Below are 57,671 nucleotides of genomic sequence, written 5' to 3' on the forward strand. Positions count from 1 at the left end.
TAATAATATATAGCTACACTTTTACCCTAAAACTAATGCGAGGTTTCCGCATAATTACTGCGGTTCCTCGCATTTAGACTGTCAAAGATGGGATTATATACGTATTCGCCTTTTTGTGTATATTTATTTCGCTAATTTTAAAAGAAGTTGCCCCCTTTTCGAGGACAACTTCCCACTATTTATCAGTAATGTTCACATGTCAAAAGAGCTTTCTATTTTTATCACTTTATGATGTGAAGGAAAGCAAGTAGTTTAGCCATAAGCCCAGTCTTTACAGCAACTGCTGCGGCCGCTACAACAACTACAGTCGCTCCTCCTGCTGCTACAGGCACAACAGGGATTGGTGTTTTTTCCGAAGGAGTTGCCTGCTCATTTGAAGGCTTCTCCTCAGCACTTTGACCTGCGGTCTGAGAACCATTGTCACCTGAATTATCTGCAGTTGCTGCCGTTTCAGTCTGCTGTTCTTCTTGTGTACTGCCATCTGCCGCTGTGTCTGAGTTTTCTTCTCTTTCAGCGCCGGCAACCTCCTGCTCGTCGTCCCTATTGTCATTTCCAAAGATACGATTCACAAAATTGTTAACCTTGTCAGCAACTTTTTTAACTACATTCTCAATTGCTTTTACTACAGGAACAGGTTCTACCTTCTTGGCAGGAACTGATTCAGAAGTACTTGCTGTATCAGATTCAGAAGAAGATGATTCTTCATCTGTGCTTCCTGATCCCTCACTTGCTGAATCAGAACCTGATGTTGAACCAGATGTATTTCCTTCCGAGCCGCTCTCAGTTGTCTGCTCCTCTTTTGATGAACCTGATGAGCTTGATGATGACTCCTGTGTTGTTCCAGCAGAACCTGATTCCTCGCTTGACGCTGAGGAACCAGCCTCAGAACTTGATGCTGAAGAGCCTGCTTCTGAGCTTGATTCTGAGCTAGCTTCGCTGGAAGGATCATTTTCCTCTGATGAATCATAGTTGTATGAAGCAGCTTCGTAGCTTCCATTTAATGTAGCAATCACGTCGGAATATGTAATACCTGCTTTAGCAAGTGTCTCCATTCCTTTATCAGTAAGCTTTAAGAAATCTCCAAGATCAATTTTTCCGTTTCCACTTCTAATTCTCTCTGCAACTGCAAGAGGATCCGCAGCGTTTGCGTAAGGTGCTTCAAGTGAAACAAACCAGTCGTCTGCTACCGTAAGGCCATCACTATTGGCAGATGCTCCATCGTTCCAGAAGAAATTGAGGGTACCATAAATCTTTGATGTGTCCTGTGTTCCCTTTGGCTTGAGCGTTTCGTTCGTGCTTGTTCCGGTTGTTCTGTATGAAAGCACGCCATCTACATAGAAATCAGTATTAGCTGTGTCATTTGTATAAAGAGCTACATTGCTGCCGCCGTTATTGAATGACATGCTGTTGTAAACCTGAATGTCAGGACCGGAGTTAGAATCAATACCTTTCGCTTTGTTGCCCCATGCAACAGAATTTATGAGCTTGTGTGGGCCTGACATGCTTGAACCGCCCATCTTAAATCCGTTACCGTTACCTTCATTTGTTCCGTCAACGCCATAACCATTTGCAAACGCAACACAGTTCTGGATTGTGACCTGCCCTATGCAACCTGATTCTACCTTGGCAAAAAGATCCCAACCGTCATCGGCATTGTTATAGGAAATACATCCATCAAAAACTATTCCATCTGCAACTGTGAGCTTTGCCGCAAAGCCATCTGCATCTTCGTAACCCGCATCTGCATTACTGAAGGATGTACAGTTAAGGATAAGATCATCACTTGGCCAGTCATCCCATTCATCTGTAGAAAGATATCTGCTTACCTGGATACCTGTATTTCCATTTTCATATGCATGAATATCTTCAAGTGTTATATGACTTCCTGATATCTGGATACCCTTTTGGGAATTACCTGATCTTGTACAGTCAATTCCGCTCACATACCAGTAGTCTCCTGCAAATACAAAACCGGCGCATGCACTGTTAAAATCAAATACTGCTCTGTCATCAGAATCAGCAATCATTCTGATTGGCTTAGATGAAGTTCCATCAATTCCCCTTGCAACTGTAACAGTACTCTTAAGTGAATATGTGCCGCCGGCAAGTCTTATTGTCTGTCCGGGCTGTACATATTTAACTGCTGTATAGATGTCTACTGGAGAATTCTCTGTTCCTTCCCCTGTGCTTGTGCCCTCAGGGGATACATATATCTCTTTTGCATCACTGATAGTCTTGTAATTTACAGTATGCGTAAATGTGCTTGCTTCATATGATGAAAGGAGCTGATACTCATCATTCTCAGGATGGAAAAATTCATCCGGGATAAATTTCACAGCAAAGGTGTTATCGCCCTTATTAAGTGTTGTTTCAACACTCTCAACTGCGTTTGCCTCCACAGTCTTGGCATTTACAAGAATATTTCCTTTTGCATCTGTAATTGTCAGTACGCCGTCCGCGTTACCTGTGTACTGAAGTGTATATTCAGCTGTATTGGAATAAGCAGCTGAAATGATCTTGTAGCTTGGTGTTACATACGTAATAGGTCTTTCTTCTGCCAATTCATCATCTTCAGGATTTACAAGTGTAAGTTCAATATCGCTGAAGGTTGCTGTAGCATTTCTTGATGCAAAGAATCCGGCATAAACATAGTCACTGTCAATATTTTCAAGCGCCTTAGTATCGTAATACTTGTTTGTCGTTGTGTTTCCTTCAGCATCTGTGTAGCTTACAAAGTATCCCGTGTTGTTCTTTTGAATTGTAAGTTTAAATTCTGTTATAGGATTTGCTACTGTTCCACTTACATCATTCGAAGCATTGCCAACGATATTGTATGTACCTGCTCCGCTGCTGCCGCATGATGTCTCAAGTGTTCTCATTGTTGATGAGAATTCTTTTTTCGTAACTTCTGTATCATTAGCTTTCAAGCTCTCCAGATTATCCTGTGTGACACCAATTTTCTGCTGTGATCCAAGTCCAAGTTTCATTGAAATCTTGCTGGCGCTTGTGTCATCTGTCACTTCTCCAGTTGATGCATCGTAGTAATATTCAACCTTTGTAGCACTTGCCATGTAGGAGTTATTCCAGAATACTGAAGAATCTCCATTTACTCCAACAGCGTCTGCTGCCATAAGTCCAAAGCCTTCCTGACCATTTGAAAGCGTCCAGGAATCTATTGTTACCGTTGCTGAAAGAGTAAAGTTCTTACTTGCAGGTATGGTCGCATAATAGAATGCAAGACCGTCTGTAGAAGCAGGAACAAGCTTACCCTTACCGTTCGTTGATGCTACAGTGATCGATCCATCATCATGAACTGTTGCTTTGTTGTAGGAAGTATTAACTCCTGATCCGAAGGCAGCAAAAGTCCACTCCTGCTCACCATCTTCAGTAACCTCAATACTCATTGTGCTTTCAGCAGAAGTCTCTTCGCCTCTTTTTGCTGATAATACAAGCTTGTACTCATGGCCAACTGTAAGCCCCTTGAAGGTATAGTTGTACTCTGTTGAAGTATTTGTTACCACCTCTTCAGGAGTGTATGTTGTCTTTATTTCTGATGATGATTCATTTTCTGTATCAATGGCTAAAAGAGTATACTCAGTAGCCTCTTTTACTGAATAGAATTTTACTGTTACAGTTCCATTCCCCTTATTTACCGCATTTTTAAACTGTGGAGCTGTAAGAGGAAGTGTGAAGTCAAACTGTTCGGACTTAGCGCTTGTCTTTGCCTCTGTTTCCGTGTCGTCATCTCTTGAGAGAGATGCTACGAAATAGTATTTACCACTAATATCAGGGGTAAAAGAAAAATCGAAGGACTCTTTTTCTGCTGAGGACTTCTGAGTTTCTTTTGCAAGCCCACCCTCATCATACATAGTTACTGCAAGACTGTCTCCGCCATCTGTCCCGATAAGTGCATTTACTTTGACGTCAATCTTATTTGCATTACTTTCGTTAAGTGCAACACTCTCGATAACAGGAGCACTCACACTGCTCCAGTCGGCTCTTGTTACTTCTTCCGGCTCGCTGTCAGTTACAACAACCTTATAGATATTATTATTGTTGGTACTGCCTCCCAGGTAGTAAGTCCCTGATTTTTCTAACTTAAGCTTTGAATAATAAGGTGAATTTTTGGTATAGGTTCCGGATGTTATAGCAGCCACAGCTCCGTTTTCATCAATAACAGCCATCTCTCTGTTATCATCTCCACCTTGAACCCACCATATTTCAACCTGTGCTTCATCGCTTGATGTAGTAAACTTAATTGCATTTTTCTCAGTACTTACCTTGCTGCCAAAACTCAATCGCTGCGAAGATGCATATCCATCATCCCAAGTTTTTGCACTTGAATCAACTTTAGATTTTGCGCTGTATACTAATGTAAAGTATTCATCTGTGCCAGCCTTTTCAGTTTCTCCGTCACCCTTGGCTCCGACAACAAAAGCAGTCAAATCCGATGATTCAAATGTGTATTCTGTGGTCGTCGTTTCATCAGATTTTTCGTTTTCATCCGCAACGGGTTCCTCGGCTGTTGTTCCATCAGGGAAAGTAATGGTCATGTCATTACCATTTTCCTCAAACGGATCCCATTCGCCCAAAAATGCTGCTACTGATATTGCTGTTCCATCTGAGCAAACAGCTGTTTCAGGCTGCTGTGCCCAAGTTACACGAGATGCACTGTTATCTTCTCCCGATACTTCATATGTGCCATATTCAACGCATCTTGCAGACTCTCCACTAAGTGACGTGTTCCATCCTTCTGGCTGGATAAGTGATACGTTAGAGTCTGCATCATAAACATACTTGCCATCTGTACCACGGCTCCAGTTTGTTGACCCTACAACTGTATTAAAGAAAACAACCTCTGAAGTGTTTGCCTGCCAAGGTCTTCCAAACTGTCCCGGCTTTGACTTATAGCTTGATGCTGTGTCAACCCCCGGTGTTGTGCTTGTAACTGTACAGTTGTACATAAGGTAGCCACGTGTACTTGCAGATTTCTGCTGAGCTGCAGTTATGTAAGCAACGTCATTTTTGTCTTCACTTGTGTTAAGAACAAGGTCGCACTTCGCGAATACTGCGGTCATGCCGCCAAAGATATAGTCTGTTCCGCCATATACTGCACAATCATAAAATGCTGCTGTTGTTCCAACCGAACCATATAATGTGTCCTGGCGGCCCACAATTCGGCATTTATCAAAATATGCCTCTGTAGCTGATGATGTAAGAGCAAGAGCTGCAGCTCTTTCAACATATGACTTGTTCTGGACAGTTGTATCTCCGACTGACATACCTGCGCGGGCTACAGATCCCTCTTTTGCACCGCTCTGAGGAACGATCACATCCTCTGCGGCCTTTTTTGACATATACTGGTTAAAAGAATTTTCAAAAATAATGTCTTTAGCTTCAAAACCGGAAGCACTTACTACAACAGTTGCATTCCAGTATGTATTTGTTCCTGAACCCGGATTGATTACAGATGCATAACCGTTGGCTTCATTTGTGGCAAGGACATCCGCATCATACTTATAATCATCTCCCATACTGTAGTAAGTATATCCGTGGCCATAGTACCAAGTGATACGAACTGCATTGTCATCAATATCAACACCTGCATTTGTAAGCGTATTTGTGGGATTAGCGCTCGCATTTTTCAGTGTTACATTAGGTACATCTACAACAAGCATTTCCTCATAGTTACCAGGTTCAATGCTAACAATTACTCTCTCATCATTTTCTCTTTCCATGAGGCGGATCGCTTCAAGAGCTTCGCCAATGGAATCATAATCTGCCGCTTCTGATGCTCCAACTAATATTTCTGACTTGTATTCTGTCTGATATACCGTTGCAATTTTGGTAATGTATGATGAACCCAGAACAGTTATATCAAAAGTTCCCTTTTCACCATTGTAGTCGTAGGTAAAAATATCATTCTGACTTGTGGAACCTGTTTTCACATTAACGGATTTCTCTGACTCATTTTCAAAGTAATATGAATACTGATAATTGGCAGTTACCTGTATCTGACACGCCCCTTTTACCGGAACAGATATTGTTCCCTGTCCCGAATAAAGATATACGCCATTATGCGATCTTCCGTTTGTCCATGATAAGCCATTGTAAGTACCTTCTGTTGCATTCGAAAACTTATTTGCAAAAGCTGTATCAGAAAAATCCCACTCTGTAATATCTGAAGAGAATTCTATTTTCTTAGACACATCAGCGCCTTTTACGATCAGATCATTTGTAAGTTTCTGAACAAATGCTCCTGCATTTGATACCTCTACAGTATACTGGCCATCTCTAAGTGCGATATTATCTGGTCCTGTAAATACATAGACATATCCGTCAGCCACATAATCATTTTCTGTATCAAGTCTTGTAAATGTAAATGTCGCTTTTGCCAGGTCATCTAAAGTTGCCCCACTTGGAACAATTGTGACATTGTAGACCGGCTTTGCCTCGAATGCTATCTCGAAATTATCATTTGCCCCGTCTACAGATATCTCTTTTGTCAAAAGATTGTAATCCTCTACCTTGGCATAACTGTCTGTTGCTGTGTCTTCCTTATCAGCCACTTCCACAGAGTATGCCACTTTATCCTGAAGAGTAACTTCATACTCGATAGAAGCATCTGCAACATTCATGACAATTTGGGGAACATATACAGAAGATTCATCAGAAGGCTTAAAAGTGAATTCTGCAGCTTTAACAAATTCTTCTATATCATCCTCTGAAATACCGGTGATCTTACCCTTGTAATTAACAAGGTCTACACCTGAAGTAGTAATGTCATGGGTCATATCTTCATCTTCAACTTCCACGACTGCTCCACTTTCTATGACATAGGCATCTGCTCCGTTTAAGCTGACATCATATGTATAGCCTTCTGCAAGCGATATGCTATAGCTTCCATCAACTATCTCAGCAGATGTTACTCTACCGTTTGACTGATTTTCAAATAAGAGGCTTACTCCCTCTGCATTTTCCAATCCGCTAACAGTTCCTGAAACAGTGTGATATGTGGCCTGAGTTCTTATAATTCTTGCCACTACTAATTTTTCATTAGAACAATACAATTTGTATGTGGCATCCTCTTTCGCATAGAAGGTAAGAGGCTCTACGCCATTTTTACCACTGTAATCTGCAGTCTGAACATCACTTGCGTCACTCATGTTAACAAAATAATACAGTGCCGCATTACCATTTGAACCGGCATAAAAAGTTACCTGCTCATCAGCCTCCATATCAATGGATAAATAAACCGAATCTGTAGAGCCAGAATTCGAATAAATATATCCTGTATAAGTATTTCCGTCGGCGTCATTTTTAGACTTTTTATCCCACCTCGTAATATCTGTATTAGTTGTCCTGATCCTGTGGGCCTTTCCTGATCCTTCAAATTTAAGGTCGTCAGTTTCAAAACTTGAAACAGTTGCGCCTTCTGATCCCACACTTATTGAAGAATCATAAAATCCATTAATAATATCTACTGTCAGCTTGTTATTAACACCCTCAAGCTGTTCTGCTCCAAAATCCCAGACATCAACAGTATAGTCGCCTGAAGTCTCTTCCTCTTCTGTCGGTATAAATGTTGCTCCTGTAACTGCCTCTACTGAAGAAGCACTGCTTGCCGCAGAGCCCTCAACTGAAGATGCGCTGGTTGATGCAGCTCCTTCTGATGATGCTTCACTTGCAGCTGAAGAACTTGCGGATGCTGCTCCTGAAGACGCATTTCCGCTTGCAGCCGCTCCAAGTAAGGTCGCTCCTGCTGTTGCTGCAGTCAAAGAAGTTGCCACTTCAGTTCCAGCCAAAGTTGTTGCTGCATCCTCTGTTTTAACTGTTACTGTTTCTTCTTTTTCCTCATCAACACTTGATACTTCAGATGATGCATCAGAACTTCCATCAGTGCTACCTTCTTCGGAAATCTCACTTGTAGATTCTGATGAATTGTCAGTTGTTTCTGCATAGACAACAGTCTGCGGCATTACCATGGTGACATTTGCCATCACGATCGCAGCAGACATAAGTACAGCCCCAACCTTAGTCCATGCTTTTTTGCATAGTCCTTTTCTTCTCATTGCTCTCCTCCCAATTTATGTGTCTCCCACAAAACACGAATCTTAACACCCCTATAAAAATGCAAGTTTATACTTTCTTAATAATGTAAACGCTTACATTTTTATAATTCGTGCTACCATCATAACATAGAAATAATGACGAAAACAATATCTTAAAACTGGTTTTCATTGTGATATTGCACTAATTAATCAACAAACTTACAGAATAAAAACTGTGCATTTTTAATAATTTGCGGTAGACAATATATTTTTTGCATCCAACAACATGTAAAATTGCATTGTTAGCGCTTTCAGAGAACCCTACTAAAAAACGCCTGACCACCATAAGGCAATCAGACGTTTAATACTATATTCAAAAGTACTCGTATTTATTTGGGATCTCCCCTAAAGGTATTTCGAATCAGCAAAACAGGATTTGCCCGCTTCATTCGAAAGCCACCCTCAGAGATGTACAAAGGCTTTCCGCCTTTTTTCCAAATCGGTCTCCCCTCTCCGTTGGGATTACCGGTTCTTACAAATGCTGCCACGTAATCCATAATCAGTTCTGATGCAGCCTTATCCTTCTCGCCATAAGGTCGGAAGCTCTTATCCAAAGTACCAAAGAAATACCTCAGATCCGAAGAATGAAAGGCACCGTTATCATCTCCCGGCGCATCAATATCAAAGAAATAGCGATATCCTCTATTGCTCTTTATAAATTTCCAAGCCATGTGGTAAAGGACCACATTGAACATATCGTTGGATGTGGTACCTGCCATATAGTCAATGCGCAAAGGATGCTTCACCAGCTGCGCCGTATCTTTTTCCAGAAGATAACCATCCACAACCGGTTGTGTGTTTACCAGATTGTCATTTCGCTCAGTTTTGATAACTTCAACGGCTGCCATCACTTCTTTTTCATCCAAGTGCCGGAATTCTTCTAAAGTCTTTACCCCGGCTATTTTCATTACTTCTTTCCAATATTCTCTGGTTTCAGTAGCAGGCTTTGGCCTAGCTTTCTTAGGAAAAAGACCTCCACCAGAGAGCATGATAGCACGCTTAAAGAGACCTTCTGCTTTTTGAGAAAGACAGAGGTATTGCAGAGAAATCGCTCCAGCGCTTTGTCCCATAGCCGTGATATTTTCAGCATCGCCGCCAAAGGACGCGATATGTCTTTTTACCCATTTAATGGCAACTAAAATATCGTCCAGTCCAAAGTTTCCGTCGCGGCCATTCTTTTCCTGTATTTCCTCATGAGTCAGATATCCAAAGGCTCCCACCCTGTAGTTTATGCACACAAGTATGATTCCACGCTTCGCATAACCAGCGCCATCAAGATAGCCCTCGGAATTGGCCATGGAATTAAAGCCTCCGCCGTGAATAAAAACCATAACCGGTGCGTTTTGAACACCCTTTGGTGCATAGATATTTAGATTAAGGCAGTCCTCACTATAGGTAAAGTTCAGCCCCTCTCTAAACTCCCGGTGATAAAAAAGTCTCTCCGGAACATCAAGATGCGGAAAGTAGGTCCTGTACTGAGTACATGCATCTCCGAAGTGCGTGGCATCATATGTCCCCTCCCATTTTTCTACAGGAACAGCATAGGAAAAACGCTCTGCCTTTGCATAGCGAATCCCAAGAAAGGCCAGGTCGTCTTCTCTCTCCAAGCCTCTAATTCTTCCCAGTTCTGTTTCTTTTTCAATAAACTTATTATCACTCATAAATTCTCAACTCCAAAGTATGCTTCCTTTTTTGCCTGAAGTTCTGTCACTTTCTCCTTTGAAAGCGGATACCAGACAATCAGGAAAAGAGCCATCAGGGCAAACATCACTGCAGGAATCAGGGTTGCCAGTACATACATTAAAGACAGCTGCGTTCCGGTAAATTTGAATTCCAGCGTACTTGCGGTGTCATAATATCCCATTGCCAAAAGAGCTGCATTTACCGCAATGGCTGAGATTACCTGCCCCAGTTTTCTGAAGAAATTAAGGAATGCATAAGCGGTTCCGTTGTCCTTGCTGCCGGTAGTGACTTCAATCTCATCAATGGCATCGCCTGCCATAGCCCAAAGCTGCAAAACAAAAAGGTTCAAACCAAATCCGGAGACAAAGCAGAGAAGCATAAATGGCATCAGTGCCGCTGCCGAATCCAGGAATTTCAGGAAAAACATCAAAAAGTTCGCTGCTGCCGCAATAATCATACCTACGGAAGTAATCTCTTTTTTGCCATACTTTCTGGCGAGCTTTGGAGTAAATGCCATCAGTATAGCCATTGGAATATAGGTAAGGATAGTCGGAAGTGATACAAAAATACCGCCCTTTCCAAAATAGTAGCGGATAAGATACACATAGTAGCTTTGAGTAAACATCTGCCCTGCCAAAAGAAGCATAGCTACCACTGAAATAGATAACATGGACTTGTTTCCAAAGATAAGCTTTAAAGCTTTGCCTGCTGCGCCCTTTTCATGGTGCTTTGGCTCCGCCTTCACTCTCTCTTTTGTACCAATGAATGCAAATAGAAGCGCTATCATAGATAAAAGAGCCATGACAATAACGCCGGTTAAAAGAACATCATATTTTACGATGGATTGACCTGTTGTTTTATCAGTGCTAAAGCAAAGCATTGAAAGCACCATGACAGGCATAGAACCAAAAGCCGCACCAACAGCACGAAATACTGACAGTTTGGACCTTTCTTTGTCATCCAAAGTGATAACACTTGCAAGGGAGCCGTAAGGAATCTGCAGCATGGTATAGATCATTCCCCATGCAACATAGGTCACTGTCGCATAAATATAGGCAGGCAGATTGTCTCCCGGCGTACCAAAGCCCGGGAATTTACAAAACAACAGAATAGATGCTATAGCAAGCGGTATTGCCACGCGAAGAAACCACACACGATATCGACCATGCTTTGAGACCTTCGCTGTATCACAGATGCGCCCCATAATTGGGTCATTCACCGCGTCCCAGACTCTTGTCAGCACAAACATGATCATGATAAAGAACGGACTTAAGATAAGTACATCCGTATAGTAAGTCTGCAGGATGGAAGTCACCAGCCCAAACACCAGGCATCCACCCGCATCCCCCAATGCATAGCAGATATACTCTGCGGTCCTAAGGCCACTGGCCCTTTGGATCACACTTTTTTCTTCATTTTTCCCCATAGAAATTACCCTCCTGTTCTTGAATAGAAAAACAAATACTGCTGCATAACCCCATTAAAAGGAGCATAGCTTTCAAAAGAAAAGCCTTTTTGATAATGTGCATCAAGAACTTTTTTTATCCACACATCTATCGGGAATGCATCAAGCCTGTGATAGCCAAAAAGAATCTCACAATTTGCAACCTTAACCCCAACACCTAATAATTTAAGGAGATTCTCCATCAACTCTTCATCAGAAAGTTTTCCCCATCTATCAAGATCCACAGCGCCGCTTGCCACATCAAGTGCCGCCTGATGAACATACTTATCTCTATATCCAAGGCTACAGGATGATAGCTGCTCCATTGATAAAGCTGCTATTTTTTCAGGAGTGGGAAAAGAATATATTTTCCCAAACTCTTCTCCCTCATCAATTTCATTCCCCGCAAGAGCGCAGAGTTTTTCAATTGAGGCTTTGATAGCAGGAATATTTTTTCTCTGGGATATGATAAAAGAAATAAGCATTTCCCACGAATCCTGCCTCAAAATTCTTATTCCTTTGCCGTATTCTGAAGCATTATAAAGATATTCATCTTTGGTTTTATCAATCCTTGCACGAATATCGCTATAGCTGATGTCCATATCAAAATAGTTTTTCCAAAAGGAGTCATATTCTTTTTGGTCACAGCTAAATTCGTACCTGTTTCCGTCAAGTTTTTTAACCAGCACATGTTTGTCTAATGCTGCAACGCTGTAGTGCTCCTGCGACTCTTCTCCGCACTTGTTAAACCTGAAGCACTGTCCGCTGTCAGCTATTTTCCCAAGATCAAAATCATCTTTAATTTCTATTATCACTTTTTGCTCCTGTTTTTCTCATTTCTTTTCCATGTTATCCACATAGCCCCTGTCCCAAAGCATGATGTTGAGCTTTGTAGCCAGCTCCACAGCAGGCTGTGTGAAGTACTGGTTGGTCATGACAACACCAACCATCCTGCCATAGTAGTCACGCCCCGCGTATATCTCCTGGATAGCCTTGACTCCAATTGGCTTATCGTAGCATTTACACTGAAAAGCATATGTCACGCCATCTTTTTCAGCAAGGATATCAGCGCCAAAGTCGCCGCTCCCCTTGGTCACTTCAACTTCGAGAAAGCCATTGTCTTTTAACAGATCCGCGCAATAATACTCGAAGTCATGCCCCTCCATTTCATCCATAGGAAGCGGGCGCATTTTATGTCTTTTAATTAGATAAAGTATAAGGACAGCAAGTAAAACCACCGCTGCCCCTATAACTGCATAAATTATATTATCTCTAAACATTAAAGTTTCATATCTCCGTCTGTTACCCAGCCAAGTTTTTTAACACCTGCATTTATTATAAGTGAAAAAACAGCCGGAAGCACTATGGAAATCATTAAAAGTCCAAACCAGTCAAATCCTGTGATAGCTGCCTTGGCGCCATTTGCCACATCGCCGACCCATCCTGTATAAACTCCGATAGGTCCTACCATTCCGCAGGTTCCCATTCCTGATGAAACCGGAGCTCCATTCATCTGCAATCTGAAAAGACATGTAGCAATAGGGCCTGTTATGGCTGATGCAAGTGTTGGAGCGATCCAGATCCTAGGATTTTTAATGATGTTTCCCATCTGAAGCATGGATGTTCCGATTCCCTGTGAGATAAGTCCGCCCCACTTATTTTCTTTAAAAGAAATAACTGCAAAGCCGATCATCTGGGCACAGCATCCTGCTACAGCTGCTCCGCCTGCAAGTCCTGTAAGACCAAAGGCTGCGCAGATTGCTGCTGAAGAAATAGGAAGTGTAAGAGCCACACCAACAAGAACGGAAACCAAAATTCCCATAAGGAATGGCTGAAGCTCAGTTGCCCACATAATGAGGTTTCCTATCCACATAGCTGCTCTTCCAAGAGGCGGTGCAATGAGCCATGAGAAAAATACTCCAACACCTATAGTTACAAGAGGTGTGACAAGAATATCAATCTTTGTCTCCTTGGAAACTGCTTTACCAAATTCTGCTGCAAGTATTGCAACGAACAATACAGCCAAAGGGCCACCTGCTCCGCCCAAAGCGTTCGCAGCAAAGCCAACTGTTATCATTGAAAAAAGAACCAGTGGCGGGCACTTAAGAGCATATCCTATAGCTGCTGCCATTGCAGGTCCGCTCATCGCTGTAGCCAGACCGCCAACTGTATATTCTGTACCGGCAATCGTTGCCACTGTTTTCATCAAAAAAGGAACATGGAACTGAGTCCCGATTGTGTTGATGATAGTTCCGATAAGAAGTGAACAGAATAATCCCTGCGCCATTGCTCCCAGCGCATCAATACCATAGCGCTTCAAGGAAATCTCAATATCTTTCCTCTTCAAAAACTCTTTAAACTTTTCCATACCATTCTCCCTGTTATAGTTTTGTCTTATAGCATCCCCACGATTATACTATAACACTTTAGAGAATTGAACTAAAAAAGTGACAACAGACAGTATTTTCCGCAAATGCAAGTATATTTTTACTTTTGTGTCTTTATTTTCAGACCGCGCAAATACTCTTTTGCTTCATCCGTAATCCTATAGCTCTCAATTGCCTTCTGAATTGTCTTGTTATGGGTCCATACATCAAGCCTGTGATCTTGGATATACAAAATTGCTGACTCATACTGCTTGGCAAGAGCTGTAGCAAAATACCAGGCTATCATCATGTTGATGTAGTACTCATCTGATCTGATCTTTGACACTTCTTTAAGGTATTTTTCATCAAAGTCCTCGTCCAGAAAATGCTGCATCAGCATGCCAATAGCAAACCTGATTGTGTAGGTTTTATCTGACTTAAGCCACTTTGGTATTTCTTTTAGCAAATCCTCTTTATGCTTCTTGAAAACCTTTGGTGACATCTGGTCGCACGTAGCCCAGTTATCCACAAATGGAAGGAAATCATTCAGCTCTTTTACACATTTATCATAGTCTTTTATCTCAGATATGATAAAAGCCTGAAGCTGATTCTCATCGAAATACTTATGGGGAAGGTCACTTAGGAATTCATCAATACCTTCCTTTTTCGCCAGCTCTTTGGCATATTTTCTAAGATCCGGCGTCCTCACCCCGATGAACATTTCTTTTTCTGCAGTCGGTATGAGCCCACTCTGAAAATCCCTATATTTTTTATCCTGTAATTCAAAAAGCCTTGTTCTTATTTCTTCAATCATCATAATATCTCTTTCTCCATAATGTTTTGCTCCTTGGTTTTCATTCAAAAAATATTCTACATTTCTTCAAGGCTTTTTACATATATACAAAAGGTGATTTGTATTCCCAAGCAATTCCCTTTTTTCAGAGTATGACATATACCAATCTGAAAGTCTCTTAAAGTCATCGTCGGAGATTGCAAAATCTGCCCTATGCTCAATTGGCTCAATAAGTCCATCTACACCTGTCGTTGTAATATACGTTACGTTTTTGTCCTTAAACAGATTCTCAAATTCTAAAATATCATAACCGGTAAAGAGTTGTTCCTTAAAATGTCTAACCTTATTATCAACTGTAAAGTTCTCTTCTTGTCCCTTAGACCAATTTCCATAAAAGTAATTTGAATACATAATTGCATATACCGATATAAATGCAAACATTATCACTCCACCTGGTCTTGTTACTCTGATAGCTTCATCAATTGCCTTATTAACTTCTTTGCTCTCGTACAAGTGATACAGTGGTCCAAATACAAGTGTAACATCAAAGCTATTATCTTCAAACATGTTAAGATTTGTGGCATCTGCCTTGAGTGACCTTATATTACTGATACTCTTGCTTTTCTCCTTTAGAATCTCCAAATTCTTATCAACAAGTTCAACGGCAGTTACATTCATTCCTTCTTTTGCGAGAGCTATAGAATACCTTCCTGTTCCTGCTCCGATTTCCAAAATCTTTGAATTTTTAGCACAAAATCTGTGGATATAATTCATCGTCGTAGTATATTCAAGTCGCCCATGCACTGTTCTTTCTAGGCGACCATCCTCTTCATATTGAGAGAAAAATTTGTTGATAATTTCTTCCCTTGAAGAGCCTTCCTCAATCTCATTTATCCGTGTAAAATACTCTGTTGCATTTTCATGATGAATATATGCTCCATTTTTTATCTGCACACGGAGGCTTGCAGGATTATCTTTATTAACAGACATATATACTTCATGAATGCACATCTGCCTTGCCTTCGTAAGGGTAAGCTCAAGTCCTTTTGTTGCATATCCCTTTCCACGATATTTTTTCGAAATACAATAGCCAATATGACCAGGTCCTTCTCTCAAAAAATCATTCAAACAATGTCTTAAATTAAAAACACCGACATAAACACCTTCATCAACAAGCACATATGTGGTATCAGGAACAAATCCTTCAGGAAGATTTTTCCCCATTGACCAATTTCTCTTTTTTTCAATCCACTCAAGAAATTGTTCATAGCTATAACCGTATACATTATTCATGTACCCGTTTTCATTTTCAGGAAAGGACATATAAAGTTCATATGTTTTTCGATAATCAGAATCCTGTACTCTTACTAGTTCCATAACAAATCCTCCATTTATTTTTTTATATAAAGAAAGCCTCATCAAACTACTATTGTCTGATGAGGCTTCACTATATCTTATATACAGAAATAATATTAGTAAAAATATTGTTTTTCCTCATCATTCATAACACCAAAAGTCCCCTGATTAGTATTCACGGGATTAGTATTTGGTGTATTAGAATTATTGAGAAATGTATATTTCATATCTTTTCTGCTTTCTTCAATTTTTTATGAGTATAATCATGTAACGCCGTCATGTCAACTCAAAATCCTCGCATCATAGAATAATCAGCAAGATTTTCATTTTTTTCAACAACATGTTCCCGGACCATCATCATGTTGAACATAAATAACCTCAACGCTATTCTTCCTTGCGGCATCAATGATACTTGTAACATTCTTTAATAATCCAGCAAAATCATATAATCTTTCGACATGTGTTCTAATGTACAAACCAAAGTAACAAAGAAAAAGAACGAGCAACCCGCACACTGTAACATGATCCGCGGTAAAAACCCGTTCCCAAAGAATTCTTTCTTATGCAGCAGCATCAATCAGGATCTTGACATTATCCGCTGTGAAAACATAAAAACATTTGGATGGGCGGCGTATCCATCATATCAGATTCCACTTAGGGAGCGCAGGGTGCCTTTCCTGCTCGTCAAATGTTCTTATATCCGGAGTATAGCATCAGATATTTCGCGTAGTCAAGTGGTTTTAACGAGCCTTCTTTGCCACTATAAGGTATCTGTGAATAGTACCTTCTACAAAACCATTCTTGTCAATTACTTCCTGTATTTCAAGTAATTTGTCAAAGCATTTTTCAACAGAGAAACCCGGAAATTCCCATTCAATAATATGCGCGAACCATACAAATGCCCCAACATCGTAGAACCTGATTGGTTTAAATACTTCTTCAGCTCTTATTATCTCAAAGCCTGCTTCTTCAAACTTCTTTCTCTGAATTGATAATTCAAGTTCCGGGATCAAAATCGAAATCGAAGCATAAAAAGGCTCCTTGCCACTGAACCTAATCAGTAGCGAGGAGCCTTGGTCTGCTTACTCTTCTTTTGTAAGAACTTTTCTCTGCCAGCTTCTTTTTCCACACTCCGGGCATTTCATATACCTTGTCCGTCCCATGTGCATAGCAAGATTTGTCTGCCAGTATGTAGGTACATATCTGTGGTGGCAATTCTGGCATTCATAGTATCCGGCCTTTTGCTCAATGCCCACAGCGATAAAAGCGACCGTAAAAATCATTATGAGAGCAAACACGATAAGTGCAATTCGCAGCCAGACTGGCATCTCTATAAATGAAGCCACAAACACCATGACCAGTCCGGAAATGACGGCAGGAAACGCGATCCAGTATTCCGTCTTAAGCATCTGTCTGTTCTTTTCCTCAACCTCTCGCCTCATTGCCAGCAGGTTTTCTTCTGCCCGTTTGTCATATGCTTCTGCCATAATTCTTTCGCCCGACAGGAGTTCGTTGACGTTAATTTTCAGAAGTTCACACAGCTCCAACATAATCCCGGAATCTGGCATAGACTTTCCAGTCTCCCATTTTGATATCGCCCGGTCACTGATTCCGAGCTTCTCGGCAAGGACTGCCTGAGTCATGCCCTGTTCCTTTCTGCAGGATGCTATGAATTTTCCAATTTTGATTTGATCCATATCGGGCACCTCCTTTCATGACTCAAGCATAGCCGGTATCATCATATTTTTACACGAACCGTAGGTTGATTTCCTGCAACTCTACCGCTGGTTGAGTGCAGAAAAGCTCATTTTACTTTAACTTCGCATATAGAAACAAATGTTTCCTCGATGGCTTTAATGGCCCACTAACCCCGTCCCCAAGTGGTCCCTATTCAGTGCAACGACAGTTTCAACATGACCGGACCAGCTAAACATATCGCAGGCACGGATCTTATTGAGTGCATAGCCTCCATCAGCGAGGATACGCAAGTCTCTGGCGAGGGTTGCTGAATCACAGCTGACATATACAATGCGGTCAGGACTCATCTTGAGCATCGTCTCAAGGCACTTCTCATCACAGCCCTTGCGAGGCGGATCTACGACTATCACATCAGGATGGATAGCTTTCACATTGTCTTCTTCGCCACTCATACCTGATTCCGCGATTGTTCCTTCACTCTTGGCTTCCTTACTTAGCCTCTCATAGAACTCCGGAAGAACTTCCTCTGCCTTTCCGCAGAAAAACTCCGCGTTATCAAGGCCGTTTCTCTTAGCATTTCGCTTGGCATCTTCAATTGCATCAGGAATGATCTCTACGCCGTAGACTTTCCCTGCAGTCTTCGCCATAGCCAGAGATATTGTTCCGATACCGCAATAAAGATCCCAGACCGTCTCATTCCCTGTTAAGCCGGCATATGTAATTGCCTGTTCGTAGAGTCTCTGGGCCTGCTTGGGATTAACCTGGTAAAAAGAAAGAGGTGAAATCTCAAATTCTAGTCCACATAAAGTATCTGAAATCGTATCTTTTCCCCAGATAGTATGGATCTCTGTTCCCATGATAACGTTGGTCTTATCAGTGTTTATGCTGACAGAAATGCTGGTCATACCGTTAATATTCTGGAGTTTCTTAACAAGCTCATTCTGAGCCGCTATAAATTCATTGCTATTTCCAACAGCTTTTCCTCTATAGTTAATAACAAGGCACACCATGATCTGTCCACTTGTAAAGCCCTTCCTTATGAGAACGTGCCTTACAAGCCCCTTGCCTGCCGCCTCATCGTAAGCTGCAATTCCATGTTTTTCCATGTGTGCAAGCACAACATTAAGGATCTCTTTATTTTCCTCAACTCCGATAAAACAGTCATCCACTGGAATAATACTGTGAGTTCTTCCTGCATAATAGCCTGCAACAGGCTTTCCATTCTTGCCGGTGCCAATTGGGTACTGGGCCTTGTTCCTGTATCTCCAGGGCTCTTCCATACCGATTATTGGCTCCATGATGCTATCGATAAAAGACTCGTCAAATCCGCCTAAGCGAACAATATTGTTCCTTACTTTATTCTGTTTAAACTCAAGCTGCCTCTCATAGGTCATGTTCTGAAGCTGGCATCCGCCGCACTGTCTCGCAATAGGACATCTTGCTTCCTGTCTGTGAACAGATGGCTCCAAAACCTTTTCCAAATGGGCATAGGCATAGTTCTTTTTTGCCTTCATTATCTTGGCACTTACCTTGTCACCTATTACCGCATCTTTAATAAAGAGGGTATAGCCGTCAACCTTGCCTATGCCCTCTCCGTCATTTCCTATGTCAGTTATTTCTACTGTGAGCAGATCATCTTTTTGATATTTGCAAACTGTCTTTATTTTCTTACCCATACAATTTCCAATCTATTACAAAAAACTCTCGCTATTATAGACTCCCTGTCATCACTCTTTCCAATGAAGCCTGTGAAGTTCGCCTTCTCTCTCAAGTCCTTTAAACTCGTTCTGCCTGAGAGCTTCATATAAAACTATCGCTACTGAATTAGACAGGTTTAAAGACCTAATATCCTCTCCCATAGGGATTCGAATGCAGGTTTCTTCGTTGTCCACCAGTATTTCCTCAGGGATTCCGGCGCTTTCCTTGCCGAACATTATAAAGTCATCCATACCAAAAGAAACATCGGTATAAGAGTGTTTCGCCTTTGTCGTGGCATACCAGATCTTTGCCCCCGGATGCTTTGCCTTGAAATCTTCGTAGTCAATATATTTAGTGACGTCAAGCTTGGGCCAGTAGTCCATTCCTGCTCTTTTAAGGGCCTTTTCATTGATACTAAAGCCAAGTGGCTCAATAAGATGAAGACTTGTGTTTGTTGCAACACAGGTTCTTCCGATATTTCCGGTATTCTGTGGTATCTCCGGCTGATGTAAAACTATATGCATTTAAATTACTCCTCGTCATCAGCATCCATTACTGCAGACTTTGGCAGAGAAAAAATAAACTCTGTTCCAACGCCGGGAGTACTGATAACATTAATATTTTCTTCGTGGGCCTTTATTATTTCTTTTACGATAGAAAGGCCAAGACCTGTGCCCTTCTTATCTTTTCCTCTTGAAGAATCAGATTTATAGAATCTGTCAAAAATAAGCTTCTGATCCTCTTTGGGAATTCCAATTCCGCTGTCCTTTACTGAAACGAAAACCTTGCTGTGTTTCTCTGTGGTTTCAATCTTGATGGATGAATCATGATGGCTGAACTTTATGGCGTTATCCACAAGATTATAGAGCACCTGCTGGATCTTATCCACATCTGCATTTACCAGCATCTTCTCATCTGTAAGGATCAGCTCAATGGCAATCTTTTTATTTCTGCAGGTTCCTTCAAAAGACTCTGCGACTTTCCTTATAGTCTGGTTTATATCAAAATCAGATTTATTGAGCATCATACCTTTAGTGTTTAGGTTGTTCAAGGTAAGAAGCTCATTGGTAAGCTTGGTCAGTCTGTCAGTTTCATTGATTACAATGCCAAGGTACCTCTCATGCATCTCCTGGGGTATCGTTCCATCCTGCATTGCCACCAGATAACCTCTGATAGATGTAAGCGGAGACCTGAAATCATGTGAAACATTGGCAATAAATTTCTTTTGATCGTCCTCTGCGCGTGCAATCTCGCCCGCCATATAAGACAGAGATGCTGCCAGATATCCCATTTCATCTTCAGACTCAACCGAAAATTCATATCCCATATTTCCTGCTGCGTACTGCTCCGTCGCCTTGGTTATCTTTCTGAGCGGAATATATACAAGCTCCGTAAAAAAGATAAGGATTATCAGTGACAACAGGAAAAGAACTATCAGCATAAGGTAGGATATATTCAAAAATTCATTGGCCGATTCCACCAGGTCCGATACAGGTTCATGAATAACGACATACGCCTGAACCTTATAGTTGGCAGTTATGGGCGCAAATACACTTATGACATCTTCGTTAAAAGAGCCCCAGAAATTGCCGGTTGTATAGTAAGACCCGCCAAGCACAGAAGGATTAAAGCCTTCTATCACTATCTCATCTCCGGGTCCTATTACTCTCGACGAATCAAGGACAAGTCTGCCTGAAGGGTTGATTATCCATATGGGTTCATTATCCATATATTTGGACAATGTGACCATTTGTGTATGTACTGCTTCCAGCGAAGTTTCACTATTGTAAAGATCTGCCGCGTACGTGTTTGCAATCTGAGTGGCAACCTGATACATGTTGTCAGTTTTATCTCTTCGCAGTCTCTCATAGGTCATGCTGTAAACGAATGTGGCAACAATAACAAACCCGAATACACCAAACAGAAGATAGGCAAGAAGAAACTTCAGATAAAGAGTTCTCTTCATTTATTCAGTTACCTCAAACTTGTATCCTATTCCCCAGATTGTTGCAAGACGCCAGTTCTCGTGATCGCTTAATTTCTCACGAAGTCTTTTTATATGTACATCTACAGTTCTGGTATCGCCAACATATTCATAGCCCCAGATCTGATCAAGAAGCTGCTCTCGTGTAAACACGTGGTTTGGTGAAGCTGCAAGGAAGTATAAAAGCTCAAGCTCCTTAGGTGGCATATCCACACGCTCGCCCATGTAATTTACCGAATAATTGGTCATATTGATTTCAAGATCAGGATATCTTACTACCTTGTCATTAGACTCAGGAGCTTCCTGAACCTGAGGCTTAAAGCGCCTTAATACCGCCTTTACTCTTGCCACCAGTTCTTTTGAATCAAAGGGCTTCTCCATGTAATCGTCAGCGCCCATCTCAAGACCGAGAACCTTATCAAACACCTCGCCCTTTGCGGAAAGCATGATGATAGGAGTCTGTGACCTGGTCCTTATCTCTCTGCAGACCTGGTATCCATCAATTCCCGGAAGCATCAGATCAAGCAAAATGAGATTTGGTTTAAATGTGTCAAAAGTGTTTATCGCAGATTCGCCGTCATTACATATCTTGGTCTCAAAGCACTCTTTTACCAGATACAAAGATATGAGCTCTGCAATGTTGTTGTCATCATCAACTATAAGAATTTTCTGTTTGCTAACCATCTTTTCCCCCAAAGTTTATTTAATAAAAGTTACTATTGTAACACCGGCATCGCCTTCGCCGAATTCCCCAAGTTTAAAGGACTTCACGTAAGGAACGCCCTTCAAATAATTATGTACTGCCTGCCTAAGGATACCTGAACCCTTACCATGAACAACTCTTACATTATTAAGATGTGACATGTAGGCATCATCCAGATACTTATCAAGAGCCGCAATGGCGTCGTCGCTGTTTTTACCAATAAGATTAATCTCAGTCCTGATGCTGGCAGCACGGGAAAGATCCATCTTTGAACCTGAACTTCCGCTTGTCCTGCCATAGAACTTCTTCATAGCCGTCTTGGCATCATCATCCTTTATAAGAACCAGATCCCTGATATTGGCTTTAGTCCTCATGATTCCGCACTGCACATAGAGATTGCCATCCTTGTCAGGCTTAGAGCTGATAGTTCCTTTAAGTCCCATGGATACGATTTTTACTGACTCCCCGAGCTTAAGCTGAGACTCTTTTAATATAGGATGAGTTTCTTTTGCCTTTTCAGCTTTCTTGGAGATCGCCTTGTTTTTGTCAGATATCTTTTGTCCGACATTGGTCCTGGCTCTCTCAAGGTCCTGAATTGACGCGTTTGGTCCTGCTTTTCTGAAAGTCCTTATGGTCTCATCAGCAAGATCCTTTGCTTCCTGCAAAATAGCTCTCGCTTCTTCGTTGGCCTCTCTTATGATGTCATCCTTGCGGCTGTCGAGCTTTTCAGTCTTTTCCTCAAGCTGAGACTTAAGCTGCTCAACTTCTTTTTTGTACTCAGAAATCTCAAGTCGCTCATTCTCAATGATCTTTCTGCTCTTCTCCAGGTCAGCCAAAAGATCTTCAAAGCGCTTATCCTCAGTGCTGATCTGCTCTTTTGCGGCTTCGATTATCCTGTCCGGAAGGCCAAGCTTTGATGATATAGCAAAAGCGTTGCTCTTTCCAGGAATTCCAATAAGAAGCTTATATGTTGGTTTCAATGATTCCACATCAAATTCACAGCTGGCATTCTTAATTCCGGGAGTGTTAAGGGCATAAACCTTAAGCTCGCTATAGTGAGTTGTTGCAAGTGTCCTTATCCTTCTGCTGTGCAGGTCGTTAAGAATTGATATGGCAAGAGCCGCTCCCTCTGTGGGGTCAGTTCCTGCTCCCAATTCATCAAAAAGACAAAGTGAATTCTCATCAGCTTTTTCAAGGATCGATACTGTATTGGTCATATGTGATGAGAAAGTAGACAGTGACTGCTCAATACTCTGCTCATCTCCGATATCGGCAAATACCTCATTAAACACTGACAGCTCTGACTTATCCCCTGCAGGGATCGCAAGGCCGGCCTGTCCCATAAGTGTCAAAAGACCTACCGTCTTAAGGGTAACAGTCTTACCACCGGTATTGGGACCTGTGATAATGAGCATGTCGAAATCTCTTCCGGCATAAACGTCAATAGGAACCACCTTATCTTTTGCAATAAGAGGGTGTCTTCCCTTCTTGATATCAAATGCGTGCTGGTCATTGAAAATAGGTGTTGTTCCATTTATCTCAAGCGCATAGGAAGCCTTGGCAAAAATAAAGTCAAGGTCTGTCATAATGTCTGAGTTGTACTTGATAGAGTCAATATGCTCTGCAACCTTGAGGCTGAGCTCGAGAAGAATCTTTTCAATCTCAGCGCTCTCCTGAAGTGCCATTTCCCTCAGCTTGTTATTAAGTTCTACAACTGCTGCCGGCTCTATAAAAAGAGTTGAACCGGATGAAGACTGGTCATGAACAATACCATTTATCTGTGATTTGTACTCCGCCTTCACTGGAATGCAGTACCTGCCGTCCCTCATGGTGACAACAGCATCCTGAAGGTATGTCCTCATGGATCCGTTTAGCATCCTGCCAAGCTGCTCATGTATTCTGTCATTGGTGAGCATTATGCCCCTTCTGATATGCTTGAGGGCAGGGCTTGCATCAGAACTTATTTCATCCTCAGACACTATGCATCTTCTGATCTCTGCTGACACAAAAGTAAGTGGCTCTAATAGTTCAAAAGACTCTGTGAGGGAGTCACCTGTTTCATCGTCCCTTGTAGGTCTTCCATAGGTCTTTACCCTGTTAACATTGTCGAGAAATGCAGCTATCCTTAGAAGTGACACCGGCTCAAGAGCACTTCCTATCTTAAGTGCCTTAAGAGTTCCCTCAAAGTTCCTGTTATCCCCAAAAGAAGTTGATCCTTTTTTGAATATTCTTGAAATAGCATCAGAGGTCTTTTTCTGATTATTCCTTATCTCATTGATATCTGAAGAAGGAACAAGCTCCTTGCAGAGCTTTCTTCCCGGCTCTGATGTGGCGTGATCCGCCAGTCTTTCTATTATTTTATCGTACTCAAGTACGTGTAATGCTTTTGCGTTCATAAATACTAGTCCTTAACATATGCTTTTTTACACAATTACCCAAAGTACAGTTTATCATTTATACCCCCTCATGGCTAGATTTAACCTATAAAAACGTCTATAATAAGTTAAATGTTTATTGGGGGAATACGAAATGCCACTTAATCCTGAAGATAACAAAAATGAGAATTTGGCCAACACTGATTTTATCAGTGAAAAGATAAAACAGCGTCCTATCAATAGAAAAAAACTTCTGCGTCGCACGGTCATCACCGTTTCACTGGCAGTTATATTCGGAATGGTCGCTTGTCTTACATTCCTTATACTTCAGCCGGTTTTCAGCGACAAACTTTATCCCGAAAATGAACCGGAAATGATATCCTTCCCCGAGGAAAAGCCAAGTGAAGAGCTGACTCCCGAGGAAATGTTTGCTGATGACAATCAGATAGCTGCGAGCGAAGCTCTAAGCCTTGAGGAGAGTCAGAAGGATCAGATCGATCAGGCAATTGCCTCCTATTCTTTTGACGCTTACGACTATGAAAAAATGATCACTTCCCTTCGCAAGGTTACTACACAGGTTGAGAAAAACATCGTAAAAGTAACAGCTATCTCAAGCGACTCCAACTGGTTTACAGACTCCTACGAAACAAAGGGTTCCACATCAGGTCTCATTGTTGCTGACAACGGCACCAATCTCTATGTCCTTGTCCCTTCAGCGTCTGTGTCTGATGCCGAGTCAATTGGCGTAACATTCTGTGATGGAGCCACAGCAACTGCTGAGATCAGTCTGATCGACACTATTACAGGGCAGTGCGTGCTTACTGTTCGCAGAACACAGCTTTCAGAAGGCACAAGACAGACAATTTCTCCTGCGGAGCTCGGAAGTTCAAGCGCCGGGAGCCTGACTGGTTCACCTGTTATCGCTGTTGGTAGCCCTATTGGTATCCAGGACTCAATAGCTTACGGAATCGTCACTTCGGAAAAGAGTCCCATGAATCTTGTGGATTCATGTTATAAGCTGATCACTACCGATATCTACGGAAGCAGCGATGCTACCGGTGTTCTCATAAACTTAAAGGGACAGGTCATCGGAATAATAGATACATCCCACAATTCTACAGATATGACCAATCAGATCTGCGGAATCGGAATAACTGAGCTAAAGCCACTTATTGAAGACCTTTCAAACGCAAGGCCAAGGCCGTATCTTGGAATCCACGGCGCCACAGTTCCACTCGAGATGCAGAATACACAAAATCTCCCTTCAGGAGCCTACATATCAAGCACCGAGATGGGATCTCCTGCCATGAAAGCCGGCCTTCAAAGCGGCGATATCATTACTGCTTTTAACGGCTATGATATCAACACCTATGACCACCTTATAACAAGGCTTGCAGGCTGTTCACCTGATGATGTAATATCAATTACGATCATGCGACAGGCACCTAATGAGTACATAGAACTTGAGATAGAAGCAACAATGTCAAGCTCTACAACTAAATAGATTTAATTTTAGAAATGAGGATTTTTTAATGAAGTTTATCAAAGATCTAACACCCGGTGACCGCATTGCGGACATCTACATGTGCAAGCACAAGCTCAGCGCAACAACCAAAAACGGAAAAGAGTACTACTCTGTAACTCTCCAGGACAAGACAGGCACTATTGATGCCAAGATCTGGGAGCCAAACAGTGACGGAATAGACGAATTTGACGACACAGATTACATTGACGTATTCGGAGAAGTAACAAGCTTTAACGGCGCTCTCCAGATCAATGTAAAAAGAGCCAGAAAATGCCACGAAGGCGAGTATGATCCATCTCTCTACCTTCCTGTTTCCTCCAAGGACATCGATGTTATGTACAAAGAGCTCCTTGGAATAATCGGAACTATCCAGAATCCATATCTCAAAAAGCTCCTTGAAGAATTCTTTATTCAGGATGAGGCTTTCATCACAGCTTTCAGAAAATCCAGCGCTGCCAAGACTGTGCATCACAGCTTCATCGGCGGACTTTTAGAGCACACACTAAGCGTAACAAAGCTCTGTAACTTCTATTGCACAGCATATCCTGCGCTTAACAGAGACCTTCTTTTAACAGCTGCTATCTGCCATGATATAGGTAAGACAAAAGAGCTCAGTCTCTACCCGGTAAATGACTACACTGACGAAGGCCAGTTCCTTGGTCACATAGTAATGGGAACCGAGATGGTTGGAGAAAAGATCCGCGGAATCGAAGGCTTCCCTGTTATTCTCAAGCAGGAGCTTCAGCACTGTATCCTTGCCCACCACGGCGAGCTTGAATATGGTTCTCCAAAGAAACCTGCCATCATTGAAGCTGTTGCTCTTAACCTTGCCGACAACACAGACGCCAAGATGGAAACTTTCACTGAAATCCTTGGAAACATCACTACTCCAGGCTGGCAGGGCTTTAATAAGTTCTTTGAGTCCAATATTTTTTCAACAAAAATTGAATAAAACAAGACGCAAAAATGCCACTTACCTTGAACAGGAAGTGGCATTTTCTTATTCTATAGCACTATATCCAATTTTAATATTGATATCCTGATTATAATTGCCAAAGCCCTTGCCAAAAATGGTAAGTCCTCCAACATGCTCCGCATCCTCAGGAACTTCAAGTTTAAGTTTCAATTGACTCTTGGCTGTGAGTCCAAGCTCATCTATCACCACATCTGAAATTCTTCTTCCATCTACGAATGTTCCATCGTGATTTATAACAAGAGTCTTAAGCATTCCATACTGATTCCAGTTTGGGAACCACCAGTCCGGTGTAAACAGCCCCTTAACATCTCCAAAATCTCCAGGCGATGTCCATGTTCCAAGCAGAGTCTCATTCAGATAAAAATAAATATCTGAGGGCCAAACATTATTTACTCCCGGAGCTTCTGAACTCAGCTCTGCGGAAATACATATCTCATCAATCTTTTGATTGGCAGGAACAAAATTGGGAATCATATACTCAACATACCCTTTGGTAAACCAGAGTATATCCGCCTCGAATCTGTCAGGATGAGCAAAGTATCTTGTGTCATCAACTTCACCGATAAGCCTGCTTGAATTGGCAAGTCCGCAGGTAGGATAAACTGAATAATCAGAAAACAGCCCCACCTTGATATCAGTGGTGTAAATATTGGCGTTTACAGGCTTATCCTGAAGTTCAATCAGAATCTTATCCAAATGAACTGAACACACCTTTTGATTACCATGCCCGGGCGCTTCAGAAGATACTGCAACAACGCCGCATTCCTCAAGTTTTTTAATATGACTCGTCAACGCCCCGTTTGTGATTCCAAGCTTACAGGCAAGATCATTCATATTTAGCGATCCCTCGTTTAGAAGAATCTTGATTATTTCCACCCTTACATCTGAACCAAGAGCCTTAAAAAGCTCTAACCCATCATCTATGGATTTAATATGAAGCATTTTTCACACTCTCTTTCATAAATGGTATATTCAATTAATCTTCTTAATGAAATTCTCAAGCCTTTCCATAGCAAGCTTTAAATTATCCAGTGAATATGCATAGGAAATACGAATAAATCCTTCTCCGCAGTCACCAAAAGCGGTTCCCGGAACTACTGCAAGCTTCTCCTCTTTAAGAAGTCTTGTACAGAATTCATCGCTGCTCATTCCAAACTTCTTTATGGATGGGAATACGTAAAAGGCTCCAAAAGGCTCAAAGCAAGGAAGTCCAAGTCTCTTAAATTCATTCAGGAGGTATCTTCTTCTGTGATTGTATTCCTCGCGCATGATCCTTACATCTTCATCTCCGTTTTTAAGAGCCTCAACCGCAGCGTACTGGCTGGTTGTAGGAGCGCACATGATAGCAAACTGATGTATTTTTACCATCTGCTTCATGATTTCTTCCGGTCCGCATGCGTATCCAAGTCTCCAACCGGTCATAGCATAAGCCTTGGAGAAACCGTTGATAAGAATTGTTCTCTCTTTCATTCCAGGGAGAGATACAATTGAAACATGCTTGCCATTGTAAGTGAGCTCACTGTATATCTCATCAGAGATAACAAAAAGATCTTTCTCGATTACGACCTTTGCAATGGCTTCAAGATCCTCTTTTCCCATTACTGCACCTGTTGGGTTGTTTGGGAATGGAAGAACCAGGATCTTAGTCTTGTCAGTAACCTTCTCAAGCACTTCCTCTGCAGTAAGCCTGAACTGATTTTCCTCTTTTAGCTCTATGATCACAGGAACAGCGTCAGCTAAAATAGCACAAGGCTCATAAGAAACATAGCTTGGCTGAGGAATCAGAACTTCGTCCCCCGGATCCACCATAGCTCTAAGAGCCAGATCAATCGCCTCAGATCCACCTACTGTAATGAAGATCTCTTTTATCGGATCATATGTCACATCCTGTGTTCGTTTGATATAGTTTGAAACTTCCTGTCTAAGCTCCTTAAGTCCGGAGTTGGATGTATAGAAAGTTCTTCCTTTTTCAAGAGAATAAATTCCCTCGTCTCTTATGTGCCAGGGAGTATCAAAATCAGGCTCGCCCACACCAAGAGATATAGCGCCCTCGGTCTCCTGAACAATGTCAAAAAACTTTCTGATTCCTGAAGGCTTGATGTCTACTACCTTTTTTCCTATTGGATTTCTCATGGTGTAATGATCTCCCTTGTGTCTTCGTACTTTTTGGTCAAAATAGTTCCGTGATCCTTATATTTCTTAAGGATGAAGTGTGTCGCTGTACTAAGCACGTTGTCCAAAGTAGCAAGCTTGTTATTTACAAAGCCCGCAACCTCCAAAAGAGATTTACCTTCAACTATAACCATAAGGTCAAAACCGCCACTCATAAGATAAACGCTTGTAACCTCAGGATATTTGTATATTCTTTCTGCAATATTATCAAAGCCCTGTCCTCTTGTAGGTGTGACCTTAACCTCTATAAGGGCATTGACCTTTTCTATGTTGGTCTTAGACCAGTCGATCATTGAGTGATATCCGCAGATAACGCCCTCTTCTTCAAGAGCTTTCAGCTCATTGGCAACAAGTATCTCTTCCGCCCCCAGAAGAACACTGAGTTCATGTACATCAATGCGGCTGTTTTTCTCAATAATGCTTAATATCTCTTCTCTGGTATTCATAAACAAAAAGCTCCTCCAAATTATCTTTATCCAAGGATTTTATGGATCTCATCTGCCTGTGGCATCTCCAAAAACCTTGATTCATCTTCGTTAATTATATCTTTTCTATTACCTTCCTGCAAAAAACCTATGACAGAAGCGGGGATTCCCGCATTCTTAAGATCATCTACAAGCTTTTCTCCGTCATCTGTGGCAAAAAGAAGCGCTCCACCTGATAAAAGCTGATAAGGATTTATCTCAAAAAACTCGCAGATCTCAACGGTTTCCTGTCTCAAAGGTATGCTCTTCAAATTTACTTTTAGTCCACAGCCTGCGCGTTCTCCCATTTCCCAAAGAGCTGCAAAAACTCCGCCATTTGAGAGATCATGAACTGCACTGACTCCGGACTTAATGGCGACTGCAGCCTCTGACTCTACAGACATATATTCTTTAAAATCTATAGCGTCATTGATAAATGGTGCCGGATACTTAGTTGTAAGCTCCTGCTTTTTTTCTTTTGCCAAAAGAGCTGTTCCCTCAAGGCCTACCCACTTGCTTATTACAAGCGCCTGTCCTGCTTTGGGCTTTCCAAAAGAAATATCATTTTCCTTATACCCTACGCAGGTTGCTGTTATCACAGGTCTTTTTACAGCGGTTGAAATCTCTGTATGGCCGCCGGCGTATACTGTTCCCGCAGCCTTACTGCCATCTATGCAGTCCCTGACTATTTCTTTTAAGCGCTTTTCTTCTATATCTTCACTTAATAGGATACTTACATCCACGTGATCCGGTGTGATTCCCTGCGCAGCCAGGCCATTTGCCGCCTTAACCACAGCATAATATCCCACTTCTTTAGCATCCAAAGCATATGTCGCTACAGATGAAAATACTTTTTTAGATTCAGAAAAAGCGCAGTCTGCCCCTACAGCTGCGCCTGTTCTTTCTTTAAATTCTGTTTTTATAAGTTTTAAAACTGAACGCTTTAAAGCATTCTCAGTTATTTTTCCAATTCTCATATAATTGCCAATGATCAGCCTTCTGTCTGTATAGTTTCTGCAGTATCTGTTCCTTCAGCACTCTCTGCCGGCTGCGATTCCTGCGCTGCCTGTGCCTCTGCCTGCTGCTGCGCAAGCTGTGCATTTGCCGCATTGACGGCATCTGCTGCCGCCTGAGCTGCTGCAGCTTCATTTTCTGTTCCTGCTGCACTTCTGGCTGCACCAAGTGCACCGGCAACAGCCTTAACGGTAGCCACATCACCTGTAGCTATTGCTGTGTTTATCTGTGCCATAGCAGTCTCATCAGCTCCTGCTGTACCAATTGTAACAATCTTAGGAACCATTTTGTAGTTACTGCTATTTATAACTTCTCTGCTCACTTCAGCGCCATTCTCAGTTACGATCTTCCAAAGCTGAGCCTTGTATCCAAGATGAGCTGACTGTGTTCCAACATAGCCAACAGCCTGTGAACCATCACACACGAACTGATCTGCTGAAGCAGGTGTTGTTTCAAGGACTTCACTCTTAAAGCTTACCTTACGTCCGGCGTCTCTTGTCTCTACCCCGTATATCGTAAAGGTTATGTGCTTGTCAGATGTTGTTGAACCTTCAATATATATAGGATACTCGGTATTATTGACAAACTTAAAGTTCTTTCCACCAGATTCTGCTATTGCAGCATCTGCAGAAGGCTCTACATAAGTAACTATCATTGAATGGTTGTGACGCTCAGTAACTTCAAGCTCTGCCAAAAGAACTGCATTATAAAGTGTAGTAGAAACCTGACAAATACCGCCTCCAACACTCTCAACCACAAGCCCGTTCAAATAAGAACCTGCAGGGAAATAGCCATTTGCCTCAGTAAATGGAGTAATTGTATCAAGTACAGAGAACTCTTCTCCCGGATAAACTGTAGTGCCATTTATAAGTGAACAACCATTTGCTACATTGGCGCTTCTGGCAGCACCTGAGGTTTTATAGCTTGTTGTAAAGGTACCAAGAACATCTTTTACCTTTGCCAGATCCTCTGCGCTTCCAAGAGGCTTATCTTCCTTAACAGAAAGTGTGATGGTAGCATTCTCTGGTGTGAGCTCATTTTGAATAAAGCTCTTTATTACAGAAGCAGATGCCTCCTTATCCACAATATAACCTGTCTGGCCATCAGTAACTACGAAGCCCTCGTCTGTTTTCTTTAGGCTGTAGTTGACTTTCTCCTGGTCAAAAGAACTGCTGCATCTGTCAATAATAGCTGCAAGAGCCTCATCATCAAAACCATATTCAATATCAAAAACATGATTGGATTTCTCAAGATCTTTTAAGGCTTTATATCTCTGGATGATATTTCCCTGATGTCCAAGGGCATAGGCCTCATCCACTACATCAGTGTTTTCCCATGTTATTCCAAGATCAGAGCCAAATATTGTAAGATTCTTATCTTCACCAACAGTAAGCGTTATTTCTGAATTTTTCTGACTTTCAACTAATGATGAAACCGCTTGTTCCGCCTCATCAACAGACATTCCTGAAACATCAAGCGAACCAATATATACACCACTTGCGATTGTTTTAGAGTCAGCAGCGTCTACAGGCGTTCCTGGCCAAATTACAAGAAAAGACAAAAAGAGGACCAATCCTCCAAAAAATTTTTTCATAATGCTTCCTCTGTGTTATGATGAAAATAAGCATAACTTATTACGGTTAACTGAAAGGATATTATAGATGAAATTACCTTTTTTAGCAAGTTTCATTATACTTGCTGTCTTTTTTAATATCAGCATGCGAAGGGTATCCAGAAAGATTGAAAAAAAGGAAGCTGACTTCTGGGAAAAAGAGCGCGAAGCCAACAGCGTAAGGCGAAAAAGTCTGGAAAACCTTGAATACATACATATTCCTTATAATCTACTTCCATTTGATACCGCAGGAGATAATGAAGCACTTCAAAAAGCCGAAGATGAATTAAAGGCACTTCAATTTGAAAAAATAGTCAATTTCACCGGAATCAGCAATACAGACCTAAAGCTCGAATATGGAACCGCCAATATAACTGCACTTACACAGTACGATCAGAATTACACCACTTTAGTCCGTGCCCTGCAAAACTGGGGAGAGCTTTTATATAACGCAGGAAGATTTGAGGACGCTGCCAATGTTTTGGAATTTGCCGTTAAAACAAGGACCGATATTTCCGGAACCTACAGGCTTCTTGTGGACATGTACAAAACAAAACTTGGCCTTAGTGAAGAGGAGATTCAGAAAAAGATCGATGGTCTCATACCAATTGCCAAAAATTTAAACTCATTAAGCAAAAATCAGATTCTTAACATGCTCGGCGTTGAGACTCCCACTCAAAAGAAAAAAGCTCCGCTTGTAACTTTTTGAGATTTATATTTCGCTCTCCTATTATAATAGGGGAGCTTTATTTTTAACATTTTGACAGGCTTATAAAACAAAGAGATATTTATTATAAGTAGTTTAAAGGGGTAATATATAGTCACAAAATACATATTTGTCTGGTTAAAACCAAGGAGGTTATATGATCGATCAGGAAATGAAAAAAGCTGTTCTTGAAAACTTCGAGAAGGCTTATGGAAAAAAAGAAAATGTAAAAGCATACTTTGCTCCGGGCAGAGTTAATCTTATAGGAGAACATACAGACTACAACGGAGGTCATGTTTTCCCATGTGCTCTTACCATCGGTACTTATGCAGCAGCTGCAAAAAGAGATGACAGAATGATCCAGCTCTTTTCTTTAAATCAGGATAAGGTTGGTGTTGTTTCATTTTGCCTCGATGACACAATCGCTCCTTCAGAGTCTGCAGGCTGGACCAATTATCCTATGGGAGTTGTATGGGCCTTTGAAAAAAGAGGCATGAAGCTTGATACAGGCTTTGACATGGTGATCTACGGAAACATTCCTAACGGATCAGGACTTTCATCATCTGCATCCCTTGAAGTTCTTACAGGTTTTGTTTTAAGAGACCTCTATGGATTTGAAGTAACAAACCAAGAGCTTGCTCTTATCGGTCAGTATTCTGAGAACAACTTCAACGGCTGCAACTGCGGTATCATGGATCAGTTCGCTGTAGCAATGGGCCAGGAAAACAGCGCCATCTTCCTTGATACAGCTGATCTTTCTTTTGAATACGCACCAATTAAACTTGAAGGTGCAAAGATTATCGTTACAAACACAAATAAAAAGCATAAACTTACAGATTCTCAGTACAACGCTCGCCGCAGCATGTGTGAAGAAGCTCTTTCTATCCTTCAGAAAAAGCTTGATATCAAAGGACTTGGCGATCTTTCTATCGAAGAGTTCGAGGCTAATAAAGCTCTTTTAACCGATCCTGATATGCAGAAAAAGGCTAAACATGCAGTATACGAGAACCAGCGTACTATTGAAGCAGTTAAAGCCCTTAAGGATGGAGATCTTGAGCACTTTGGAAAGCTTATGAGACAGTCCCACGAATCACTTCGCGATGACTATGATGTAACAGGCATTGAGCTTGATACTCTTGCAGAAGAAGCCTGGAAGGTTCCCGGTGTTATCGGCTCACGTATGACAGGTGGCGGCTTTGGTGGCTGCACTGTTTCTATCGTAAAAGATGAAGCAATCGATAACTTCAAAAAGACTGTCGGCGAGAACTACAAAAACAAAATTGGCTACGAAGCTACATTTTATACAGTAGAAATCGGCGGTGGCCCTGAAGTCATCTGACCTGATTGTTAATAATGTCAGGAGCAAAATATAGCTGCTCCTGGCATTTAATCTTTAAATTCGAGGAGTTATCATGGATATACAAAACGCAATCAATAACCTTGTTGCATATGCCCTCAAACAGGGCCTTATAGAAAAAGAAGATGTGATCTACGCCATCAATTCAATCCTTATTGACCTTGGGATTGATGCTGCTGATTACGAAGCAGCAGACATAGAAGCCCTGGCAAAAGAGCTTCCTGCAGATGAAATTGAAAAGGGAACATTCCTTGAAAATGTTCTTAAAGTGCTCGATGACTATGCCGCTGCAAATGGTCTTTTAGAAAATGACAGCGTTGTCTATAGAGACCTGTTTGATACAAAGCTCATGGGCGAGCTTACAGACAGACCAAGCAACATCATCAAAAAGTTCAATGAAAAGCTTGCAGAAAGTCCTGAGGCAGCTACAAACTTCTACTATGAGTTTTCAAAGAACACAGATTACATCAGAAGATACCGCATTTCCAAGGATATGAAATGGATCGCTCCTACAGAGTACGGCGACCTTGATATTACAATCAATCTCTCAAAGCCGGAAAAAGACCCTAAGGCAATCGCCGCTGCAAGAAATGCCAAGCAGTCAGGTTATCCTAAATGTCAGCTTTGCTGGGAGAACGAAGGCTATTCAGGAAGAGTTGATCACCCCGCAAGAGAGAATCACAGGATCATTCCTGTAACAATCCAGAACTCAAAATGGGGATTCCAGTATTCTCCATATGTTTACTACAATGAGCACTGCATCGTGTTTAATTCAAAGCACATCCCTATGAAGATTGAGCATGATACCTTCTGCAAGCTCTTTGATTTTGTTAAACAGTTCCCTCACTACTTTGTAGGATCCAATGCGGATCTTCCAATCGTTGGTGGTTCAATCTTAAGTCATGACCACTTCCAGGGCGGACATTATACTTTTGCTATGGCAAAAGCTCCTGTTGAGAGAACCTTTACCGTTAACGGCTTTGAAGATGTTAAGGCAGGCATTGTAAAATGGCCTATGTCAGTTATAAGAATTTCTGCTCCTGAGGTAAATAGAGTAATTGCACTTGCTGATGTGATCTTAAATAAGTGGAGTGGCTACACAGACGAAGCTGCATTTATCTATGCTGAGACAGATGGAACACCTCATAACACTATTACTCCTATCGCACGAAAACGCGGTGAAGACTTCGAGCTTGACCTTGTTCTTAGAAACAACATTACAACAGATGAACATCCTCTTGGTGTATACCACCCTCACGCAGAGCTTCATCATATTAAAAAGGAGAACATCGGCCTTATTGAAGTTATGGGCCTTGCAGTACTTCCTGCAAGACTTAAGAAGGAGATGGCTGATCTTAAGGAAGCAATCCTTTCAGGAAAAGATATAAGAAAAGACGAAGTTCTTGAAAAGCACGCTGATTGGGTTGATGCCTTCAGCAAAAAATATGATCACATCGATGAAACAAATATAGACGACATTATCCAGAATGAGATCGGCGAAATTTTCATGCATGTTCTTGAAGACGCCGGTGTTTACAAAAGAACTCCCGAAGGGCAGGAAGCTTTCGACCGCTTTGTAAAAACTCTATAATGGGTAAAAAAATAAGACTCAGTCATCTGACCGGGTCTTATTTTTTCCCCTTCATAATATTTATAACGCCTTTGGCACCGCAGAGTCCTGACCAATGATAAATCTCATAAAGGAGATTGGTCCTAAAAAAGTTGAAAGCCTGGACTTTATCTCACTGTTATATATATCATTTTCAATCGCCATCTCTTTTTTGAGATTATAGACTGTAACTATATTTTCCCAATTTTGTGGACCATAGGATTTCTTTTTTCTTATAGCTTTATAGCTTGAATAATCATATCGATACAGTTTTTTCTCGGAAACAACGCATTTATCAGCCTTCATAAGCGCATGAAGCATAATTATCTCATCATCATAATAGCGGATTTTTTCTCCGGCATATTCTTCCATGCCACATAGAGCTTCTCTCTTGATCAATGTATTCCAAAGGTAACCCGTATAGGAATTGTCATCACTATCAAGCTTTCCAAATAGCATTTTCCCAAAGGAGTCGATTACCTTTTTGCTTGAGTAATTCCCCGGGAACATCTCAGAATCATAAACCTTTGTATCAAAGCCTTCCCTTTTGATTATCGCTCCAAAGAATATAATATCCGCATCATTTTCTGCTGCCACTGAGTGCATCACTTTATATCTTTTTTCAGCACATACATCATCAGCATCTATAAAGCTTATATACTCTCCTCTGGAAACTCTGATGCCCTCAAGCTTTGCCAGGAAAAGGCCTCTGTTCTCCTGCTGTCTATAAACTACATTGGGGCATTTCCATGCATAATCCATGCATATATTTGGTGTATTATCTGTTGATCCGTCGTCAACTATTATGAGCTCATCATTCTCTCGAAGGCTAAGTAGAGCGTTCTCTATACATTCTGCTATTGTTTTTTCTGAATTATAAACCGGTAAGATCACACTGATGTTTTTTTCACTCATCACTATATAGCCCCCTTTCATCAAGTCAAAGTTTTGTTGTTAATAACATAATAAAATTTTACAGTGCTAAAGAAAAGTGACAGAGTATTTTACAAAAAAATCATAAAAGTAAAATACTCTGTCACTTGCAATGGTGCGGCTTTTGATATATTTTAGTTTACAAAACTAATTTAATTGGGAGGGCTCTAAAATGAAAAAAATTAGTAGCTTACTTGTTCTTGTACTTGTTATTTTTAATCTCACATTTACTATTTCATTTCCATTCGTTACTGTTTCAGACAATACAAATACAAACACTGAGACAACAACTGTTTCTGTAAGTGATTTAGTTGGTGACACAACTGTATCTGAAGAAAACATTATTACTCTTCAGTCACACTTTCCTATCAGCATATTAAGAAATCAGTAATGTTTCCAATCTTCATTTTTTTCAAGCATTTCTTTGATTAAATTGTAATACTCTTTATGAACAGAGTTATTGATAAAATCGCATATTTTTACAATTTTATCAAATCTCTGTTCATAATATTTTCTATCCTTTTCTTCTATCTTTGCGTTATTTCTGAGGAGCATAAATAGTGCCCCATGAAGGCCAAATAATCTATGGCTCTTTAATTCCAATATTAACAACTCACTTGCTATTTTTTTAACTTTTTCTATTTTGTCGGCGTCACTATATACATCTGTCAACCATAGTGTTATTGATTCATATGTGCTATAATCCACCGGATGTCCGCCAGATTCATGATTACTACAAAAAGACTGTAAATACTCCATCAAGTGCTCTTTTTCTTCATCATCTTCAGTATATTTTCCTATACCAATCAAAAGGTTTAGTTCAGCATGAAGAACATATCCATCTTTTATTTCCAATACTGGAACAGGAAGAGTTAAGGTTAAATCTTCTTTCAGTTTAGTTGCATACTGTTCTCCCGTGATTTTACCTTCATCCATGCTTAGCAATAGTTTTATAATGTCCAGCAGCTGCTTGTTTGTAGCAAATGAAAAATCTATTTTTTCTTCCAATTCCTTATACAGCGTTTCATAATCCGCAGCCACATAATTATTGATCATATTTGCCAGAGAATAGTACCTGTCCATAACTTCCCTATCATCAGTAATTATATCTGAACGAGTATAGTCGCAGTTAATATTCAGTTCATCCATAATAGGGCGCAGAACGGCCTTCTGGGCAGAAATGGCGCTATTCTCAATACGCATCAACGTCCTGTAGGAGCATTTTACCCTGTCTGCAAGTTCTTCTCTGCTAATCTGCATCATCTGCCTTCTTGATTTAATAACATCCCCGATGCAGTAAATATCTGAATCTCTGTAGATATAGCAGTTATAATCCATAAGATAGTCCACATCGTATTCACTATAGATTTCTGCAAAAAGGTCATAGAGCTCTTTTGCTTTTTTAAGCTCCTCTTCATCACCGTTTTTTTCCAATACACTGATCTTTCCTGAAAGAATTTCAGCAATGTAGTAGCTCCTGCTCTTTTGCTTCAAGTATTCCAAAGCCTTGTCGTACTGCTTAAGAACTGTCTTTTTGTCCACCTGCGCATAATCATTCTTATGGGCAATGTTCCCTAAAGCAACTGCTCCTGCTGTATATACTTTCGCTTTTCCCAGAATATCAATAGCTGACTTTTCAAGATGATCAAGCACTGACAGGCAAACATCTGCTATCTTAGAGCTTTCATCAGGTGTAACTGAGCACTCTGCCTTGGCTTCTAACATTTTAAACAGCAAAAAGTATTCGAGTGTTGCCCACACGCCAAACTTTTTCTCACATACTTCTTCAATGATCATAGTAAGCGAACAGGCTTTTTCATACATTTCATATACTTCGCCCCAGGGAGCCTTTCTGAAATGCAGACACCTTGCCTTCATGTCATAGTAGAACTGAAGCTCTAATTTATTCAGGTTTAAATCTTCATCAAAAATAACCTGATCAATTTGCTCTTCTGCTTCAGCAAAGCTTTTTGACTCAATGAGCTTAATAAGCTCCATCCTCTTTAGATATCTTTTGTATTCATCAGGCTGTAAAAAGTCCTCATAGCCTTCTGATGAAATACCCAATCTGGACATGATACGGTTACGCATCATATAGTCAGGAAGAGTTGTTCCTTTTTCTATCTGCGCCATCATACTCTTTGTATAAAGTCCTTTTCCAGCCTCCTCAAGAGACACGTTGGCCGCTTCTCTGGTCATCTTCATAAATGCATGGAACTTTATGTCGTCTCTCATCCTGTATTACCTTCCTATATAAGTAAAAGGAGCATAGAATCATTGATGGTTCTACGCCCCCTCATATATATTCTTTAATCTTAGTTCTTTGCAGCTTCTAAAAGCTTATCTTTAAGCTGATTCTCAATCTGAGCAAGCTCTGCCTCGGCTTCACGACGCTTTGTCTTGCCTTCTGTCTGAATCTTTAACACTTCATCGAGAGTTGAGATAAGAGACTCATTTGTATGCTTAAGAGTTTCAATATCAACAATTCCTCTCTCTGCTTCTTTTGCACTCTCAATAGTTGCTACCTTAAGTGCATCTGCATTCTTTCTAAGGAGCTTATTAGTCATATCGTTAACTTCGCGCTCTGCCTGAGCAGCCTGAGTTGCATGCTCAATGCCGATTGCGATTACCATCTGGTTCTTCCAAAGCGGAATTGTATTTACGATGGTTGACTGGATCTTTTCAGCCATTACTGTGTCAGAACTCTGAACCATGCGGATCTGTGGACCTGTCTGCATTGCGATTGTTCTTGTAAGTTCCAGATCATAGATCTTTTTCTCAAATCTGTCGCACTTGTTAGCAAAGTCTTTTGCCTTCTCAGCATCCTCAGGAAGGCCTGATTCTGCAGCCTTTTTCTGAAGCTCTACAAGAGTTGTATTTCTCTCTTCCTCAAGTTTCTTTTTACCTGCAAGGATGTACATCGTAAGCTCTTTGAAATAGTTGAGGTTAAGATCATACATTCTGTCCAAAAGCTCAACGTCCTTCATAAGTGTTACCTGGTGCTTTTCAAGTTCGTTGCTGATTGTCTGGACGTTTGTTTCAACCTTGCTGTACTTGGCCTTTAATGACTCGATCTTGTTGGCACTCTTTTTGAATAATGCCTTTAAGCCTTTTTCTTCCTCTTCAACATCGAAGTTTTTTAGCTGTGTAACAAGATCAGTGATCATGTCACCAACTTCGCCCATGTCCTTGGTCTTGACATTATCAATTGCTTTCTCTGAGAAATCTGCAAGCTTTTTCTGTGTGCCAACACCGTAGTTCATGATGCCTGTTGAATTAGAGATATCAATCTGCTTGCTGAACTCATCTACCTGCTTAAGCTCTTCAGCGGAAAGCTGTGCTTCCATAGCAATATTTCCGTTGTCTTTTTTCTCCTCTTCAGGTGCCTGTGCTGCAGCTGTCTGAGCCTGCTCCTCTGCCCCGAATGTTAGTGATGGTGCAGCCGGTGCTGCATCAAATTCTAAATCTACTCCCATTTTTTCCTCCTAAAATCCTCATACAATACTATTAACAGCCGATTTGCTGTTCATGTCACAATTTTGATCACTCTGACCTTGGCATAGTCTGCATTGCCATGCCGCCCTCATTTGTAAGTCCATCCTGCGCCATCATGGTCTTCATAACAGAAATATCTGAAGAAATATCCCATGCCATATCCTGGAACAGACTGTCTAAAAGCTTTTCAAAAGCTTCATTTATCGTATCCATTGCTGAATCTATCTCATTCTTGGTCTGCTGAACGTTCTCTCCCTGAACTGTCTGTCTATCCAGTTCCACATATGCTTCTAAAAGCTTCTTGGTAGTTGGAAGATAATAGTTCATGAGTTTGTGAAGATCCTCAGCGCTCTGAGGGTTCTTTTTCACCTGTTCAAAGATCCTGTTCATGATGCTCTCAAGTCTGTAGAGCTTGTTGGACATGTCCTCTGTATCAGGGATGATATCATTAGTAGCTCTAACGTACTTAATATAGTCCTCACCATCAGCAAGGATAGCATCAACTCCTGTAAGATTCTCTCTTGATCTGCTGTCCACATTTATTGAAGCCTTCTGCTGATCAAGCTCTCTTTTTTCTCTCTCGAGTCTGTCTTTCTCAGCGCCAAGATAAAGCTGATAAGCTTCGTCTGTTATCATACAGGTTGTCTCTGTAGCATCAAGCCTTGCTCTTGGCAGGTAACCTTTTTTTATCATCTTCTTAATGTCTTTTAACACTTCAGAATCTGACTTAAGAACTGCCTTTGCAAGATCAGAGATCTTAAAGAACTCATTCTCTTTAACAGCATTGCCATATTGATGAAAAAGCCTGGCCAGCTTCAACTTACCTATTCCCGGAAAAACTAAAGCCCCGCTGACCGTAGCTAAAATTCCAAGTCCAAGTAATGACCACCAGCCACCAACAAAGGCTGTAGCAATTACTAAAGGTAAGAAGCAAAAGAATATTGAAGTTCCCAGAATAATCTCGAGAAGTCCCTGATATTTACTGACTCTTTTTGCAAAGAACGGGTACTGTGGCTGTTTGTAATTATTTGTCTTTGTCGCGCTATACTGAGTAGCGCCGCTTCTTCTTGCACTTGAATAAGTAGTCTTCGGTTCAAAACTGACTGACTTTATCGTGTTTGTTATATCACTGGCAAGCCTGCTATAATCGTTTTTATCTATGGCCGCGGTAACACTTTTTAAAATTTCACCGCTGGCTCTTATTACTTCTTGGGTATTATTATCCACAACTAGCCTCCACTGCATACAGATAAATCGCAAATGCAAGTATATTTTACAGTAAAAGAAATAGACATTCAACTTATGAAAGCGCAAATTATATGCGTTTATTTATGCTATAATACCGATTAACAGAAAGGATAGACAAATGGAAAAAGCATATAAACTTCTTTTTAATACTGAAGAATCTGATGATCTGTATGTATATTGCTGCGGAATGTCCAAAACTGAAGCTCACCACAGCTTTGGACCTGCACTCAAACCTCATTTTATGATTCATTACATCATGAGTGGAAAAGGCTCTTTTTCTATTGGTGGAAAAAACTATCCCTTGGAAGAAAACTACGGATTTTTGATAGTGCCTGATGAACTGGCCTATTATGTGGCTGATGAGGAAGACCCCTGGACGTATACCTGGATAGGTTTCGGTGGAAAAAAAGCTGAATCAATTGTTTCACAGCTCGGCTTATCAGTACAACAACCGATATTTAAAAGCGATAAATCTGAAACAATTTACAATCTTATAAAAGATATGATGGACCACAACACTTTCAGTGTTGAAGACGATCTGCGCAGAACAGGTCTTTTAGCAATGTTCCTGTCTGTACTCGCTTCAGGATTAAGCGTTACGCCCAAAAGCGATTCAGGAACAGACAACGACTATGTCACAAAAGCTCAGGCTTTCGTAAGAAGCAATTACTGCAATCCCATAAAAGTAACAGACATAGCGGACTATGTCTGTATCAATAGAAGTTATCTGTATACACTTTTTCAAAACCGTCTTGGGATATCGCCACAGCAGTATCTTTCAAGCTATCGTATCGCCAAGGCCACAGAGCTCCTCCAGCTGACATCCTTATCGATTGAATCAATTGCCATTTCCTGCGGCTACTCAGACCCTTTGGTCTTCTCTAAGGCATTCAGACAGGAAAAGAAGCTTTCACCTTCACAATATCGTAAATCTCTTCCCAAAAGCGATACCAAGGCTGGAAGCAAAGAACATTTAAAGCAGGTAGAGCAGTTTATAAAAGAACGTTATATGGCCTCAACTGATCCAAACTAAATCTACGTCTTTAGTACAAACAGAAGGCTTATTAAAAATATTGCTATAAGTATCAGCACACCTTCAGCAATCAGGCGGATTTTCCTCTTTGAGATCACAAGCCTTGATTCTGCTCTTATAACTATGCTTTCGTCTTCAGCATTAAGATCCTTTCCACTGTAGCGCAGTGGATTGATCTTTCTCATTTTTCGTGCCACCAGAACTAATAGTTCGAACAATTCCTGGTGGTTACTTAGAAATCCCGTTATACTCTCCGGTGCATGTCTCATTTTTAATATACCAAGTACTGCACCAGGCTTTTTTCCGATAAATTCCATCAGAATGCCGTGATTTGTTATGAAATCCACCAGCCCCAGCATCTCTGTATTAAAACCGTTCTGGCTGAGCACCTCTCTTAAAGACGCTACTATTTCCGGTTTCTCTGCCTTATATCTGAATACATATGCTATGAGCTGCGCTGCACTATCTGAGTATCTTTCATCTGAAAAAGCAGCTATCAGGTTATCAGTATTGCCACTCTTGGCATTTACAATAACGTTCCCCAGCATCCTGGCCACTTTTTCTCTGGTGGTCATCCTGACTGACCTGATAAAGCTGTTTAACATTTCATCCAGATCCGACATTTTCTTGTCCTGACCCGGAGCTTTCCACACTGACATTCCTCCAACGCTGTCATAAAAAACTATTGCATTAGCACAGTGATTCTCGGCAAATCCCAATCTTCCATAATTCGTCCCGAGATAAAACTGTTTTTTACCAACGTCATTCAGAAGAATATTTACAAAGTCACTCTCAGCGATCACATTGAATATTTTGTGCTGATTCTGCCTGATCCTTACTGCATACTTCTGTATAAACTCATCAGAAAAGCCCTGTCCGTCAAAAGAAAAGCAGCTGTCTACACGGTCGTCCATGATAGTGATGAATTTTGACTTGTTACCACCTTTGGAATGGCCTGTCACTGTAATAATGTCGCAGCCACTAAAATCCAACGTCCTGAACCAGGAAAGAGCATTGCTCTGATACTCTGTAGGAACCTGATACAAGCCTGAAACGTTGTCTATCCACTCCGCATCACTCTGCGTTCCCTTAAATGCTACTATAGCTTCTTTAGAAGACGGATCAAAAAGATATACACTTCTTCCGCCACCTGCAGCATCGCTTTCATAATGGACTTCTTTTATTACTATGTTTTTCAGGTGCTCATTGGGCCTTATAGCCCACATGATCTCCTTATACTCTGCCCCGGTAACTCCGGTGCTGTACTCCTTATCATTTTCTATTTTTGCAGCATTCCTGAGAACCCCATTGATGTAATCACCAATAGTTCTCGATTCCTGATTTTTTGAAAGAAATGTACCTCTTGGGCCACCAAGATTTTCACAATACAACAAGTTGTTGATAAGTACGATCTCTTCAACAGTCATATTGCTAGTGTATTCACCGCCCATACAATACTCCCCTATTAATGATCCAATGAAAAACTGTCAGAAAAAAGTCTGTCTTTTACCGGATCGCCTTTAAAATCCTTGATGACTACAATGTATACTTCTCCACAAATACCTTCGTTTTTTAGTGAGTTTTCCACTTTTTTTACAGTTGCATTGTAATTTTTATCACCCAAGCGGGTATCATCCAAAAAAATCTTAATATCATTCCCAGCAACAATTTTTCCCTTCAGAACTTCCGTAGCAGAAATATCCTCTTTGTATTCGTTTCCCAAATACTCCCAAAAGCTTATTTCTGTCTTGATTATCGGGATCTCTTGTTTGGAAAGAATCTCTTCAAGCTGCTTTAATGCTTCATTCTTAATTATTTCCCCATAAAAATCATCCTTTATTTCATACTTATCCCCTATCTCTTTTGATGTGGCGATATAAGCAGAATCTCTTTCTACTTCCAGGGCCTTATAATACCATTCATTATAATCACGGATGGTTCCCGCCTTGGGATCACATCCAGTTATTTCGAAAGTATAGGAAGGATATTTTTCTCCCAGATATTTTTTTACTTCTCTCATTTCTTCAAGCAGTTTAATATCTGCGTCACAAAGATTCCCACTCTCTATCTCTTCTGAGCAAAAAGATATTGCTGCCAATATCCTTTTCTCATCATTAGTAAGTTCAATCATATCCTTCTCCCCTTATTTCGCCTTACAATATTACATTTCAAGCTTATCCAGGTGCCATACTTCGTCAACATACTCCTGAATAGTTCTGTCAGACGAGAATTTTCCGCAGCTTGCAGTATTGAGAAGTGCCATTTTTGCCCAACGCTTCTTGTCCTGATATGCATCAGATATTCTCTTCTGAGCCTCAAGGTATGACTCGAAGTCCTTAAGGATAAAGTACTGATCTGCCTTGTTGGAATTTACTGTATTTAACAGGCAGTTATAAAGCGGTCTAAATAGCTCTCTGTCTTTAGAGAAGGTTCCATCTACCAGCATATCAAGAACTTTTTTTACATTAGGATTGCTGTTGTAGATATCCATTGGATTGTAGCCGCCGTTTCTCTCATAATCCATAACTTCCTGTGAAGTAAGACCAAAGATAAACGCGTTCTCTTCACCAACTTCATTAACAATCTCAACATTTGCTCCGTCAAGGGTTCCAAGAGTTACTGCTCCGTTAAGCATCATCTTCATATTACCTGTACCGGAAGCCTCTTTTGAAGCGGTAGAGATCTGTTCTGATACATCTGCTGCCGCAAATATAAGCTCTGCATTTGAAACTCTGTAGTCCTCTATAAATACAACTTTGATCTTGCCACCAATATCAGGGTCATTATTTACAACATCTGCCACTGCATTGATGAGCTTAATTGTAAGTTTGGCTGTAAGATAGCCGGCTGCTGCCTTGGCGCCAAAGATATATGTCTTTGGGTAGAAGTCCTTATTAGGGTGTGTCTTGATATCGTTGTACTTATGAATAACCTGAAGGATATTAAGGAGCTGCCTCTTGTATTCGTGAAGTCTTTTTACCTGAACATCAAAGATTGACTTAGGATCGACTTCAACTCCGTTGTGCTTCAGGATGTATTTAGCAAGGCGCTTCTTATTCTGAAGCTTGATATCCATGAACTCCTGCTGGGCTTTCTTATCGTCGGCAAAGGCCTTGAGTTTCTCCATCTGTGACAGGTCAACAATCCAGTCATCACCGATCTTTTCCGTTACCCAGTCAGCCAAAAGAGGATTTGCATGCATAAGGAATCTTCTCTGGGTGATACCGTTTGTCTTATTGTTGAACTTCTCAGGCATCATCTCATAGAAATCCTTAAGCTCTCTCTTTTCAAGGATCTCTGTGTGGAGCCTTGCAACGCCGTTAACTGAGTGTCCGCCGACAATTGCAAGATGTGCCATCTTAACCTGATTGTCATACAAAATTGCCATGCTTCTTATCTTGGCCTGAACATCGATTCCTGCTGAACCTGAGTACTGACGCATGATCTGATCAACAAATCTTCGGTTTATCTCGTCAACAATCTGATAAATTCTTGGAAGAAGTCTCTGGAACAGGTCTACAGGCCACTTTTCAAGGGCTTCTGCCATAATCGTATGGTTGGTGTAGCAGCAGGTCTTAGTTGTTACATCCCAGGCCTCATCCCATGAAAGATAGTATTCGTCCATGAGAAGTCTCATAAGCTCTGCAACTGCAACAGTTGGATGAGTGTCATTTAGCTGGAATACATTTTTTTCATAGAACTTTCTGATATCCTCATGATGCTTAAGATATCTCTGAAGAGCAGTCTGTACTGAAGCAGATATAAAGAAATACTGCTGTTTAAGTCTCAGCTCTTTTCCTGCTATATGATTGTCGTTTGGATAAAGAACTTCACAGAGCTGGCTTGCAAGATTTTCCTGCTCAACAGCTTTCTGATAATCACCCTTATCAAAAGAATCAAGCTGGAAGCACTGAACAGGCTCTGCATCCCAGATTCGGAGGGTGTTTACCACACCGTTTCCATATCCAACAACGGGAAGGTCATAAGGAACAGCTCTTACCACCTGATAGCCTTCCTGCTTGAACATGGTTCTTCCACGCTCGTCTGTATACATATTTACATAGCCGCCAAACTTAACTTCTTTGGCGTACTCATTTCTTCTAAGCTCAAATGGATTGCCGTTCTCAAGCCATGTATCCGGAACTTCTACCTGATAACCATCCTGAATTTTCTGACGGAACATTCCGTATTTATATCTGATTCCACAACCATAGGCCACGTATCCAAGAGTTGAAAGAGAATCCAAAAAACATGCAGCAAGTCTTCCAAGTCCACCATTTCCAAGGGCTGGATCCGGCTCCTGATCCTCAATTAGATTTAAATCAATATTGAGCTCATCAAGGGCTTCTTTTACCGGCTTATATGCCTGAAGGTTTATCAGGTTATTTCCAAATGCTCTTCCCATAAGAAATTCCATGGACATGTAGTACACAATCTTTGGGTCCTGCTCAGCTGCTTTTTTCTGTGTGGTCATCCAATGATCTACAATTGCATCCTTTATGGCATAGGCTGCTGCCTGGTAAAGCTCTTGCTCAGTAGCTTCTTCCATGGTCTTTCTGTAGAGAGTCTTTACGTTGTACTGGACACTTCTTTTGAATAAGTCCTTATCAAACTTTAGTGGTTTTTTCTTCATGTTGCCTCCTCATAGAACTGATTGCAATCCATATTTTTATTTCATAAAAAAATATGGTATACGAAATAATTTTACCGCATATCCGTTTACAATTCCATAAAATCCAACAAAAAAGACATAAAAAAAGCCTCCGGACTTCCCTGTCCATGAGGATTAAATAATTTTTTATTATTATTGTAATAACGCTAACACTCCCTGATTGGTCTGATTAGCCTGGGCCAGCATTGCCTGACCCGCCTGCTCAAGAATCTTTTGGTTTGAATATCTGACCATCTCCTCCGCCATATCCGTATCGCGGATCAGAGACTCTGCGCTCTGAGTGTTTTCAACTACGTTGTCCAGATTTCTGATCGTGTGATCAAGTCTGTTCTGCAGGGATCCGTAGTAGCTTCTGACACTGTTTACATTCAAAAGTGCTTTTTTAACTGTTTCAATTGTTGACAGGGCCTTATCCCTGGTTGATATATCAAATACTCCATATTCGGTGAGAGCGTCGAGACTGATATTAAAGCGCTTTAATTCTATCCTGTCCGTCGGTGAGTTTTCTGATCCAACCTGCAAGTATAGAAGACCGCTTCCCTCGGGATCATCACCGCCACTTCCGCTTCCGCCACCGCCTCCTCCTGTAGTTCCAGGCTCTTTTTCGGGGATTGTATATCCTGTTCCAAAATAATTGGCGTATTTGGTGTTATCTGAATTTATTATGTAGTTCTGAGCGCTTGTACTTAAGCTCGAAGGTGCAAATACCGTTGCTTCTGATTTTGAAAGATCATCAAATATGGACCCCGCTCCGTTTGTTCCTTTGGCGGCTAAAAGATCCTTAATAAAAGCTACCGGTTCTGCGGCTCCCGATTTTACCGCATTTTCAAAGGCTGACTGGCCTCCTGTGTAATTTGTCAGATTTTTGATTGCCGTATCAAAAGAAGCTGGTGTGGTCGCCATATAATTCATTAACTTATCAAGGCCACTTGCTATATTAGCCGATGTCACTGCTGTGTTTCCATCCTTTGCAGAAACAGCATAACCAAGGTACATTGTCGCAAGATACCCTGCTCCATATGGGCCAAATCCTCCTGACTGCTGAGTTGTCTGTGTGAGCACTGACATATAGTTCGTTATAGCTGCATCTGTAGAAGAAGTGTTCAAAAAGTTTGAAACCCAGCCATTATCGCCGCTTGACGTCTGTGCAGCTCCTTCAACAAACCAGTCCGGGAAGCCGGAAAACATGCCGGATGTAAGTGTGTCATACATTGCAAGATGGGTCATTTCATGGGCTATAACTGCCGCCAGGTCAGCTTTCTGTGCGTCCGTCATAGATGAATAGTTAGACATTGAATAATCAGATGAATCGACTGTCATCCAATAAGTCATTGTTGCAGAAGTCCCGTTACTTGAAAGCTGAAGTGAAGCACTTGCCAGGGTATTGCTGGCTCCATCGATATTTGCAAGGTTTAATCCCACCTGAATAGTCTGTGATGCAGCGTTAGAAAAAAGACTTGGAAAATTATCATACAGGTTAGATACCGCATTAGCAGCTGCGTCTTTGATAAACTGTGCAAAAGCTGTATCTGCGTAGGTCGTATCCTGACCAACTGCTGAACTTTCCTGAAGGTCTACTTTATTGCCACTGCTATCTACAAAATCAACAGTTATTTCTACGGTACTTCCATTTGGAAATCCCAAAGCAACCTTATTAGGGGATGTAACAGTATTAGGTGCATAGCCATCATCCGCAAATATATCGATGTTATTAAACTGCGTAGTAGAGTGAACTCTGTCAATTTCCTGACCAAGCTTCTGCAGTTCCTGATTGGCAAAATTTCTATCATCGTTCAAAAGAGTATCATTAGCAGCTTTTACAGCAAGCACATTAGCCCTTTGGAGCATGTCACTAACTTCGTTTAAAGCTCCATCTGCAATCTGGCACCATGAAACGCCGTCCTGTGCATTAGCAGACGCCTGAGTAAGACCCCTTATCTGCCTTCTCATCTTTTCCGAAATAGCAAGCCCTGCTGCATCATCAGCTGCTCTATTGATCTTGTATCCCGATGAAAGCTTTTCAGATGATTTGGCTGTAAGTCCGGTTGAAATATTCAGTTGTCGGTTAGCATTCATACCTGCTATATTATGCTGAATAACCATACATAAATCTCCGACAAATCCTTTTTGCTACAACAGTTAATCCCAATGTCCCACAACAGTTACTTCCATTTTTCTTTTGCAGATTGGACAAATGCGCTCCTCAGTCAATAACTGCAATTCACTTCCACAAGAGCACTTTGATCTGTATATTCCGCTCTTTCCATCAGCTGTTTTTAACGTCAGCACTCCACACTCCACTATCTTTTTACAGGATGGGCACCAGGCTGCTGCCTTCCTCGCAAACCAAGTCATTCCCTTGTTTTTATCAAGAGTATTCTTTAGTTTTTGGGTCATTTCTTTGTCAAACAGGATATCTATTATCTCAATGTTGCAGTATCGCATCCCTGCTCCTGTCATTACATCCTGCTCAATATTACAGTTCTTACACCTTATCTTTTCTATATTTCCCATATCTTTTTCCCACTATTATCACTGAAGAAGTGCCATTACTCCCTGATTGGTCTGATTAGCCTGCGCTAGCATTGCCTGCCCTGCCTGCTGTAAAATATTGTTATTTGAATACCTGACCATCTCTGCGGCCATATCTGTATCTCTTATCTCTGATTCGGAATGCTGAGTATTTTCAACCACGTTGTCCAGATTCCTAACCGTGTGCTCAAGTCGGTTCTGGTATGCACCCATGCGGCTTCTTTGCTCGCTTACAAAGTTCAGACCTGCCTTTACGCTATCTATTGCATTTCTTGCTGACGAGCTTGTTAAAACGCTTATGGAGCTTATCTTACAAGTCGTTGCGTTAATATATGGAAGCTGCAATTTAATCGTGTTTTCTTCTCCTGAATCTGCCCCAACCTGAAGAATCAGATCTCCCTCTGCATCATCAAACGTAGCCTGTTGTTTTGCTACTCCACCATCAAATGCGCCCATTCCTGAGCCAGGACTTGCTTTTTGTCCCGGTCTGTTGTCATGAATATAAAGAATACCATTTCCGCCATTTTTAAACTCGGTATAATGGCCTGTATTTATAGCTGCAACCTTTGCAACAATGTCATCTCCTGTTGTGCATCCCGAAATATCTACGTTATAGATCATATGCTCGCCACTTGTTTCAGCGCTGTCACCTTCCCCATTGTTGAAATTTATGCTGTAATGTTTATTACATGTGCAGCATGTTGTGTTAAAACCAGTACCTGCCAGCTCCTCCTTCATTGCGTCAGATCCATCAAATGCGCTAAAGTCTACCTTTGATGATGTGTACGTTTTATCTCCCTCTGTATATTCACCAGACATATACCCGCCGTCATTATCTGAAATAGCCGCCCAGGAAGGAAGCTTTGAATTAGGATCGATTGATATGCCAAGGTCCAAATCTCCAATTATTGATCCCTTTAATACGAATATTTCATTAAAGGTTGTTTTCTCATTTATCGCATCAAGTTCTTCTTTTATCTTATCTATTTCAAGCTGAATATATTGTCTGTCACTGTTTGTCAGTGTTTCGTTAGCCGCCTTCACTGCAAGTTCATTACATCTTTGCATCATGTCATGGACTTCAGCCATAGCCCCATCAGCCACCTGAACAAGGGAAATACCATCCTGCGCATTGGCTGACGCCTGTGTAAGTCCTCTTACCTGTCTTCTCATTTTTTCGGAAATAGCAAGACCTGCTGCATCATCTGCAGCACGATTGATCTTATAACCAGAAGACAGCTTTTCAGACGACTTGGCCTGCATCCAAGTCGTCATTCCAAGCTGTCTATTAGAATTCATAGCAGTTATATTGTGCTGAATTACCATGGCAAAGATCCTTCTACTATCCCTATTGATTTAGGGATTTCCTAAGCACAAGCATCCTTGCATGTAATGCCGCATCCTTACGGCTATTAATGATATCGGTTATTATTGAAAAAAAATTACATCTTTATTAAAATCATAGAATTTAAAATACAGTTTAAAAAAATGTTTAAAAAAAAGACGGTTTTATAAAAATGACCGTCCTTTTACCATTTATACTATTTTTCATTATGCGGTGATGCGACTGTTGCAAGTTTTGAACGGTCAAACATCCAAGAAAGAACTCCCATGACTTCCACATATGCCTTTTTTAACGTTTCCCTGCGCTTTTTGGCGCAGAGAACACTCTATCACAGCTGTCATAACAGTACAATTAGCAATACAATACAAAAAAATATGTCGAATTTGTGATAACTCTGTTGTTCAATTTCAACACTCGTTTGTTGGTTTGAAATTTTATTATCGTCATTCACAGAATATCGATAATTCCTAGCAAAAGGAAATATCGCTTATCTGCCGTTGTTTCACGCCGCTAACATAATTATATGTGTAATTTGTGAAAAAATAATCCGTTCTGAATCGCACGCCCCTTATATTAATCGTTTTTTAGATTTATATTAGTCGGTATAATAATTCGATTGATCGATTTATTCTTATTACCCAGAAAACTTGCACAATGTTTTGTTTATTTTTTACCAAACAAACGTTTATCAAAATCTTCTCAAGCATGCCACAAGGCGCATACTCATAGCATTTTCTTACTCTTTCCTGTTATTCTCCTGTGTTACGCTAACTAAATAAAGCGCAGCTTCCCTTGCTACGCTTTTTCTCATTATCATCAAAAATGATACAACTATTATCGTCACCATGAATAAATACTACTCATTTGTATTACGATTGTTCCTAACAATTAGTCTTACCATCTCTGTTGCCATATTCTTATTCTGAGGCGATAATTGGTGATAGTAATAAATCAGTTCCAAATCTTCAGGTTCCATCCACTCTTTCAATTCTCTGTCACTCATCTCCGGACAGTTATTGATAAACTCAAGATATAACGGATCAAGCGAGGATGACATTGGATTATCAATGAATAGCCCATCAAATCCTCCTTGTTTTAACTTTTCAAGCTCTTCTTTCTTTGACACTGCTGACAGTTTTATAAGATGCATCAAAGGAACTTCATAAAGGATAGAAAGCTTGTTCAATATATCATTTGAAGGAATCGTTATGCCTGTTTCATAGTGTGAGTAGTTAGCTCTTGTGGTGCCAATATAATCTGAAACCTTTTTCTGTGTATAATGATGACGTTTTCGTAACATTCTTAGCTGTTTTGTTAATGGTGTGTCCGCCATGATTATCTCCTGAACCGCTTATTTATTACATAATCTCTATATTTAGGCTAGTCCAGGAATTATCAAAATGTAATAGTTAGAAAGGCTTTTTATCATATTTATAAAAACGGTAAGTATTTTATCTTTTGTCCCAATTCATATTTTGTGTTTGCTTTATCTTCCACCGCCCCTTTTTTAAATTATAATTTTCTCAAGTATTGGCATTTCCAGCTTTTTCTTCATAAATGTTGTCATGTATATTGGATAATATACAATTTTTCCATCTACCGAGATATCATGCCCTGAAAATACAAATGCCTCTTCAATATCAAATTCATTATTGTTTACCACATTGCTGATTGCAGAATGAACATAATAGTCTTTGCCGCTTTTTACTTCGATTGGTAAAACTCTTCCATTATACTCAACGACAAAATCCAGCTCACCAAGTTTTTTACTATTATAATAATAAACATCAAATCCATTAGCACTTAACTCTTGGATAACTGCATTTTCATACACTCCTCCTAAATTAGGAACTCCTTCTCCATATAGTATTCCACGTCTCATTGAATCCCCACATGAGAATGTCAATAACCCGACATCTGAATAATAAAGTTTTACCAGACTACTCTTTTCATTTAACTTCAAGGCAATTTTGGGCTCTGTAACATTGAAAGATGGGAGCACGACTCCTGCTTTATACAGCCACATAAAAGAATTCTCCACCTTTTCAAAACGTAATCCCTTTTTTATATCTGCATAATTAAATCTTCTGTTTTGTTTTAGAAGTTGAGCAGGAATCAAATCATATATGTCATTTAGTAAAAGTCTTTTGTCTACATCCTCATATTTTGTATAATCTCGTTTGTAAAAAGAAATAATATCCCCCTGTATCTCATCAATTTCACCAGTATTTCCTGTATCTATCAGCTTTTGAACCGACTGTGGCATTCCACCAACAACAAGATATCTATTGAACAGTTTCATCACCTTATTATGGACTATCTCACCTACTTTTTTCTTATTTTCAAAACAGTCCCTTAAGTGATTTAACACTTCTTCAGTTACACCATTAGCAATCATAAATTCTTCGAACGTAAGCGGATACATCTTAAGCTCATGTATGTAACCAACAGGTGCCGATCTGAGTGCTCTAAGTTCCACTCCAAGCAATGATCCACTTAAAATGTACCGAAAACTGGCATCATCAACCCAAAACTTTATTCTTGTGACAAGTTCTTTTAACTCCTGTACTTCATCTATAAATACTATGGTTTTATTCTTTATGAATGTATGCCCTGTAGAAGCAGATAGATTAATCACCAGATCATCGACAGATTCTGATTTCGTTAAAGCCTTCAAAGCATCTTGATTATCTATCAGATTAACTTCAACATAATCACATTTTTGTTCTTTTAAGCAATGCCTTATAGTATAAGTTTTTCCAACCTGTCTTGCTCCATCAACAAGCAGGGCTCTATGATCACCCATTATCCAATTTGATATTTCTTTTTCAATTGTTCTTCTTATCATATGGCCTCCTGTAGATTCCTACGGAACAAAAAAACACTTTTTCTATAATCTCCGCTCTTATATTATACACTTTTTCCATGATTTTTACTCCAATACCATACACTTTTTCCATTTTTATTCCAATCACTTAAACAGATATTTATATCGCCTTTTCATCTCCATAATCACTTCCACAACACGTTCTTTTTCCTTATTTGTGTAATTGTTCTCTGTAAAACATATATCCTCCACCTCTTCTTGCGAAAAATGAAATGAAATACTCTGTCCATAGAGTTTTTCTGATATTTCAAGTTGCTCCTCAAAAGATGTTGAAAATGTTTTGGGGTTAACATCATTTATCTGTGAAAAAACATCTCTCTCCAAAGGATAATCCATCTTTGTATCTGAAAGAAGGCCTGCTCCATTATCAAATACCGGACACAATCTAAACTCATGCTTATCATTCATAAGAACTGCTATATTATGCGTATGTCTGTCTTCATTAAGAAATAGCGCATCAATAGTAAGCAATTTGTTCATATAAGCCCCAAAACCTGTAAGCCCTGTAATGCGCTCGGTCTGATTGACTATCAGTTTTAGTCTGTCTTCATGGCTCTGAGTTCGATATATCAACTTATTAAGCGACTCTCCAAAATTATCCGCAAAAAGCCTTTCAAGAGTAATTAATTTCCATCCATCGGTGAAATCAATGCTTTTACAGCCTCTATAAGTATTTCCCTTATAACCTATTGTCTCAAAGTCATAGCTCACATACTCATCTTTTTCAAGGGATGATTTTGTTAAAAGAGCTGATATTACACATTCTGCCAATCCCTCATAGCCCATATTATCAGCCTTGTACCACACTCCATCTCTCTCAAATTTGAGTTGATTACCTTTTGAAGACTTTCGATTTTCAGTTTTTATATCTTTATCAAAAAGCTCTACCATGCTTTACCACTCCAATTTTATCCAAAAGTCATCGTCAGCCATTCGGCCTTGAGTTTTCTCAATTATCATGATTGGATCATAAAAAGGTATGTCTAATCTTTTTAGCTCAAGTTTGAGTTTATCCCTGCTCTCCGGAAAGCATCTGGATTTTATAAACTCTACATATTCGTCATAGGTGGGCTCAGTATTAACTCCAAACGCTCTATACAATGGATTGGAAATATAGTTGTGTATTAACACCTTCTTTTCCATCTCGTCAACATCAATTATTGTGCACACGAAATCATGATACATGTACCACAAACGCATTTTGTATTTTTTCTGTGGAACCGAAAGGTCTTCCGCCAATCCATGATTCTTGATTATTAAATCTGATAACACCGTAATAGGACCCGTTATTTGTTCATCTGTGGATTCCCATCTTTCAACTGTACGCTTCGAAACATTTACAAACTCCGCAAATTCTTTTTGCGTCATTCCCAAAATCTCTCGTACAAGCTTTATTTCTTCTGCGGTTACTCCTGCAGGAGTTATGTACTTTGCCATAGCTTAGTCCTCCATAAATAATTATAACCACATTTTTGTCGGTTGTTCAACTTAATTTTGCCGTCAAAAATGTGGTTATAATAATTGTTTTTCCATATCCGGTAAAGTGGTATTATCTTCTAGGAGGTGAAAAAAAGTTATGTTACTAACAATCGCAAGCATCGTTTTTTCTATAAAAATCAGCACCGGAATGATAGTTGGTATAGGACTTATAGCTGGGGGAGCTCTTTTTTCCTATATCGCGTACAGAATATTAAAGTCTACTAAAGAGATGATCAAAAATTGCAGCGGCGCATGCACCGGTAAAGTCATTGATTATTATAATGACACTGACCACGACGGACATAGAATCTATATACCTGTTGTTCAGTATGTAGTGGGCGGCACGGAATATACAATAGAAGGTAGCCAGAGCCACCTTGAAGAAAATCTCCCTCCGATAGGAGAGGTTTTGCAGATTCTATATAATCCTCAAAATCCGAATCAGGCGTATACTGCTACAAATTTTTCCGGCGAAAAGATAACTTCTACAATATTTATTATCACCGGCATCATTCTTTTCCTGGTTGGATTTTTCATTTTATTTTTCAGTTTATAAACTCTTTTTGCAAAAAAACACCCTATAGAGCAATGTTTGGCATTAACTCTATAGGGTGTATTTATTATCAAACTTTCTCTACGCCGATTGTAACTTTCTCGCCGTTGATATCCCACTCTTTTGCATTTGCTACATCAGAGCCATAGATGATCTCATTAGCAAGAACCTTTGTTGAGATGCTGCTTTCATTAGCCTTGATGATCTCAGCAAGCTTGTCATTGCCATTTAAGGAAACCTTGATGTGATCCATAACTTCGAATCCGGAATCCTTACGCATTGTCTGAACCTTACTGATTACTTCAAGTACGAAGCCTTCATTCAAAAGTTCTTCTGAAAGGTTTGTATCAAGAACAACTGTGATACCCCAGTTCTCCTGTGAAATAAAGCCTTCCTTCTGAGCCATCTCGATAAGAAGATCTTCCTTAACAAGTTCAACATCAACGTCATTTACTGTGAACTTGATGCTTCCGTTGTTATTAAGCTCATCCATTGTGGCATTTCCATCAAGGCCTTCAAGATAACTCTTGATAGCTCCGATGTTCTTACCATACTTAGGTCCTAATGTCTTAAGCTGTGGCTTGAATGTGTAGCTTGTGAAGTCACGAACATCATCTGTAAAGCTTACATTCTTAACGTTGAGCTCTTCTCTGATGATCTCAGTATAGAACTCGCCAACAGTCTCTTCTGCTTTTACATACATCTGACCGATAGGCTGACGGTTCTTGATGTTTGCTGCATTTCTTGCTGCACGTCCAAGAACAACGATATCAAGAACTTCTTCCATATCTTTCTCAAGCTTTGTATCGATCATGCTCTCATCAACCTCAGGGAAGTCACAGAGGTGAATACTTTCAGGAGCATCCTTAAAGCTGTTTCTTACAAGGTTCTGATAAATCTCCTCAGTCATGAATGGAACCATAGGAGCTGCTGCCTTACATACTGTTACAAGTGCTGTATAAAGAGTCATGTAAGCAGAAATCTTATCCTGCTCCATTCCCTTAGCCCAGAATCTTTCACGTGAGCGACGTACATACCAGTTAGACATCTCGTCTACAAATCCGTCAAGAGCCTTTCCTGCCTCAGGAATTCTGTAATTTGCAAGGTTCTCATCTACAGCCTTTACGCAGCTATTAAGCTTTGAAAGAAGCCATTTATCCATAACTGTAAGCTTATCTGTCTCAAGCTTGTAGTTAGCAGCATCGAATCCGTCGATGTTTGCATAAAGTGTGAAGAATGCATATGTATTCCAGAGTGTTCCCAGGAACTTACGCTGTCCTTCCATAACGGCATCACCTGAGAATCTGCTAGGAAGCCATGGAGCACTGTTAGTGTAGAAGTACCATCTGATAGCATCTGCGCCGTATTTTTCAAGTGCATCGAAAGGATCAACCGCGTTGCCCTTTGACTTACTCATCTTCTGTCCGTTCTCATCCTGCACAAGGCCGAGTACTATAACATTTTTAAATGCAGGCTTGTTGAAAAGAAGTGTTGCCTCTGCGTGAAGTGAGTAGAACCATCCTCTTGTCTGGTCTACAGCCTCTGAAATAAATTCAGCAGGGAACTGTTTCTCGAAGAGTTCTTTATTTTCAAATGGGTAGTGAAGCTGGGCAAATGGCATTGCTCCTGAATCGAACCAGCAGTCGATAACTTCTTTTACCCTGTGCATCTTCTTGCCGCACTTAGGACATGTGATCTCAAATTTATCAATATATGGTCTGTGAAGCTCACAAGTTTCTGCTGAAGGATCTCCTGAAAGCTCAGCGAGTTCTTTTCTTGAACCAACAGAAAGCTGATGTCCACAGTCATCGCACTCCCAGATATTAAGAGGTGTTCCCCAATATCTGT

At 40.6% G+C, this 57,671-nt stretch carries 43 protein-coding genes (1 of these 43 running past the window's edge); 8 read left to right on the forward strand and 35 right to left on the reverse strand.

What is annotated here, in order from left to right; genetic code table 11:
- Positions 1-221: 221 nt before the first annotated feature.
- The 15 genes from C4S54_RS12370 to C4S54_RS12440 form a co-directional block, all read right to left on the reverse strand.
- Positions 222-8,072 (reverse strand): pectinesterase family protein, encoded by a 7,851-nt coding sequence (locus C4S54_RS12370; RefSeq protein ID WP_103869811.1) that lies wholly within the window; start codon positions 8,070-8,072, stop codon positions 222-224.
- A 368-nt stretch (positions 8,073-8,440) separates the two neighbouring features.
- Positions 8,441-9,772, reverse strand: a complete 1,332-nt coding sequence (locus C4S54_RS12375; RefSeq protein ID WP_103869812.1) for a carboxylesterase family protein — start codon at positions 9,770-9,772, stop codon at positions 8,441-8,443.
- Positions 9,769-11,220, reverse strand: a complete 1,452-nt coding sequence (locus C4S54_RS12380; RefSeq protein ID WP_103869813.1) for an MFS transporter — start codon at positions 11,218-11,220, stop codon at positions 9,769-9,771. Before C4S54_RS12380 ends, C4S54_RS12375 begins: the two co-directional genes overlap by 4 nt.
- A gap of 5 nt (positions 11,221-11,225) precedes the next feature.
- Positions 11,226-12,053: a DNA-3-methyladenine glycosylase family protein gene (locus tag C4S54_RS12385; RefSeq protein WP_242973811.1), complete on the reverse strand. Its 828-nt coding sequence runs from the start codon at positions 12,051-12,053 to the stop codon at positions 11,226-11,228.
- 18 nt (positions 12,054-12,071) lie between these two features.
- On the reverse strand, positions 12,072-12,518 hold the full coding sequence (locus C4S54_RS12390; protein ID WP_022772341.1) for a restriction endonuclease: 447 nt from the start codon (positions 12,516-12,518) through the stop codon (positions 12,072-12,074).
- On the reverse strand, positions 12,518-13,606 hold the full coding sequence (locus tag C4S54_RS12395) for a PTS transporter subunit IIC (RefSeq protein WP_103869814.1): 1,089 nt from the start codon (positions 13,604-13,606) through the stop codon (positions 12,518-12,520). Before C4S54_RS12395 ends, C4S54_RS12390 begins: the two co-directional genes overlap by 1 nt.
- Positions 13,607-13,725: 119 nt before the next feature.
- The gene (locus C4S54_RS12400; protein ID WP_103869815.1) at positions 13,726-14,421 is read right to left on the reverse strand and encodes a DNA alkylation repair protein; all 696 of its coding nucleotides are present in this window, start codon (positions 14,419-14,421) and stop codon (positions 13,726-13,728) included.
- 63 nt (positions 14,422-14,484) lie between these two features.
- On the reverse strand, positions 14,485-15,774 hold the full coding sequence (locus tag C4S54_RS12405; protein ID WP_103869816.1) for a GNAT family N-acetyltransferase: 1,290 nt from the start codon (positions 15,772-15,774) through the stop codon (positions 14,485-14,487).
- A 719-nt stretch (positions 15,775-16,493) separates the two neighbouring features.
- Entirely contained in the window at positions 16,494-16,766 is a 273-nt protein-coding gene (locus C4S54_RS12410; RefSeq protein ID WP_330405666.1) for a hypothetical protein, read from the reverse strand.
- 69 nt (positions 16,767-16,835) lie between these two features.
- Positions 16,836-17,450: a helix-turn-helix domain-containing protein gene (locus tag C4S54_RS12415; RefSeq protein WP_103869817.1), complete on the reverse strand. Its 615-nt coding sequence runs from the start codon at positions 17,448-17,450 to the stop codon at positions 16,836-16,838.
- Between the two features lie 156 nt (positions 17,451-17,606).
- Positions 17,607-19,127, reverse strand: coding sequence for a 23S rRNA (uracil(1939)-C(5))-methyltransferase RlmD (rlmD, locus tag C4S54_RS12420; RefSeq protein WP_103869818.1), 1,521 nt, complete (start codon positions 19,125-19,127; stop codon positions 17,607-17,609).
- Positions 19,128-19,178: 51 nt separating this feature from the next.
- A complete protein-coding gene (locus C4S54_RS12425; protein ID WP_103869819.1) occupies positions 19,179-19,673 on the reverse strand; it encodes a tRNA (cytidine(34)-2'-O)-methyltransferase in 495 nt (164 codons plus the stop codon).
- A 5-nt stretch (positions 19,674-19,678) separates the two neighbouring features.
- Positions 19,679-21,115 carry a HAMP domain-containing sensor histidine kinase gene (locus C4S54_RS12430; protein ID WP_103869820.1) on the reverse strand — a complete coding sequence of 479 codons (1,437 nt, stop codon included), beginning with the start codon at positions 21,113-21,115 and terminating at the stop codon, positions 19,679-19,681.
- A complete protein-coding gene (locus C4S54_RS12435; RefSeq protein ID WP_022772332.1) occupies positions 21,116-21,817 on the reverse strand; it encodes a response regulator transcription factor in 702 nt (233 codons plus the stop codon).
- A gap of 15 nt (positions 21,818-21,832) precedes the next feature.
- Complete coding sequence (locus tag C4S54_RS12440; protein ID WP_103869821.1) at positions 21,833-24,232, reverse strand: endonuclease MutS2; 2,400 nt, start codon at positions 24,230-24,232, stop codon at positions 21,833-21,835.
- A 133-nt stretch (positions 24,233-24,365) separates the two neighbouring features.
- Here C4S54_RS12440 and C4S54_RS12445 point away from each other — a divergent pair, with 133 nt between their 5' ends.
- Together C4S54_RS12445 and C4S54_RS12450 are read left to right on the forward strand one after the other, a co-directional pair.
- Entirely contained in the window at positions 24,366-25,715 is a 1,350-nt protein-coding gene (locus C4S54_RS12445; RefSeq protein WP_103869822.1) for a S1C family serine protease, read from the forward strand.
- Between the two features lie 28 nt (positions 25,716-25,743).
- On the forward strand, positions 25,744-26,688 hold the full coding sequence (locus tag C4S54_RS12450; RefSeq protein ID WP_103869823.1) for a 3'-5' exoribonuclease YhaM family protein: 945 nt from the start codon (positions 25,744-25,746) through the stop codon (positions 26,686-26,688).
- Between the two features lie 48 nt (positions 26,689-26,736).
- Here the strand turns inward: C4S54_RS12450 and C4S54_RS12455 are convergent, their stop codons facing one another.
- The 5 genes from C4S54_RS12455 to C4S54_RS12475 are packed head-to-tail and all read right to left on the reverse strand — an operon-like array spanning position 26,737 to position 31,956.
- Positions 26,737-27,654: an ArsR/SmtB family transcription factor gene (locus C4S54_RS12455; RefSeq protein ID WP_103869824.1), complete on the reverse strand. Its 918-nt coding sequence runs from the start codon at positions 27,652-27,654 to the stop codon at positions 26,737-26,739.
- 30 nt (positions 27,655-27,684) lie between these two features.
- Positions 27,685-28,845, reverse strand: a complete 1,161-nt coding sequence (locus C4S54_RS12460; RefSeq protein ID WP_103869825.1) for a pyridoxal phosphate-dependent aminotransferase — start codon at positions 28,843-28,845, stop codon at positions 27,685-27,687.
- A complete protein-coding gene (locus C4S54_RS12465) occupies positions 28,842-29,330 on the reverse strand; it encodes an Lrp/AsnC family transcriptional regulator (protein ID WP_022772324.1) in 489 nt (162 codons plus the stop codon). The genes C4S54_RS12460 and C4S54_RS12465 overlap by 4 nt, the downstream gene beginning before the upstream one ends.
- Positions 29,331-29,356: 26 nt before the next feature.
- Entirely contained in the window at positions 29,357-30,325 is a 969-nt protein-coding gene (locus tag C4S54_RS12470; RefSeq protein WP_103869826.1) for an AIR synthase-related protein, read from the reverse strand.
- Between the two features lie 14 nt (positions 30,326-30,339).
- The gene (locus tag C4S54_RS12475; RefSeq protein ID WP_103869827.1) at positions 30,340-31,956 is read right to left on the reverse strand and encodes a VanW family protein; all 1,617 of its coding nucleotides are present in this window, start codon (positions 31,954-31,956) and stop codon (positions 30,340-30,342) included.
- A 67-nt stretch (positions 31,957-32,023) separates the two neighbouring features.
- Here C4S54_RS12475 and C4S54_RS12480 point away from each other — a divergent pair, with 67 nt between their 5' ends.
- The 3 genes from C4S54_RS12480 to galT all read left to right on the forward strand — a co-directional run bounded on the left by C4S54_RS12480 (position 32,024) and on the right by galT (position 35,628).
- The gene (locus C4S54_RS12480) at positions 32,024-32,683 is read left to right on the forward strand and encodes a hypothetical protein (RefSeq protein ID WP_103869828.1); all 660 of its coding nucleotides are present in this window, start codon (positions 32,024-32,026) and stop codon (positions 32,681-32,683) included.
- A 154-nt stretch (positions 32,684-32,837) separates the two neighbouring features.
- On the forward strand, positions 32,838-34,019 hold the full coding sequence (locus C4S54_RS12485) for a galactokinase (protein WP_242973812.1): 1,182 nt from the start codon (positions 32,838-32,840) through the stop codon (positions 34,017-34,019).
- Between the two features lie 73 nt (positions 34,020-34,092).
- Positions 34,093-35,628: a UDP-glucose--hexose-1-phosphate uridylyltransferase gene (gene galT, locus C4S54_RS12490; RefSeq protein WP_103869829.1), complete on the forward strand. Its 1,536-nt coding sequence runs from the start codon at positions 34,093-34,095 to the stop codon at positions 35,626-35,628.
- A 60-nt stretch (positions 35,629-35,688) separates the two neighbouring features.
- On the opposite strand, the gene C4S54_RS12495 is transcribed toward galT, so the two are convergent.
- The gene (locus C4S54_RS12495; RefSeq protein WP_160110762.1) at positions 35,689-36,561 is read right to left on the reverse strand and encodes a glycosyltransferase family 2 protein; all 873 of its coding nucleotides are present in this window, start codon (positions 36,559-36,561) and stop codon (positions 35,689-35,691) included.
- A 190-nt stretch (positions 36,562-36,751) separates the two neighbouring features.
- Here C4S54_RS12495 and C4S54_RS12500 point away from each other — a divergent pair, with 190 nt between their 5' ends.
- Positions 36,752-36,970, forward strand: a complete 219-nt coding sequence (locus C4S54_RS12500; RefSeq protein ID WP_103869831.1) for a hypothetical protein — start codon at positions 36,752-36,754, stop codon at positions 36,968-36,970.
- Here C4S54_RS12500 and C4S54_RS12505 read toward each other — a convergent pair.
- The 3 genes from C4S54_RS12505 to C4S54_RS12515 form a co-directional block, all read right to left on the reverse strand.
- A complete protein-coding gene (locus tag C4S54_RS12505) occupies positions 36,964-38,814 on the reverse strand; it encodes a helix-turn-helix domain-containing protein (RefSeq protein WP_103869832.1) in 1,851 nt (616 codons plus the stop codon). The two genes, C4S54_RS12500 and C4S54_RS12505, sit on opposite strands and share 7 nt — an antisense overlap.
- An 80-nt stretch (positions 38,815-38,894) precedes the next feature.
- Positions 38,895-40,055 carry a toxic anion resistance protein gene (locus tag C4S54_RS12510; protein ID WP_103869833.1) on the reverse strand — a complete coding sequence of 387 codons (1,161 nt, stop codon included), beginning with the start codon at positions 40,053-40,055 and terminating at the stop codon, positions 38,895-38,897.
- A 67-nt stretch (positions 40,056-40,122) separates the two neighbouring features.
- A complete protein-coding gene (locus tag C4S54_RS12515) occupies positions 40,123-41,301 on the reverse strand; it encodes a 5-bromo-4-chloroindolyl phosphate hydrolysis family protein (RefSeq protein WP_160110763.1) in 1,179 nt (392 codons plus the stop codon).
- A 139-nt stretch (positions 41,302-41,440) separates the two neighbouring features.
- Between C4S54_RS12515 and C4S54_RS12520 the strand changes: the two genes are divergently transcribed.
- Complete coding sequence (locus C4S54_RS12520; RefSeq protein ID WP_103869835.1) at positions 41,441-42,355, forward strand: AraC family transcriptional regulator; 915 nt, start codon at positions 41,441-41,443, stop codon at positions 42,353-42,355.
- A gap of 2 nt (positions 42,356-42,357) precedes the next feature.
- On the opposite strand, the gene C4S54_RS12525 is transcribed toward C4S54_RS12520, so the two are convergent.
- The 10 genes from C4S54_RS12525 to C4S54_RS12580 form a co-directional block, all read right to left on the reverse strand.
- Positions 42,358-43,806 carry an Mbeg1-like protein gene (locus C4S54_RS12525; RefSeq protein WP_103869836.1) on the reverse strand — a complete coding sequence of 483 codons (1,449 nt, stop codon included), beginning with the start codon at positions 43,804-43,806 and terminating at the stop codon, positions 42,358-42,360.
- Positions 43,807-43,820: 14 nt separating this feature from the next.
- Positions 43,821-44,486, reverse strand: coding sequence for a hypothetical protein (locus C4S54_RS12530; protein WP_103869837.1), 666 nt, complete (start codon positions 44,484-44,486; stop codon positions 43,821-43,823).
- A gap of 30 nt (positions 44,487-44,516) precedes the next feature.
- Positions 44,517-46,988: a glycogen/starch/alpha-glucan phosphorylase gene (locus C4S54_RS12535; protein WP_103869838.1), complete on the reverse strand. Its 2,472-nt coding sequence runs from the start codon at positions 46,986-46,988 to the stop codon at positions 44,517-44,519.
- Between the two features lie 171 nt (positions 46,989-47,159).
- Positions 47,160-49,130 carry a flagellin N-terminal helical domain-containing protein gene (locus C4S54_RS16400; RefSeq protein ID WP_242973814.1) on the reverse strand — a complete coding sequence of 657 codons (1,971 nt, stop codon included), beginning with the start codon at positions 49,128-49,130 and terminating at the stop codon, positions 47,160-47,162.
- A 36-nt stretch (positions 49,131-49,166) separates the two neighbouring features.
- Complete coding sequence (locus C4S54_RS12550) at positions 49,167-49,541, reverse strand: hypothetical protein (RefSeq protein ID WP_103869839.1); 375 nt, start codon at positions 49,539-49,541, stop codon at positions 49,167-49,169.
- A gap of 18 nt (positions 49,542-49,559) precedes the next feature.
- Positions 49,560-50,885 (reverse strand): flagellin N-terminal helical domain-containing protein, encoded by a 1,326-nt coding sequence (locus C4S54_RS16270; RefSeq protein ID WP_242973815.1) that lies wholly within the window; start codon positions 50,883-50,885, stop codon positions 49,560-49,562.
- A gap of 875 nt (positions 50,886-51,760) precedes the next feature.
- On the reverse strand, positions 51,761-52,237 hold the full coding sequence (locus C4S54_RS12565; protein WP_103869840.1) for a helix-turn-helix domain-containing protein: 477 nt from the start codon (positions 52,235-52,237) through the stop codon (positions 51,761-51,763).
- A 174-nt stretch (positions 52,238-52,411) separates the two neighbouring features.
- Positions 52,412-53,752: an ATP-binding protein gene (locus tag C4S54_RS12570; protein WP_103869841.1), complete on the reverse strand. Its 1,341-nt coding sequence runs from the start codon at positions 53,750-53,752 to the stop codon at positions 52,412-52,414.
- 123 nt (positions 53,753-53,875) lie between these two features.
- Positions 53,876-54,682: a hypothetical protein gene (locus tag C4S54_RS12575; RefSeq protein WP_103869842.1), complete on the reverse strand. Its 807-nt coding sequence runs from the start codon at positions 54,680-54,682 to the stop codon at positions 53,876-53,878.
- Between the two features lie 3 nt (positions 54,683-54,685).
- Positions 54,686-55,228: a helix-turn-helix domain-containing protein gene (locus tag C4S54_RS12580; protein ID WP_103869843.1), complete on the reverse strand. Its 543-nt coding sequence runs from the start codon at positions 55,226-55,228 to the stop codon at positions 54,686-54,688.
- 139 nt (positions 55,229-55,367) lie between these two features.
- Between C4S54_RS12580 and C4S54_RS12585 the strand changes: the two genes are divergently transcribed.
- Positions 55,368-55,826, forward strand: coding sequence for a DUF3592 domain-containing protein (locus tag C4S54_RS12585; protein WP_103869844.1), 459 nt, complete (start codon positions 55,368-55,370; stop codon positions 55,824-55,826).
- A gap of 67 nt (positions 55,827-55,893) precedes the next feature.
- On the opposite strand, the gene ileS is transcribed toward C4S54_RS12585, so the two are convergent.
- Positions 55,894-57,671 carry the 3' portion of an isoleucine--tRNA ligase gene (gene ileS, locus C4S54_RS12590; RefSeq protein WP_103869845.1) on the reverse strand. It continues 1,414 nt past the right edge of the window, so 1,778 of the gene's 3,192 nt are visible here — the last part of the coding sequence; its start codon lies off the right edge, out of view; its stop codon occupies positions 55,894-55,896.

The sequence above is a fragment of the Butyrivibrio sp. Su6 genome, assembly GCF_900108105.1.
In the GTDB taxonomy this organism is placed as follows: domain Bacteria; phylum Bacillota; class Clostridia; order Lachnospirales; family Lachnospiraceae; genus Butyrivibrio.

Coding starts and splice junctions, on each gene's coding strand:
- C4S54_RS12370 (WP_103869811.1), bottom strand. CDS start 8,072: ATGAGAAGAAAAGGACTATGCAAAAAAGCATGGACTAAGGTTGGGGCT.
- C4S54_RS12375 (WP_103869812.1), bottom strand. CDS start 9,772: ATGAGTGATAATAAGTTTATTGAAAAAGAAACAGAACTGGGAAGAATT.
- C4S54_RS12380 (WP_103869813.1), bottom strand. CDS start 11,220: ATGGGGAAAAATGAAGAAAAAAGTGTGATCCAAAGGGCCAGTGGCCTT.
- C4S54_RS12390 (WP_022772341.1), bottom strand. CDS start 12,518: ATGTTTAGAGATAATATAATTTATGCAGTTATAGGGGCAGCGGTGGTT.
- C4S54_RS12395 (WP_103869814.1), bottom strand. CDS start 13,606: ATGGAAAAGTTTAAAGAGTTTTTGAAGAGGAAAGATATTGAGATTTCC.
- C4S54_RS12400 (WP_103869815.1), bottom strand. CDS start 14,421: ATGATGATTGAAGAAATAAGAACAAGGCTTTTTGAATTACAGGATAAA.
- C4S54_RS12405 (WP_103869816.1), bottom strand. CDS start 15,774: ATGGAACTAGTAAGAGTACAGGATTCTGATTATCGAAAAACATATGAA.
- C4S54_RS12415 (WP_103869817.1), bottom strand. CDS start 17,450: ATGGATCAAATCAAAATTGGAAAATTCATAGCATCCTGCAGAAAGGAA.
- rlmD (WP_103869818.1), bottom strand. CDS start 19,127: ATGGGTAAGAAAATAAAGACAGTTTGCAAATATCAAAAAGATGATCTG.
- C4S54_RS12425 (WP_103869819.1), bottom strand. CDS start 19,673: ATGCATATAGTTTTACATCAGCCGGAGATACCACAGAATACCGGAAAT.
- C4S54_RS12430 (WP_103869820.1), bottom strand. CDS start 21,115: ATGAAGAGAACTCTTTATCTGAAGTTTCTTCTTGCCTATCTTCTGTTT.
- C4S54_RS12435 (WP_022772332.1), bottom strand. CDS start 21,817: ATGGTTAGCAAACAGAAAATTCTTATAGTTGATGATGACAACAACATT.
- C4S54_RS12440 (WP_103869821.1), bottom strand. CDS start 24,232: ATGAACGCAAAAGCATTACACGTACTTGAGTACGATAAAATAATAGAA.
- C4S54_RS12445 (WP_103869822.1), top strand. CDS start 24,366: ATGCCACTTAATCCTGAAGATAACAAAAATGAGAATTTGGCCAACACT.
- C4S54_RS12450 (WP_103869823.1), top strand. CDS start 25,744: ATGAAGTTTATCAAAGATCTAACACCCGGTGACCGCATTGCGGACATC.
- C4S54_RS12455 (WP_103869824.1), bottom strand. CDS start 27,654: ATGCTTCATATTAAATCCATAGATGATGGGTTAGAGCTTTTTAAGGCT.
- C4S54_RS12460 (WP_103869825.1), bottom strand. CDS start 28,845: ATGAGAAATCCAATAGGAAAAAAGGTAGTAGACATCAAGCCTTCAGGA.
- C4S54_RS12465 (WP_022772324.1), bottom strand. CDS start 29,330: ATGAATACCAGAGAAGAGATATTAAGCATTATTGAGAAAAACAGCCGC.
- C4S54_RS12470 (WP_103869826.1), bottom strand. CDS start 30,325: ATGAGAATTGGAAAAATAACTGAGAATGCTTTAAAGCGTTCAGTTTTA.
- C4S54_RS12475 (WP_103869827.1), bottom strand. CDS start 31,956: ATGAAAAAATTTTTTGGAGGATTGGTCCTCTTTTTGTCTTTTCTTGTA.
- C4S54_RS12480 (WP_103869828.1), top strand. CDS start 32,024: ATGAAATTACCTTTTTTAGCAAGTTTCATTATACTTGCTGTCTTTTTT.
- C4S54_RS12485 (WP_242973812.1), top strand. CDS start 32,838: ATGATCGATCAGGAAATGAAAAAAGCTGTTCTTGAAAACTTCGAGAAG.
- galT (WP_103869829.1), top strand. CDS start 34,093: ATGGATATACAAAACGCAATCAATAACCTTGTTGCATATGCCCTCAAA.
- C4S54_RS12495 (WP_160110762.1), bottom strand. CDS start 36,561: ATGAGTGAAAAAAACATCAGTGTGATCTTACCGGTTTATAATTCAGAA.
- C4S54_RS12500 (WP_103869831.1), top strand. CDS start 36,752: ATGAAAAAAATTAGTAGCTTACTTGTTCTTGTACTTGTTATTTTTAAT.
- C4S54_RS12505 (WP_103869832.1), bottom strand. CDS start 38,814: ATGAGAGACGACATAAAGTTCCATGCATTTATGAAGATGACCAGAGAA.
- C4S54_RS12510 (WP_103869833.1), bottom strand. CDS start 40,055: ATGGGAGTAGATTTAGAATTTGATGCAGCACCGGCTGCACCATCACTA.
- C4S54_RS12520 (WP_103869835.1), top strand. CDS start 41,441: ATGGAAAAAGCATATAAACTTCTTTTTAATACTGAAGAATCTGATGAT.
- C4S54_RS12525 (WP_103869836.1), bottom strand. CDS start 43,806: ATGGGCGGTGAATACACTAGCAATATGACTGTTGAAGAGATCGTACTT.
- C4S54_RS12530 (WP_103869837.1), bottom strand. CDS start 44,486: ATGATTGAACTTACTAATGATGAGAAAAGGATATTGGCAGCAATATCT.
- C4S54_RS12535 (WP_103869838.1), bottom strand. CDS start 46,988: ATGAAGAAAAAACCACTAAAGTTTGATAAGGACTTATTCAAAAGAAGT.
- C4S54_RS16400 (WP_242973814.1), bottom strand. CDS start 49,130: ATGGTTATTCAGCATAATATAGCAGGTATGAATGCTAACCGACAACTG.
- C4S54_RS12550 (WP_103869839.1), bottom strand. CDS start 49,541: ATGGGAAATATAGAAAAGATAAGGTGTAAGAACTGTAATATTGAGCAG.
- C4S54_RS16270 (WP_242973815.1), bottom strand. CDS start 50,885: ATGGTAATTCAGCACAATATAACTGCTATGAATTCTAATAGACAGCTT.
- C4S54_RS12565 (WP_103869840.1), bottom strand. CDS start 52,237: ATGGCGGACACACCATTAACAAAACAGCTAAGAATGTTACGAAAACGT.
- C4S54_RS12570 (WP_103869841.1), bottom strand. CDS start 53,752: ATGATAAGAAGAACAATTGAAAAAGAAATATCAAATTGGATAATGGGT.
- C4S54_RS12575 (WP_103869842.1), bottom strand. CDS start 54,682: ATGGTAGAGCTTTTTGATAAAGATATAAAAACTGAAAATCGAAAGTCT.
- C4S54_RS12580 (WP_103869843.1), bottom strand. CDS start 55,228: ATGGCAAAGTACATAACTCCTGCAGGAGTAACCGCAGAAGAAATAAAG.
- C4S54_RS12585 (WP_103869844.1), top strand. CDS start 55,368: ATGTTACTAACAATCGCAAGCATCGTTTTTTCTATAAAAATCAGCACC.